Below are 55,729 nucleotides of genomic sequence, written 5' to 3'. Positions count from 1 at the left end.
ATGTCGAATCGAAAGCCGTTCAGCTCGACGGTGCGGCTGATGCCGCCGACATAGATCGGGTCTTTTTCGATCACGGTTACGCTAAGTCCCTGCTTTGTCAGCAGATAGGCAGCGGTCAGGCCCGCCGGTCCAGCGCCGATGATGGCAACGTCTACGCTTTGGTCGGTACGCAGCATGGTAGGTCAATCCCCCGGGAGGTCGGTCAATGATGTCGGGAGTGAACGAAATCATCTAAGGACTGGTTAACGGCCGGTAAGCATGATGATCGCCGGAAAAGCGGGCCGAAATGCGAAAGGCCGCCCCACATTGCGTGGAGCGGCCCCTGCAGTCCCCTTCGTGCGGGGGAGCTTGTTCAGCTCTGGCGCTGGGCCAGGGAATTCAGGTCGCTGCGCGCGCCTTCGATCGCGGTGCCGAAACATTCGCGATAATCGTTGGTCACGGGGATGACGGAGCCGTTCACATAGCCGCACACCTGCTTGGACGCGCGCACCAGACGCGAATCGGCGCGGCGCATGCCATGGCTGCTGGCCAGATTGAGGTCGGCCAGCGATACGGAAAGGCTGCGGGTTTCGGTGCCGGCATGGCCGTCCACCACCACATCCATGTCATTGCTGCCAGCCATCGCCGCGCCGGGCAGCGCAAGGGCCAATGCGGCGGTCAGCGCCACCAGCGTCTTGTTGCTCATCCTGTGTCTCCTGTCGAACAGATTCATGGTCTGCCCCACGTCTGCCGTGGAAGTAGGGTCCTGCTCTAAATAAGTGCACAGGCCATTGTTGAAAAGAGGCCACTTGACAAAAAATGGCGGTTTTCCGCGATTTTTGCAGCTGCGAAGGGTTTTGGCGCTTGACCTTCACTGGCCCGTCGCGGGATGCAGGGCCATGCGCCTGACCCGCCTCTTGCCCGTCCTGCTCCTGCTGCCGATGCTGGCAGGCTGTTCTTATAACGCCATGCCGGACTGGCTCGTGGAGATGGTGGGTGGCCCGAAGCGCACGGGCCAATATGTCGATGGTCCATCGAAGGACAGCTATGTCGCTGAAAGAGCCAAGTTAAAATTGCCGGCGCTGACGCAGGACGGCGCCATGCGATTGCAGGTCGCGCCGTCTTTCGGCCTTTACGACTATGTGCTGGACTTCACGCCGCAGCCGGCGGGTTGTCTGATGATGTGGCGGGATCTCGATTTCAGCGACGAAGAGATCAAAAGGCGCTGCCGGATCATCGCCGTGCATGTTTGGCGCAGTGCGACAGATAACGAGGGAGAACTGATTGGGTTGGAACTGCGCGCATTTTATGTGCCGGAGGAGGATTATCGCGACGCCATCCAGTCTTTCAATGACAGGTTGCCAAGCTGGCGCGGCCGACGATTCGGGATGACGGATGGCACAGGCCTGGAGTTTGAGCAGGTCCGCAAGGGGAAGATCGGTTCCATGACTGCGAATGCAAATGAAAGGGGATCAGATAATCCCTTGTCGCAGCTTGCCCGCGATGTGCATCGTCTGGCTCTCGCCTATGGCCCGGCTGATTTCTTTCCTCGGCTGTACGACTGGCACAGCTATTCCGATCCCGATTACCCCTGCAACGGCGGCCTCGCGGGCGCCGACCCGGATGGCATGGGCACCGGGGATGACGCCTGCGCGGCCTGGCTCAAAGCAAGGCCGCGCTGACGCCCTAAAACTCAGTGTCGGAAGTGGCGCATGCCGGTGAAGACCATCGCCAGACCCGCTTCGTCGGCCGCCGCGATGACATCTTCGTCGCGGATCGAGCCGCCCGGCTGGATCACCGCCGTCGCGCCGGCTTCCACCGCCGCCAGCAGGCCGTCGGCAAAGGGGAAGAAAGCGTCGGAGGCGACCGCCGAACCGATCGTGCGGGGCGTGGCCCAGCCGGCCTTTTCGGCGGCGTCCTTCGCCTTCCACGCGGCGATGCGCGCGGATTCGAGGCGGTTCATCTGGCCCGCGCCCACGCCCGCCGTGCTGCCATCCTTGGCATAGACGATGGCGTTGGACTTCACATGCTTGGCCACCGTCCAGGCGAACAGGCAGTCCTTCAACTCCTGATCGGTCGGCGCACGCTTGGTCACGACCTTCAGGGCATCGCGATCCACCTTGCCATTGTCACGGCTCTGGACCAGCAGGCCGCCCGCGATGCTCTTGATCTGGAGGCCGGCGCGCGCCGGATCGGGCAGGTCGCCGGTCAGCAGCAGGCGGAGGTTCTTCTTCTTTGCGAAGATCGCCTTGGCCGCGTCATCCGCATCGGGTGCAGCGACAACTTCGGTGAAGATGCCGCTGATCGCCTCGGCGGTCGGGCCATCGAGCGGGCGGTTGACCGCGATGATGCCGCCGAATGCCGAGACGCTGTCGCAGGCGAGCGCCGCTTCATAGGCTTCGATCAGCGTCTCGCCGGTGGCCACGCCACAGGGATTGGCATGCTTCACGATCACCACGGTCGGCGGGCCGTCGCGGAATTCGCTGACCAGCTCCAGCGCCGCGTCGGCGTCATTATAATTATTGTAGCTCAGTTCCTTGCCCTGAATCTGCTCGGCCTGGGCGATGCCCTTGGCCGAAGGACCGACGGGCAGATAGAGCGCGGCCGACTGGTGGGGATTTTCGCCATAGCGCAGCGTCGCGCCCAGCTTGCTCGACACCGCCAGCGTTTCGGGGAACATCACGCCCTGATCGGCGAAGGCGAACCAGCTGGCGATCATCGAATCATAGGCGGCGGTGGCGGCATAGGCCTTGGCCGCGAGCATCCGGCGGAAATCATAGCTGGTCGCGCCGCCCTTCTGCTCCATCTCTTCGATCAGGCGGGCATAGTCGGCCGGATCGGTGACGATCGCGACGCTCTCATGATTCTTCGCGGCCGAACGGACCATCGACGGGCCGCCAATGTCGATATTCTCGATGATTTCGTCGCGGTCCGCCCCCTTGGCCACCGTCGCGGCGAAGGGATAGAGGTTGACGACCACCAGATCGATCGCGCCGATTGCATGCTCGTTCATCGACGCCACATGCTCGGCATTGTTGCGCACGGCGAGCAGGCCGCCATGCACCTTGGGGTGCAGCGTCTTGACGCGGCCGTCCATCATTTCGGGGAAGCCGGTGAGGTCGGAAATATCCTTCACCTCCAGCCCCGCTTCGCGCAGCGCCTTCGCCGTGCCGCCGGTCGACACCAGTTCGACGCCATGCTTGCCCAATGCCGTGCCCAGTTCGATGAGGCCCGACTTGTCGGACACGGACAGGAGGGCGCGCTTGATGGTGACGTCAGTCATGGGGACAGGGCTTTCTCTGGGCAAAGGGCAGGACGGCTTTGCGCGGTCCCTTAGTCCCGTAAGGCGGAAAAATACAGCCCTTGAGTCCAGACTTTGGGGCGATCCTTACTCCGGCGGCCATTGCCGGGCGGCATGGATGATGGCCAATATCCACACGCAATCGTCCCGCACTTCATAGACCAGGCGATAGCTGCGATGCGGGTGGAGTTCCCGCGTGCCGGAAACCAGTCCGACATGGCCCAGCATGGGGAAATCGGTCAGCCTTCGCGCGGCGTCGCTAAAGGCCTCGTCCAGCCGGCTTGCCGCATCCATGTCGTCGGCGGCGATATAATCCCAGATGGTCAGGCGGTCGCTGCGGGCTTGCGGCGACCAGCGGACCTTCATGCGGGCCGTGTGGCAGTGGCGCGGCGGGCGGCGAAGTCGGCTTCCACCTCTTCATCGGAAAATCCTTCGCCCGCCTCTATGGCGGCGCGGGCGGTCGCGACCTTGCGCGACAGGAAAGCCTGATAGTCGCGCTTCTCACGTTGTTCGCGAATGAAGTCGCGCATCAGGTCGCGCAGCACTTGCGATGCCGGGCGATGTAGCGCGCTGGCCTCTGCCATGAAATCGTCCCGCAGATCGGTTTCCAGTTTCATCGTGAACAGGGCGTCTTTCGACATGGCAACTCCCTTGGTACAGACGAGGTATATACCATGTCTGTACCCGCTTGCCAAAGGCGCGCCCTCAGCCGACCCGCTTGAAGATCCAGCCGATGCTCGATCCGCCGGGCAGCGCTTCGCCCGTCACCACCAGCTGGCGGGTGGGGTGGGGGCGACCATCGGCGTCGACCCACAGGCTGTCCTCGATCGTCAGCGCGCCCGCGCCCGCGCGGAACTGCCATAAAGGCCCCAGGTCGATGCGCAGCAGCGCGCCCATATTATCGGCGGTCGGCGTCGGCTCGACGCCGGGGGCCAGATGGAAGCGCAGCTGCACCGGTTGCTTGCCGGGCCTGCGTCGCCGCTCGGCCGGGGTCAGCATATCCTCGCCGCGTATTTCCTTGCCGTCGCCGCTCACCAGCAACAGGCGGCGGTGGACATAGCCCATGCGGCGGACATAGCCGTCATGGCTCAGTTCCAGCCGGCTGCCATTATCCGTTTCCTGCCGGTTCAGCTCGACTTCGGTCACGCCCTTGCCCAGCGTGCCGTCGGGCAGCAGGGCGGTCGAATTGCTGTCGTTCAGGATCAGCGTGCTGTGCGCGGCGGTGGTGCGCAGCCCCTGCGCCAGATCCCAGGGAACCCATGCCCCCTCCAGCGCGGCGCCGCCGCAATTGACGATCAGGCGCAGCGGCCCGTCGCTGATCTCGATCGCCCCGGTGGAGGCGCAGCCTGCTTCGGCAAGCCGCGCCACTGGCGGCGGCGCGGCATCGATCTGGAGGACCGTGTTGCCGACCGTGATCCGCTGATAGCCCCAATCGCGCGCCTGTCGCAGCGGCCGGGCGCGCACCCGGCTGGCGGCGATCACCGCCTGTACATTTTGCGGCGCAATCGCGCCTGCACCCTGCCAGCTGCCCAGCCCGCCATCGCCATGGGTCAGCCCCAGCAGCGCGGGCACCGCGCGCGCCAGCGCCTCGGTCAGGCAGACGGGCGGCGGCGCGCGGCGCACATCATAGACGGCGCGCAGCATCGACAGCAGCATCACGGCTTCCAGCTGCGCCAGCGGCGATCGCGACACGATGCCGCCATCGGCATGGAAGCTGCTGTCGATCGCGCGCTTCAGCCCCGCTTCGCCGAACAGGCGGCGCGCCTCGCCTCCGGGGATCAGCAGCGCGGCGGCCAATATGCCGCACCAGCCGGTCAGGCGGGGCAGGCCCATCGGCGCCTTGTCGGTAATGCGGTCGAGATGGCGGGCGGTCCGGGCGATGCAGTTCAGCACCAGCGAGCGATAGACCAGATCGCTGGACGACAGGATCAGCGGCGCATGGGCGGTCCAGAACAGCAGCCGCCAGCCGGCATTGTCCGCGCGCCAGGCCGGTTCGCTGGGCGTTTCATGATGCGCGGCCAGCCATTTGCGCATGACCGCTTCGGCGATCGGCGCGCCCTGTTCGCGCGTGGCGCTGCTGGACAGGTCGCGCAACCAGCGGAAACTGTGCAGATAATCCCTGAACGCAGGGCTGGTCGGCAGGCGGGTGAAATCCAGCGTGTCGATCGGCAGCTTCTGTCCGCGAAACAGGAAATAGCCCGCGCGGATCGCCGCCCCGGCGCGGCTGTCGCCCGGCACCTCATCGTCCGGCACGGCCAGCAGTTTCAGCGGATATTTGCCCTTCAGCCGACGGCCATGGATCGGCGTTTTCCAGCTGAGCAGATAGAAATGATTGGCGATCTTCTGGGCCAGCGACAGGCCCTTGTCATCCGCGACGCGGATGAGCCGCTTGCCCTGCTCGATGCCATCGTCGCCCGGTTCGGGCGGCAGGTCCTGGCCTTTGCGGACGGACATGCGCTGGGGCTCGCTCACCCGCCCCGCAGCTTGCGGATATTGTCGGCATAGGCATCCGGCCCGCCGCGGAAGGTGGCCGTGCCGGCGACCAGCACGTCGGCGCCGGCAGCAATCGCCTTGGGCGCGGTGGAGACATCGATGCCGCCATCGACCTGCAAATGAATGTCGCGCCCGGTCTTGTCGATCATCTTGCGGATCGCCTCGATCTTGCGCAGCTGATTTTCGATGAAGCTCTGGCCGCCGAAACCGGGGTTGACGCTCATCACCAGGATCAGGTCGACATCATCCATCAGATAATCGAGCATCTTGGCCGGGGTGCCGGGGTTCAGCACCACGCCCGCCTTCACGCCCAGCGACTTGATATGCTGGACGGTGCAGTGGATGTGCGGCCCGGCTTCGGGATGGACGGTGATGATGTCCGCACCGGCGGAAGCAAAGGCATCCAGATACAGGTCCACCGGCGAAATCATCAGATGGACGTCGAACGTCTTTTGCGTGTGCGGGCGCAGCGCCTTCACCACATTCGGGCCGATCGTGATGTTGGGCACGAAATGCCCGTCCATGACGTCGATATGCACCCAGTCGCAGCCAGCGGCGTCGATGGCGCGGACTTCCTCACCCAGACGGGCGAAGTCGGCGGAAAGGATGGAGGGCGAGATGAGGATCGGACGTGTCATTAACCGTTCGCCTTAATCGCCACCGGGGGCAAGGGCAACGGACATTTAGCCGCGATTCGCGATTGTTTTTTTGAAATCCGGACGGAGCCGGATTTGCCGCACCGGCCTCTCCCCCACCCGGCCACCCAACGGCAGTATCATATGGGTGGCCGGGTGGGGGAGAGGGCTGGTGCGGACCCAAAAATGCGCTCTTCCGCGCATTTTTCAAACAGCTCAAAGCATGACGAAAATGGTCGGGTCCAGCCGCCGGGAGGAGGGCGTGCCATGGGGCAGCAACTGTTTGACGCCGTGCAGCGCGACGGTTTCCCCGTCCGCGTCCAGGATCGGCGCGGCGATCAGCCGCATCGCGCATCGCCCGCCGCCGTCCGCCTGATCAATATCGACGTCCAGGGTGAAGCCGCGCTTATGTTTGATGGCATAGGCGCGCAACCGCTCCATCGGTTCGCGTGATTCCGGGGCATAGAGCGACACGGTCCGCGGCCGGCCCACGTCCTGATCGCGCTCCAGCCCGAATATGTCGTATACCCCTGCGGTCCAACTCAGCCGGTTGTCGCGCAGATCGCAATGCCACAGGCCCAGGCCGCGCTCAGCCAGCGCTGCGTCATTACGCGCGATATCCGGATCCAGCAGCACGGGCGACAAATGCGTGCGCAGATCATAGAGCGGCCAGCTATGGTTCAGGGGCAATGGCTCGATCGGTCGCATGGCGCACCTTTAAGACGAAGGAATTCCGTCTAAGCCCTTCATGGTTAAGGCTTAGTTTGTCGCCTTTGCAAGTCTTGCAATGAAAAATCCATCCGCGCCGCCCTGATCGGCCAGCATGTCGGGCAGCGACCGCAGCCAGCCCTGCGCCGTGGGGGCCATGGCTTCGGGCAATTCACCGGCCTGTGCGGGCAGCAGCGCGAAATCGAGATGCGCGGTCAGGAAGCGTTCGACCTGATCCTCGCCCTCCGCCTGCTCCAGCGAACAGGTGGCGTAGACGATCCGCCCGCCCGGCTTCAGCCAGCTTGCCGCGCGCGTCAGAAGCTCGCCCTGCAATTCGGCCAGTTCGGCAATCTGGCGCTGGCCGATGCGGTGCAGCACGTCGGGATGGCGGCGATAGATGCCAGTCGCGGTGCAGGGCGCGTCGAGCAGGATGGCGTCGACCGGTGCGTCGGGTTGCCACTGGCGCAGATCGGCGGTCACGACATCGGCAGACAGGCCGGTGCGCGCCAGATTCTCGGTCAGCTTCTCCAGCCGCTTCTTCGACTGGTCGACCGACAGGACGGTCCAGCCCGCTGCCGCCAGTTGCATCGTCTTGCCACCCGGCGCGGCGCACAGGTCCAGCACGGTGCGCCCTTCACCCGGCCCCAGCAGCCGCGCCGCGCAGGAGGCCGCGATATCCTGCACCCACCATGCCCCCTCGGCAAAGCCGGGCAGGTCGGGAATCACGGCGCCACCTTGATCGGGATTGGCCGACAATCGAACATGGCCGGGCGCGAAGGACGTGCCGTTCAACGCTTCTGTCCACTTCGCCGTCTCGCTCGCGTCGCGCAGGCTGATATCGACCGGCGGGCGCACGGCATAGGCATGGGCGGCGGCCAGCGGCATCGCCTCACCCCACTGGCCGGTCCAGCGTTCGACAACCTCGGCGGGCAAGGTCGGCGGATCGGGCAGCACCGGTTCGCCGCGCGTCACCGTGCCGAACACGCCATGAACCAGCTTGCGCGGGCCGCCATCGACCAGCGGCAGCGCGGTGGCGATCGCCGCATGGGCGGGCGTACCCAGCACCAGCGTCTGGGCCAGGGCGATGCGCAGCACCGTGCGCGCCTTGGCATCGTCGGGCAATATCTGCTTGGTCGCCCCGTCGATCAGCGCGTCCAGATCGGGCAGATGGCGCAGCACTTCCGCCGCGATGGCATGGACCAGCGCGCGGTCGGATTGCGGCAATCCCTGCGCCGCGCCATGCAGCGCCAGTTCCAGCGGATCGCCCCGGCGCAGCACTGCATCCAGCAAGCGCAGCGCGGCGCGGCGCGCGGGAAAGCCGGGAACGTCTTCGGCACGTGGAGCGGCGGGGCGGCGATTTTGGGGGCGGGGCATCAGCGGCCCCTACGCGCTTTCGCCGTCAAAGAAAATGGGCGACGCCAAAGCCGATGCCCAGGAACAGGGCGATCCAGCCGATGATGCCCACCCATAGCGCCAGCCAGTCGGACCGGCGCGGCCGGGCGCGGGCACCCCTGGGCACGGCGCGCAGGGAGGAAGGGATACGCTTGCGCCCCAGCGTCGCGACCGCGATCAGGCGGCGGCCCACGCCATGGAAGAAGCGGGCGGTATGGCGAGAAAAGACATGGTCGACGGTCAGATCGACCACCAGCCCACCGGCATGGCGCAGCACCACGCCCGCCACATCGACCACGACCTCGCCGATGTCGTCGACCATCAGCGTCCGTTCGGATCGAGCGCGCTGCGACGGCGCGGGGGCTGGGGCGGCGCGACTGGCGACAGAGCGGATGCGCGCGGCGGGGCGGGGATCGCGCCCATATCCGCCGCAATATCCTGCAAGGCGGCGATGCGCTTCTCCGTCGCGGGGTGGGTGGAGAAGAGTTCGCTCACATGGGTCGGCACGATATAGAGCTGCGCCGCCGCCGGATTGCGCTCTGCCACCGGATTGGGGATCATTTCCGCCCGGCCGGAAATCTTGGCGAGGGCGGAGGCCAGCGCATGGGGACTGCCGCTGATTTCCGCCCCGGCCCGGTCGGCGCCATATTCGCGGGTGCGGCTGATCGCCATCTGCACGATCATCGCGGCAAAGGGCGCGACGATCACCGCCATCAGGCTGGCGATCATATTGCCATGGCCTTCCCGGTCGCCACCGCGAAAGAAGAGGCCGAAATTGGCCAGCATCGAAATCGCGCCCGCTATGGTCGCGACCATCGTCATGATCAGCGTGTCACGATTCTTCACATGGCCCAGTTCATGCGCCATCACGCCCGCCACTTCGTCACGGCTCAGCATCGCCAGCAGGCCGGTGGTGGCGGCGACGGCGGCATTGTCGGGATTACGGCCGGTGGCAAAGGCATTGGGCGCCTGCTGGTCGATAATATAGACGCGCGGCATAGGTAGCCCGGCGCGCTGCGCCAGTTCCCGCACCAGCCCGTAAAATTCCGGCGCGCTCTGCGCATCCACTTCGCGCGCGTCATGCATGCGCAGCACGATCTTGTCGGCATTCCAGAAGGTGAACAGGTTCATGCCCGCCGCCGCCAGCAACGCTATGATCGCGCCGCCGCTGCCACCCAGCGGATAGCCCAGCGCCATGAACAGCGCCGTCAGCGCCGCCAGCAACAGGGTCGTCTTGAAACCGCTCACTTGCAATGCTCTCCTTTGCCGCCCAGATAGCGGGCAGCATATGAATATGGGGTTGATCCAGCCCTTCCGCAAATGAAAGGCCGCCCGCCATGGGAAGTTTCAACGGCAAGCGCCCGGCGCATGTGAAGCCACCCGCCCATCTTTCCAAAAGCCCGCCGGTGCCGCAGCCCGATCCGCTCGACGCCCCCTCCCGCCATCAGGAAGAGCTGAGCCCGGTCCGCTATGGCGACTGGGAGCGCAAGGGCATCGCCATCGATTTCTGATATTCTTGGAATGTGCGGGCTGGTGCGGGTCCAAAATACGCTCTTCCGCGCATTTTCAAACAAACAGTCCAGCACGGCTCGCCGTCGATTTTGCACGGCTGCCGTCGGCCCGTGCTGCGCCTGCGAGGAGGCACGCCGCACCGCTCTGGCTATCCGCGCCGTTAACTGTGCAGGCTCACGTCCATAAGGGAGATTATGGGTCGTGGGTGTGCATCTGGTTTCTGATATGAATGTGAAGGCGGTTTCGGATTATGCGCCGGAGGATGCGGCGCTGCTCTGTTCGGTGGGGCGGCTGGTCTGTGCCTGGACCATGCTGGAACAAAGCCTGGAGGCGAAGATCGGCATGCTGCGGGAGGCGATGGGCGATGTGCGCACGGTGGGCGCACGCACGCGTCCGACCATGACGAAATTGATGACGGAATTGCGCACGATGGTCGCCATGCGCGATCGTCGCAACGCCAGCGCGCTGACCGCGATCTCCGCGATCGAGCGGGACATGCAGCGGATCGACCGCTTCCGGGCGCTGATCATCCAGGGTTTCCACCAGCCCGAACCGGGCGGCTTCACCTGTCGCGACGGGCGCAACAATATCCAGCATATCGGTCTGGAGCAGCTCGAAGGCGAAATCTCGTCACTGGAAGCGGTAGCCAGCCGCCTTCTTGCGGTATAAGCCGCTCGCGGCGCTTGACCTTTCTCGCATGTGCGGCAATCCAAAGCCCGGTCGCGTCAGTGTGAAGGGGACCCCAACTTGACCAAACCGATTCGTAAAGCCGTCTTTCCTGTTGCGGGACTCGGCACGCGATTCCTGCCCGCCACGAAGGCGGTGCCCAAGGAATTGCTGCCCGTCGTGGACCGCCCGCTGATCCAATATGCCGTGGATGAAGCGCGCGAGGCGGGGATCGAACAGTTCATCTTCGTCACCGGTCGCGGCAAGGGCGCGATCGAGGATTATTTCGACATCGCCTTCGAATGCGAAACGTTGCAGCGCGAACGCGGCAAGGATCTGTCCGCGCTGGAAGGCACCCGGCTCGATCCGGGCAATGCGGTGTTCCTGCGCCAGCAGGAATCGCTGGGCCTGGGCCATGCCATCTGGTGCGCGCGCGACATCGTGGGCGACGAACCCTTCGCCATCCTTCTGCCTGACGAGTTCATGAAGGGCGAGCCGGGCAATGGCTGCATGAAGCAGATGGTCGATGCCTATGAAAAGGTTGGCGGCAATCTGGTCTGCGCGCTGGAAATCCCGATGGAACAGACGCCCAGCTATGGCGTGATCGATCCGGGCGCACGCGATGGCGTGCTGACGGAAGTGAAGGGCCTCGTTGAGAAGCCCAAGCTCGGCACCGCGCCCAGCAACCTGATCCTGCCCGGCCGCTACATCCTTCAGCCCGAAGTGATGAAGATCCTGGAAACGCAGGAAAAGGGCGCGGGCGGCGAGATTCAGCTTACCGACGCGATGGCCGCGATGATCGGCAATCAGCCCTTCCATGGTGTGACCTTCGACGGCCGTCGCTTCGATTGCGGGTCCAAGGCCGGCTATATCGAGGCGAATCTGGCGCTGTCGCTGGAGCGCGACGACCTGAAGGACCATATCCGCGCCTTCGCAACGGAAGAACTGGCCCGCTGATCGCGGCGCCAGTCGGCTAACGAAAAAGGGCGGCTTCCCATCGGAAGCCGCCCTTTTTCGTGCCGAAGCGTGGAGTGCCGTCAGAACGGCACTTCATCGTCCAGATCATTGTCGAAATTGGGGCTGCCCGCACGGCTGCCAGCATTGCCGGCGCCCGACGAGGAGCGACCGCCGCCATAGCCGCCACCGCTCTGGCCGCCGCCGAAATCGTCATAGTCGCCACCGCCAAAGCCGCTCGACCCGCCCTGCCAGTCGCTCACGCCCGGCTGCGAACGGCCACCGCCGCCACCGCCAAAGCCGCCGCCCTGGCCACCACCGCCCGGTGCGCCGTCCAGCATGGTCAGCACGCTGCCCAGACCCTGCAACACGACTTCGGTCGTGTAGCGGTCATTGCCCTGCTGGTCCTGCCATTTGCGGGTGCGCAGCTGCCCTTCGATATAGACTTTGCTGCCCTTGCGCAGGAAGCGTTCCGCGACGCCGACCAGTCCTTCGGAAAAGATCGCGACGCTATGCCATTCGGTGCGCTCCTTGCGCTCGCCGGTGTTGCGATCCTTCCAGCTTTCGGACGTGGCGATACGCAGATTGCATACCTTGCCGCCATTCTGGAAGCTCTTGACCTCCGGGTCGGCGCCCAGATTGCCGACCAGAATGACCTTGTTGACCGAGCCTGCCATGATTCCTCCGAAATAATAGCCGGTCTTTATAGCGACGCGCGCCCGCAAATCCAGCCGCGACATGGAGCATGCCGCAGCCTTTCGTCGCGTCTGCCGCTATCCCAGTCCCATCGCGACCGCCACCCAATAGGTCACGCCCGCCGCGACATAGGCCAGCACGAACAGATAGCCGATCATGAAGCCGGTCCATTTCCACCCGGCGGTTTCGCGCCGCGTCACCGCGATGGTGGAAATGCACTGCGGCGCGAACACGAACCATGCCAGGAAAGCGAGGGCAGTCGCCAGCGACCAGCGGCTCTGCAACCGGTCGCCCAGCCCCTTGTCCAGCGCTTCCACATCATCCTCGGCATCGATCGCATAGACGGTGGCGATGGCGGATACGGCCACTTCGCGCGCGGCCATGGACGGCAGCAGGGCGAGAGAGATGTCCCGGTTGAAACCGATCGGCTCGACCAGCAGATGGATGCCGCCCGCGATCCGGCCGGCGATCGAATATTCGCTCTGCCGCACGCCATCGGGCGCCTTGGGGAAGCTCATCAGCACCCACAGGACGATATTGGTGAACAGGATGATCGTGCCGGCGCGTTTGAGGAAAATTACAGCGCGCTGCCACAGACCGATCAGCAGATCCTGCGGCCGGGGCCACTGATATTTGGGCATTTCCATCAGGAAACCGCTGCTCTGCCCCTTGGTCACGGTCAGTCGCAGCGCCCAGGCGGCGATCAGCGCGCCGACCACGCCGAAGACATAGAGCAGGAACATCACCAGCCCTTGCAGGCCGATGCCCGGTCCCACGTCACGTGCCGGGATGAAGGCGCTGATGATCAGGCCATAGACCGGCAGTCGCGCCGAACAGGTCATCAGCGGCGCGATCAGGATCGTCGTCAGCCGGTCCTTGGGATCGGAAATGGTGCGCGTCGCCATGATCCCCGGCACGGCGCAGGCGAAGGAGGACAGCAGCGGGATGAAGGCCCGGCCCGACAGGCCGACCCGCGCCATCAGCGCATCCATGATGAAGGCTGCGCGCGCCATATAGCCGGTCGCTTCCAGCATCAGGATGAAGAAGAAGAGGATCAGAATCTGCGGCAGGAAGACGATCACCGCGCCCACGCCGCCGACTACGCCCTGCAACAGGAAGTCGTGGACGATGCCCGGCGGCAACGTGTTCGTCACCGCCTCGCCCAGCGCCGTCACCCAGCCTTCCAGCATGTCGGCGGGCGCACTGGCCCAACTGAACACGGCCTGGAACATCACGAACAACAAAGCGAGCAGGATGATGAAGCCCGCGACAGGATGCAGCAGCACCCGGTCCACCGCGGCCGTCAGTCGGCGCGATGGCGTTTCGCGCACGATTGCTGCACGGGCGATCCGCCGCGCTTCGCTGCGCACGGTATCGAAATCGCGCGCCGGCCCTTGGGTATAGGGGGCGGGGGCACCGTTCATCAGGCCGTCCAGTTCCTGACGCAGATGGTCGAGGCCGCGCTTGCGCACCGCCACGGTGGAAATCACCGGCACGCCCAGTTCGCGCGACAGGATATTGGCGTCCAGTTCCAGCCCGTCGCGGGTGGCGAGGTCGACCATGTTGAGCGCCACCACGGTCGGCAGGCCCAGCGCGATCAGTTCCAGCGCGAAGCGCAGATGATTGTCGAGGTTCGACGCATCGACCACCACGACCAGCGCGTCGGGGCGCTTCTCGCCATCCTGCTTGCCCAAAATCACGTCGCGCGTGACCTGCTCGTCGGGGCTGGTGGGGTCTAGGCTGTAGGTGCCGGGCAGGTCGACCAGTTCGACCGGGCGACCATCGCTCAGCGACAGGCGGCCCGCCTTGCGCTCTACAGTAACGCCCGGATAATTGCCCAGCTTCTGTCGCGCGCCGGTCAGCGCGTTGAACAGCGCGCTCTTGCCGGCATTGGGATTGCCGACCAGCGCGACCAGCGGCAGGCCGCTCATGCCCCGTACTCCGACCCAGGAGTCTCCGGACCGGTGCGCACGGTGATGGCGGCGGCGTGATTGCGGCGCATGGCGATGGTCATCCGGCCGACCTTGCAGGCGATCGGCCCCTTGCCCAGGAAACCGCCATGGTGCAGCGCCTCGACGCTGGCGCCTTCGCACAGCCCATATTCCCGCAGGCGCTGGCCTTCGGACGGAGTAAGGGCGGCCCAGTCGATCAGGTCGACATAGGCGGGTTGCCGAAGCGGCAGGTCGGTCAGGCGCAAGGGAAGAACACTCACAGGCTATTTCCTGCGAGTGACTATCAATACAAGCTGGTTAACGCCAGAAGAAATGCGGCACCGACCCAATGGGTCAAGCTCAGACCGCGGGATAGCGCAGGCGTCCGATGAAGCGGGACAGGCTCAGATGCTCGCCGCCGCCTACGCCCTTCAGCTTGGCCTTGGCTTTTTCGAACCGCATCACCCCCTCGATCCGGCGCGCCAGAAAGGCGCGGCTGTCGGCATGGTCCTCGCTCTCGTCATTGACGAAGGCCAGCAGGGTAGAGGCATAGACGGCGGTCAGCGTGGTCCGCTTGCTATAATGGGCGAAGTCGGCGGCGGTGTCGCCCGCTGCGCGCCACATCACATCGGCCGCGCGCCAGCCCAGCTTGGTCGCGCGGGCCGCATTGGTCGGCAGCGCCAGAATCGCGATCGCGCGGCGCAGCGCTTCCCGGTCGGGGGCCAGCAGCGTCAGCCGCGCCTCGATCAGGGCGATGATCCGCTTGCGAATCGACAAAGCGGCCAGCGTTTCGGGCGGCAGCATGGCCAGCATCTGCGCATCGATGCTGGCGAACCAGGCGTCGATCATGTCGACCGGGCCGTCGGCGAAGGCGAGGGCGGCGATATCGGGATCGACGCCCTTTTCCTGCGCCGCCATCGTCACCGCCGGGCTGCGCCAGCCGTCAAAGGCGGCATGGCGCGCGAGCACAGGCGCCAGCAGCGCGCGAATTTCGTCGAGGGTCATGTCGTGAATGTCGCTCATGCCCCTTGGTCTAAACCCGTGCGGGCAGCCGCACAAGCACCAGCGCCGCCGCAACCGCCGCCGTGCCCAGCATATCGGCCGGACTCAGCCATTCGCCGAACAGCAGCCAGCCGAAAATCGCCGACACCGCCGGTTGCAGCAACAGGCTCAGCCCCAGCACCAATGGCGAGAACCAGCCGATCGCGTAAGTCAGCAGCCCCTGACCGATCAACTGGCTGGACAAAGCGAGCAGCAGCAGCGGCGTCCAGTCCTGCGGCATCACCACCTCGCCCAGCGCCAGCGCGCACAGCAGCAACGCGGGCGTGCTTGCCGCGCTCGCCACCGCCAGCACCGACCAGGCGTCGAGTCGCGCCCGTGCGCCCTGCACGATCAGCAGATAGGCGGTGTAGAGGACGCCCGCGAGCAGACAGAGCAGGTCGCCATGCAGGTTGCGGATCGACAATTCATAACTGCCGCCCATCATCACCAGCGCCCCCGCGCCCGCCAGCGCCAGCGCGGCGCCCTGCATCCGGGTCGGCCTCTGCCGCAGCGCCAGCATCGCCCAGGCGGGCAGGAACAGGCCGCTCATATTGCCGAAAATGGTTGCATTGGCGACCTTGGTATAGAGGATGCCGATATGCCAGGCGGCAAGATCGGCGGCGAAGACCAGGCCCGACAGGATCAGCAATGTCCATTCGCGCCGCGTCGGCGGCGTTCGCTTCAGCCCCGGTCGGGCCAGCAGGAGGAGGAAGGGCAGCGCCAGCAACAATCGCCAGAAGGCCGCCGCCACCGGCCCGACGTCGGACAGGCGCACCAGCACTGGCCCCAAAGGCAGGATCAGGTTCGCCAGCATCAGCGCCGGAAAGGCTAGGCGCGGGATGCCGATCTGTGCGGCGGGGGTTGAACTGGCCATGGCGGCTCCCTAGCTGGCTTTGCGCATCTAGTCCCGTTGCAAATTGCAACTATAATGACGGAGATTTTCGTGACCAGCCTGTTCGATCCTATCCAGCTTGGGGCCATCAGTGCGCCCAATCGCGTGCTGATGGCGCCGCTGACGCGCGGCCGAGCGACTCGCAACCATGTGCCGACCCCGATCATGGCTGATTACTATGCACAGCGCGCCTCGGCCGGGCTGATCATCAGCGAAGCGACCGGCATTTCGCAACAGGGGCTGGGCTGGCCCTTCGCGCCGGGCATCTGGTCGGATGAACAGGTGGAGGCTTGGAAGCCGGTGACGCAGGCGGTGCATGACAAGGGCGGCCGGATCATCGTCCAGCTCTGGCATATGGGCCGCGCCGTCCACAGCAGCGTCACTGGCGAGCAGCCCGTCTCGTCCAGCGCCACCGCTGCGCCGGGAGACGTGCACAGCTATGAGGGCAAGAAGCCCTATGAAACCGCGCGCCCGCTGGCGATCGAGGAGATTCCGGGGCTGATCGACACCTATGTCCGCGCCGCGCATAATGCGATCGCCGCCGGTTTCGACGGGGTGCAGATCCACGCCGCCAACGGCTATCTGATTGACGAATTCCTGCGCGACAACAGCAATTTCCGCGATGATATCTATGGCGGCAGCGTCGAAAACCGCGTGCGTCTGCTGCGCGAAGTGACGCAGGCGGTGGTCGATGCCATCGGCGCCGATCGTGTATCGGTGCGCCTGTCGCCCAATGGCGATTCGCAGGGCGTCGACGACAGCGATCCCGCGACTTTGTTCGCGGCGGCGGCCGATGTGCTGAACGATATCGGCATCGCCTTCCTCGAACTGCGCGAGCCCGGCCCGGCCGGCACCTTCGGCGCGACCGACGTCCCGCGCCAGTCGCCGCTGATCCGCCAGCATTTCAAGGGGCCGCTGGTGCTCAACAGCGATTATGACGCGGACCGCGCGCAGGCAGACCTGGCCAGTGGTCTGGCCGATGCGATCAGCTTCGGCCGGCCGCTGATGGCCAATCCCGATCTGGTGGAGCGTTTGCGTGAAGGCGCACCGGTCAATCCGCCGCAGTCTATGGCGACCTGGTATGGTCAGGGGGAGGCCGGCTACACCGACTATCCGACCCTGGAAGAGGAAAAGACCGCGGCGTAAGGCAGACCTGTTCCCCCTCCCGTAAACAGGAGGGGTTGATGGGAGGCACGTGACTCCCATCAAGGGGGTGGGCATGCGCGAGGTTGCGCTGGCCCACCCCGCTGCGACTAGGTCCGGCTTCGCCGAACCAAGTCTCGCCGCCCCTCCCGCCTGCGGGAGGGGTATAAACCGCTGTGCCAAGTACAAAAAAAGGGGCGGCTCCACCCGGAACCGCCCCCTCCTTATTCCCAAGTCGCGCCTCAATCAGGCGCCGAACCGTTCCCGCAAGCCCAGCATGGCGATCGCCGCCTTGGCTGCTTCGCCACCCTTGTCCTTCTGGTCGGGGCGGGCGCGGACCAGCGCCTGTTCTTCATTCTCGACGGTCAGGATGCCGTTGCCGATCGGGATCGCATCCATGCTCAGCGCCATCAGGCCGCGCGCGCTTTCGTTCGACACCACTTCGAAATGATAGGTCTCGCCGCGGATCACCACGCCGATCGCGACGAAGCCGTCATAGCGGCCGGTTTCCGCCGCCAGCGCCACCGCACCGGGGATTTCCAGCGCGCCCGGCACCGTAATCACCTCATATTTATGGCCGGCCTCGTCCAGCGCCGCCTTCGCGCCTTCGATCAGCAGGTCGTTGAGATGGTCGTAGAAGCGGGCTTCGACGATCAGGAATTTCGCCATGATATAAGGTTCCTTACAGCTCGATCGGGCGCTGCCCAACCACGGAGAGGTCATAGCCGTCAAGCGCGATCAGGCTGTGCTGGGTGTTGGACAGCAGGATCATGTCATGCACGCCCAGTTCGGCGAGCAACTGCGCGCCCACGCCATAGTTACGCAATTCGTCCATCCCGGCCGGTGCCTTGCCCGCATGGGCATCGACGCAGCGGGTGACGAAGCCGCCATCCTCATTGCCGGTCAGGATGACGATCAGGCCGGAGCCTTCGCGACCGATAATCTCCATCGATCGGGCGAGCAGGTCGCCGCGCGGCCCTTCCGCACCATAGACATCGTCCAGCAGCGACAATTGATGCATGCGCACCAGCGTCGGTTGGTCGGGGACGACATGGCCCTTCTGCAACACCAGCTGTTCGCTCTGCGTCGCCTTGTTATAGAAGCTGATCGCCTTCCAGTCGCCGCCCCACTTGCTGTGGAAGGTCGTTTCCGACCGGCGCTCGACCATATGGTCGTGGCGACGGCGATAGGCGATCAGGTCACGGATCGTGCCGATCTTCAGCTTGTGCTTCTGGGCGAAGACGATCAGGTCGTCCAGCCGCGCCATCGTGCCGTCATCCTTCATCACTTCGCAGATGACGCCCGACGGGTTGAGGCCGGCCAGCCGTGCGACGTCCACAGCCGCTTCGGTATGGCCGGTGCGCACTAGCACGCCGCCATCCCTGGCGATCAGCGGGAAGACGTGGCCGGGCGTGACGATGTCCGCCTTGCCCTTGGCGCCGTCGATCGCGACCGAGACGGTGCGCGCCCGGTCGGCAGCGCTGATGCCGGTGGTCACGCCTTCGCGCGCCTCGATCGACACGGTGAAGGCGGTTTCGTGCCGGGTGCCGTTGTTGCGGCTCATCAGGTCCAGGCCCAGATGCTCGATCCGCTGGCGCGTCATCGCCAGACAGATGAGGCCACGGCCGTGGGTAGCCATGAAATTGATCGCGTCGGGCGTCGCCATCTGCGCGGGGATGACCAGATCGCCCTCATTCTCGCGATCCTCGTCATCGACCAGAATGAACATGCGGCCGTTGCGGGCTTCGTTGATGATTTCTTCGGGACTCGCGAGCGCGGTGCCGCCCTCGCGCTTGAGCAGATAGGCTTCCAGCTTGCCCAGTGTGTCCGCCGTCGGGTTCCAGTCGCTTTCGCCCAGCTTGCGCAGGCTGTTGGCGTGCAGGCCGGCGGCGCGCGCCAGACCGGATCGGGACATGCCGCCATCGGTGACGAGGCTGCGGACGGAATCGAGAAGTGCGGATGACATGATAAACTCCTTCCCCCGACGGGATGGTAGTCATATCACACTGCAATGTGAATATTTCAAGCAAGAAATCACATGCCGCGGTTGCGAAGGCTCTGCATCCGGTCGAGATAGCGGGCCAGCACATCGATCTCCAGATTGAAGGCGCGCCCGTCAGCCAGTTGGTCCAGCGTGGTTGCAGCGGCTGTGTGCGGAATGATGTTCAGGCCGAAATGCACGCCGCCATCGGCCTGATCTTCGACGGCATTGACCGTCAGCGAAATGCCGTCGACCGTGATCGATCCCTTGGCCGCCAGCGCCGCCGCCAGTTCCCGTGGCGCGCGGATGACCAGCCGGGTCGAATCGCCTTCGCGGGTCGCGGACACCAGATGGCCGATGCCGTCGACATGGCCGGTCACGATATGCCCGCCCAGTTCGTCGCCGACCTTGAGAGCCCGTTCCAGATTGAGCCGTCTGCCTTCCGCCCACAGGCCCGGCGCGGTGCGTGCCACGGTTTCGGCCGACAGGTCGACCGCGAACCAGTCCGCGCCCTTCTCCACCACCGTCAGGCAAGCGCCCGAACAGGCGATCGACGCGCCGATCGCCACGCCATCCATCGCATAGGCGCAGCCGATGACCAGTCGCAGGTCGCCGCGCTGCTCATGGCTGCGAATGGTGCCGATGTCGGTGATGATGCCGGTGAACATGGATCGATCCTATTACGCAAAGTCCGTTCGGTTCGAGCTTGTCGAGAACCCGCGCGAGACGGTTCTCGACAGGCTCGAACCGAACGGAGAATTGGGAAGGGGACTTAGGCGCTCCGCGTCCGCTCGTAAACCTCCAGCCGGTCGACGCCCAGCGCGCGCGCATCGGTCGTGCGCCAGCGGTCATGCGCGTACGGCAGGTCGGCGAGGCCAATGTCGCCGATCCCGGCCAGCCCCGCGCCCACGATGATCGGCGCCCGATAGAGCATCAGCCGGTCGACCAGATCGTCCCGCAGGAAAGCGGCGGCCGTTTCCGCGCCCCCCTCCACCAGCAGATGATCGACCCGGTCGAGCGTCGCGATCTCCTCCGGCGTGCCGATCCGGTCCCAGCCTTCGGGTGCATCGCCGCGCGTCAGCAGCAACCGGCGCGGCGAACGATTCTCCAGCCCGCGCAATCGCACATCCAGCTTGGGCGCATCGGCGCGCAGCGTGCCGCCGCCTACCAATATCGCGTCATGCCGCGCCCGCTCCATATGCGCATGGGCGCGCGCATCCGGCCCGGTGATCCAGCGGCTCGATCCGTCCGCCAGCGCGATCCGCCCGTCGAGCGAGAGGCCCAGCTTCAGCGTCACATGCGGCCGCCCCAGCGTCTGGCGCAGCACGAATCCCGCCATCGCCCCGGCCGCTTCCTGCGCCATCAGCCCCATCTCGACCGCTATGCCCCGGTCGCGCAGCCAGGCCGCGCCCTGTCCATCCGTGCGCGGATCGGGATCGCGCAGCGCGATCACCACGCGCGCAACGCCGGCCCGCGCCATCAGGTCGGCGCAGCGCGGTCCGCGTGGGCTCAGGTGAAAACAGGGTTCCAGCGTCACATAGGCGGTGGCGCCGCGCGCCCGGTCCATCGCCTGTTCCAGCGCCTGCGCCTCGGCATGGGGGCGGCCGCCCTTCTGGGTCCAGCCGCGCCCGACGACATGCCCGTCCTTGACGATCAGGCAGCCGACATTGGGATTGGGGGTGGAAAGCCCGCGCCCGCGCCCAGACAGCGCGATAGCAGCGGCCATATAGCGCCGGTCCTGCGCGGCGGTGGCGGCGGGCAGGGGCGGCTTGCTCAGGGCTGGGCGGCTCCGGCCGACGGTGCAGCAGCGGTCTTGGGCGCGGTCTTTTCCGCCGCTTCCGCCTTGGCCAGACGGTCGTCCAGCAGCGCGTCGATGGCCTTCACCGCTTCCTTTCGCTTGGCGGTGTTGCGCGCTTCCTCCTCGCGCCATTCGATGCCAAAGGCGTCGGCATAGCCCTGCATCTTCTTCTGGTCCTTCTGCAACGCCGCCTCGCGCTTGGCGAAATCGATCTTCTGTTGCAGGATCACCGCTGCGTCGGACCGGTTCGCGTCCCAGCTCTGGACATAGATGATCTTGTTGCGCGTTGGCATCGTGTTGGTGTTGGCGTCGACAACGAACGCCCACACGATCACCCAGGTCATCGCGACGGACAGGCCCAGCAACGGCCATTTATGCTGCCGCTGTTGACGGAAATAGCTCCAGAAATCGCCAAGCGCGCTTTTGGGGGAAACGGGACGGGGGAATATCGCCATGCCGCCCTTATAGGACAGGGCGGGCGCAGATGCAAAATGCTCCATGATGCTTCCCTTGGAAATGATGCCGCCGCTCTTCAATCCTCCCGTGCAAAGGGGAGGGGGACCATTTGCCCAGCAAATGGTGGAGGGGTGTCGCGCAGCGCTCGCACGTCGCAACTCCCCTCCATCCTTCGGCCTCACCTCGCCCTTCAGGGGGAGGATTGCCGGACGGCGACCCGGCCCTTTATCTCACTGCGTCAGCGTGAAGCGCACCGTCAGTATCTTGGTCGACGCCACCGCCACGCCATCGCGGGTGGCCGGGCGGAATCGCCATTTGCGCCTCGCGTGCCGCTCGGTCGCCAGCCAGAAACTTTCGTCGCTGGCAGACACTTTCTCGATCGCGGTAACGCGCCCTTCCGCGCTGATGGTGACGCGCACCGTCACCTTGCCTTCCACCCCCTGCCGGATCATCGCGCCGGGATAGTCGGGCTGGAACGCGGCCAGCGCGCGCGGATCGATCGACGGTTCGGTCAGCACCGGCTCGGCCATGGGCGGCGGTGGCGGCGGGATGTAGGGCTGGACCGGGCCGATGCTGGTGCCGTTGCCGCTATCCTTCGTGGCCGTCACCGTCGGATCGCCCTTGGGCAGGTCGACCACCGGATCGGTAACGGTGGGCTGCTCCCGCTGTTGCGGTTGAGTCTCGATCCTGGGATCGGCCTTCTTCTCGACCACCGGTTCGGGCGGCGGCGAGAGGGGGATATTGGTGCCTATGAAAGGCTTGTTGGTGATGACCTCGATCACCTCCTTGGGGATCAGCAGGAACGCCCCGATGGCCAGCGCATGCACGGCCACCGTGCCGCCCAGCCCCAGCGGAGACTTGCGCCCCGCGCTATAGCGCGACGGTGTCTCCCCCAATGGCGCTCCACCCCGTCCCGTTCCCGTCATCATGAGTCGCATCGTCCGGCTCCTCTGTCTGTCGCATCCTCTGTTTCCCACAGGTCCGTCTGTTGCGAAGATTGCGGTGGGAATGAAATGATACAACATCAAATAATGATATGTTGCAACATTAAATTTTGAACATTGCAACAATGCTGCTGCATCCGGACATATGGCGGCAAAGCGGGGGTGCGAGGGGAATCGCAAAGAGGGCGGGCCTTCAGGAGACTCCATGCATCTGCCGAAATATCTTCTAGCTGTCTCACTCGCTGTCTCGGCCCCGCTCGCCGCCCAGCCTGCCGCGCCGCAGGACGGCCCATGGGCGGCCGATGCCGATGGCGACGGGCGCATCACCCGCGATGAAATGGCCGCCTATATGGATCGGCGCTTCGGCCTGATGGATCAGGATGGCGACGGGCTGGTGCCGGTGCAGACGATGCAACGCATGCTCGGCCATGAACCGCAGGAGCGCGCCGCCGGTCAGGACGGCCAGAAGGGTCACAAGGGGCGCGGCGGACCGGGTGGTCCCGGTGGTGGTGGTGGCCCCGGCGGGCCTCCGCCCGGTGGCCCGCCTCCCGGAGGCAAGGCGCCAAAGGACGACCGTGCCGAGGGCGGACCACCGCCGGGCCGGGCCATGCCCTATCCGGAAGATGCCAATGATGATGGCCAGATCGACCGCACCGAATTTCTCGCGCCCGCCTTTGCCATGTTCACCGACATGGATCGCAATGGCGATGGCGTGTTGACCGCTGATGAATTGCCGCCACCCCCGCCGCCGCCCGGATCGGACGGGGAGGGGCCGCCGCCGCGCGACTGACCGATGATCGGAAGGGCGGGCGATGCGATCACATCCTCCGCCGTGCCCTTTGTCTTTGCCTTGCCCATCATGTCAGATCGATCGCCCCGGCCGATCTGACACCGACCTAGGAACTGGCCGACTCTCTCCTCTGCGCGGCCGGTTCCGCCGGAGCGCGCCGTTTGGCCCGGCGCGCTCCGGCACATGATTGGAGAACGGCACCGGCCCGCACCCCACCCGGCCACCCATATGATACTGCCGTTGGGTGGCCGGGTGGGGGGGCGGGCCGGTGCGGCCTTACCTATAAAAACGTATCGATCGTGTGGATCGCCAGCCCCACCAGCCCGCCTACCAGCGTGCCGTTGATGCGGATATATTGCAGGTCGCGCCCGACCGCATGTTCCAGCCGACTGGTGACGGTGCCGGCATCCCATCCGCGTACCGTGTCGCTGACCAGCCGGACGATCGCGTCGCCATAGCTGGCCGCCGCGCCCACCGCCGCGCGGCGGACGAAGCGGTTGATCACCAGTCGCAACCGCGCCTCCTGCTGCAAGGTGCCGCCCAGTGCGCGCAACGCCTCGCCCAGCCGCCCCGCCATCGCCTTGCCCGGATCGCGCACCGCGCGCAGCAGGCCGGCCCGCGCCTGTTCCCACAATCCGTCGATCCAGCGCTGCATCGCCGGATTATCGACAATCTCGTCGCGCAGCTTCGCCACCTTGGCCTGCATCTCCAGATCAAATTGCAGGTCGAAGGCCAGCTTGGCCATGCCTTCCTCCGCCTTCAGGCGCAGCGGATGGCCGGGATCCTGCGCCATGTCGGCCAGCATCTTGCGCAGGCCGTTCAGGATCGCATTGGCCAGATTCTCGTCCAGCCCGGTCCAGCGCAGCACCTTGCCCGCGCGCTCCTGAATCATCTGGCGGATCAGATGCTCATTGCCCTCCAGTGTGCGGTCGGCCCAATGGACGATCGCGTCCATCACCGGGGCATGGCGCCCGTCCCGCATCGCCGCCTCGATCGCCTGTCCGACCAGCGGCCCCATGTTGATCGCGCGCAGCCGCTGGCCGATCGCGCCCTTCACCATGCCGCCCAGCCGTTCCTGATCCAGCGCCTCCAATATGTCGGCGATCAGGCGGGATGCGCCCTCGCGCAGCCGCCCGTCGCCGGCGGATGGACTGGCGAGGAAGCGCCCTGCCGCCGCCGCCACGTCCATATGCCGCATCCGGCGGGCGACGACGGCGGGGGTCAGGAAATTGTCGCGCAGGAAGGCGGCCAGCGTATCGCCGATCCGGTCCTTGTTGTGCGGAATGATCGCGGTATGCGGGATCGGCAGGCCCAGCGGATGACGGAACAGGGCGGTGACCGCGAACCAGTCGGCCAGCCCGCCCACCATCGCCGCTTCGGCAAAGGCCTGCACGAATCCGATGGCGGGGTGCAGATGCGCGGTGGCGCGTGCGCCGATGAAGATCGCCGCCATCGCCACAAGCATGCCCGTCGCGAATAATCGCATCCCCCGCGCAGGATGCGGGGTCAGCAGGGTCCGGGATCGAGGCAGGCGGAGCAGCGTCATGACCGTCAAACGGTTACGCGGCCGTTTCGTTCAGGCAAGGCCTTCTTTTGCCCCGCCTGAACGACTCTAGTCATTCCGCCGGATGGATAGCGCCGCGCACCGGCTTGCCATCATCGCCCGGCTTGTAGGTCAGCAGGCCGCGGCCCAGACGCGGGCCCATCCAGCTTTCGAGCCCAATCGCCAGGCTGAAGATCGCCGGCACGATCACCAGCGTCAGCACCGTCGACAGCAACAGGCCGCCGATCACCGTGATGCCCATCGGCGCGCGCCAGGCGGCGTCACCCGACAACGACAGGGCGGTCGGCACCATGCCCGCCACCATCGCGACCGTGGTCATGACGATCGGCTGGGCGCGCTTATGCCCTGCGTCGATGATCGCCTCCTTCTTGGGCACGCCCTTCTCCATTTCCTCTAGGGCGAAGTCGATCACGAGGATGGAGTTTTTCGCGACGATGCCCAGCAGCATCAGCATGCCGATGAACACCGGCATCGACACCGGCTGGCCCGCAATGTGCAGCGCCAGCGCGCCGCCCAGCGGCGCCAGCAGCAGCGAGCCCAGATTGACGAAGGGCGGCATCAGACGCTTGTACAGCAGGGTCAGCACCGCCAGCACCAGCAGGATGCCGGAGAAGACGGCGATGATGAAGTTCTGGATCATCTCCGCCTGCCATTTGGCGTCGCCTGCGTTCAGTTTCTGCACGCCCTGCACCTTGCCGGCGAGAATATCCTTCATCAGCGGCAGGGCGTTGATCTTCACCATCGCCTGACTGGTCACGACACCCGGCGCCAGATCCGCACCCACCACGATCCGGCGAATCTGGTTATAGCGGCGTATCTGCGTCGGACCCGCGCCAAAGCTGATGTCGGCCACGACCTTCAGCGGCACCGATCCGCCCGAAACCGTCGGCACCGGCATATTCTCGATCGTGGCGATGTCCTTGCGGCTGTCTTCCGCAATGGCCACGCGGATCGGGATCTGGCGGTCCGACAGGGAGAATTTGGCGCTGTTCTGGTCGATATCGCCGATCGTCGCGATACGGATCGACTGGCTGAGCGCGGAGGTGGTGACCCCCAGGCTGGCGGCCAGGTCCAGGCGCGGTTTGATGATGATCTCTGGCCGCTGCATGTCGCCCTGCACGCGCGGTGCGCGCAGTTCGGGGATGCGGGCCATCTCATGCACCAGCTGGTTGGCGGTCTTTTCCAGCAGTTCCGGATCGTCGGACCCGAACATCATGATGATGTCGCGGCCGAAACCGCCGCCCGACTGCGACTGGAAATTGACCCGTGCGTCGGCAACGGTCTGGAATTTCGGGGCGACCTTGCGTTCCCAGTCGACCGAACTGATCGGCCGGTCCTTCTTCAGCGTCAGGAAGATGTCGGCGCTGGCCGGTTCGATATCGGCAAAGGCGGCGTCGACCACATCCTTGTCCGCCGCCAGCATGTCCGCGACCTTGCGGGTGATGGCGGTGGTCTGTTCCAGCGTGCTGCCCGGCACCGTCTCGATCTTCACCTGACTGAAATCGGTATTGGTCGTCGGCTGGAAAGTCATGGGCAGGGTCGCAAAGGCGACGATGGTCGCCAGAAACGCGCCGATGCCCATGCCCAGCGTCCACACGCGATGATCGGTGAAGAAGGCGGCAATCCGGTTGCCAAAGCCGCCGCGCGCGCGCCGCTGCTTCGCCTTGCGATCGTCCAGCGACCAGCGCAGCACGCCCATATAGCGGTCCATCAGCCAGCCTTCGCCATGGCTTTCCTCGCCATGGGCCTTCAGGAAATAGGCGGCGATCATCGGCGTGATCAGGCGCGCCACGGCCAGGCTCATCAGCACGGATACGACCACGGTCATGCCGAACTGGATGAAAAACTGCCCCGCCAGACCCGGCATCATCGCCACCGGCAGGAACACCGCGACGATCGCCATGGTGGTGGCCAGCACCGCCAGCCCGATCTCGTCCGCCGCGTCGATCGACGCCTGATAGGCGCTTTTGCCCATGCGCATATGGCGCACGATATTCTCGATCTCCACGATCGCGTCATCGACCAGCACGCCCGCCACAAGGCTCAGCGCCAGCAGCGAAATGCCGTTCAGCGTGAAGCCCATCATGTCCATGAACCAGAAGGACGGGATGGCCGACAGCGGGATCGCCAGCGCCGAAATCATCGTCGCGCGCCAGTCGCGCAGAAACAGGAAGACGATCACGACCGCCAGCACCGCGCCCTCGATCATCGCCGACATGGCGCTGTGATACTGGCCTTTGGTATATTCGACGCTGGTGTAGAGCTGCTTGAAATGGATCTTGGGATTTTCCTGCTGCAGCTTGTCCAGCACCTTCATGGCTTCGTCATAGACGGTGACGTCGGACGATCCCTTGGCTTTTTCCATGCTGAAACTGGTGACCTGCCGCCCGTTCATCAGCGACAGGTTGCGCTGTTCGGCATACATGTCGCGCACGGTCGCCAGATCGGACAGCTTGACCGTGCGGGCGCCGGAAATGGCGATCTGCGTGTCGCCCAGGGTGCGGGCGCTGGTCGCATTGCCCAGCACGCGGATCGATTGCTCCGCCCCGGCGATTTCGGTCCGGCCGCCCGCTGCGTTCAGGTTCACCTGCTGCAACTGCGCATTCACCTGCGCGGCGGTGACGCCATAGGCCTGTAGCTTGGCCGGGTCCAGAATGACGCGGATTTCGCGGCTCACGCCGCCGCCGCGCTTGACCGCCGCCATGCCGCTGATCGACAGCAGCCGCTTGGCGACCGTATTGTCGACATACCAGGACAGTTCCTCCAGCGTCATGTCGGTCGCTTCGGCGCTGAAATAGGCGATCGGGCCGCCATCCACGTCGATGCGCTGGACCTGCGGTTCCAAAATGCCGTCGGGCAGGTCGCTGCGGATCTGGTCCACCGCATTCTTCACGTCCGACACGGCCCGGTCGACCGGCGTGCCGATCTGGAACTGGACGTTGGTCAGCGACTGGCCTTCGGATGCGAAGGAAGAAATTTCGTCGACGCCACTGATGCCGCGCACCGCCGCCTCGACCCGCTGCGTCACCTGCGTTTCCAGCTCGGTCGGGGCCGCGCCGGGCTGCGACACGGTGACGCTGACCATCGGGAAGCTGACGTCGGGGTTGTTGTTGACGTCCATCCGCATGAAACTGATGATGCCCGCGATGCACAAAGCGGCGAACAGCACCAGCGGTGTCACCGGATTGCGGATCGCCCATGCGGAAATATTGCGAAAATTCATCACGGCTTCCTTCGCCGGACGCGCAGCGCGTCCCGATCCATCCTATCCTGCCCGCGTTGCCGCGCGCCGGGCCGCCTTTTCTCGGGGTGTGCGCGAAGGGCGCGCCATCACCCGTCAGCGGCCCTTCATCAACTCCGGCTTCACCTTCTGCCCCGGCGTCAGGAAGGCGCCGGCGGAGGTGACGATGCTCTCCGCGCCGGTCACGCCGCTGGTCAGCGCCACGCCTGCGTCGGACACCTGGCCCACGGTCACGTCGCGCCGTTCCACCTGCCCCTTGGCATTGACGATATAGACATAGCTGCCCTTGGGGTCGCTCTGTACCGCCGATTCCGGGACCAGCGGCGCAGCGCCCGATCCGCTGGTGATCGTCGCCGACGCAAAGCCGCCGGGCCGGATCGCCGGATTATAGGGGATGGCGAGGCGGGCGATGCCCTGCCGCGTCTGCGGGTCGACCACGGGCGACACCTGCCACACGCGACCGGCAAAATGGGCGGTGCTGCCGACCGGCGTCACCGACGCGCTGTTGCCGGGGCGCAGCGTCGCCAGATCGCTTTCGGCGACCTGGGCCTGCATTTCCATCTCGCCATCCTTGGCCATACGGAACAGCGTGCCGCCCCCGGCCTGAACGATCTGGCCGGGCTCGATCGTGCGGGTCAGCACCAGCCCTGCGGCGGGCGCGCGAATGTCCAGCCGACCGGTGCGGGCCTGCTGCTCGGCGAGCTGCGCGGCGGCCACGCGCACCTGCGCATCGGCCTGATCGCGGGTGGCGGTGCGCTGATCGATATCGGCGGCGCTGATGAAGCCGCGGCCGACCAGCGCCTTGGCGCGATCGAGCTGCGCTTGCGCCAGCTTGGCGTTGGCGCGCTGCACTTCCAGCTGCGCGGCGAGCGATCGGACCTGTTCGACCTGTACGGAGCGTTCGACCGTCGCCAGCACCTGTCCGGCGCGGACCCAGTCACCCGGCTGCACCAGCACCCGCGTCACCATGCCGCCTTCGCCGATCACGCCGACCGGCATGTCGACCCGCGCGGCCAGCGATCCGGTGGCGGTCACGGTGCGGGCGACCGTGGACAGGCCAGGGCGGAGCACGGTGACGACCGGCACCTGTGCGGTCGCGGCGGGCGTTGCCGCCTTGTCGCCTCGCATCGAAATCGCTGCCGCTACGGCAACCAGCGCAATGGCCACGCCGCCGCCGATCAGCAGCAACCGCTTGCGCCGACGGCGCGCTTCATCCTCGTCCGCGACGATCACCGTGTCGCCCAGCAACTGGGTTTCGTAATTCATGCCGTTTCCATCTCTCCGGCGCTTCGCCTTTGCTGGCGACTGTGTTATATGAATATAGCACCGCCCTCAACCCCCAATATCATGGTTCAAAGTGAAACGGCAAAGCCATAATGCAGGAGAAACAGGGGGAGGAACGGCGGGTCGCCTTCGTTCATGATGATGTCGCAACGACTTGTCAGATGGTCGGCTGATGGCGCAGGACAGGACGTGGGTCGCGCCACGATGGAAAGAGACGGACGATGGATTTGCTGGGTTGGATCATTGTCGGCCTGCTCGCCGGCGCACTGGCGCGGCTGATCATGCCGGGGCGCGACCCCGGCGGCTGCATCGTGACCATTTTGCTGGGGATTGCCGGCGCCCTGCTGGCCGGTTTCGTCGGGCGCCTCGCGGGCTTCTATCTGCCGGGCGAACGGGCAGGATTCATCGCGGCCGTGCTGGGATCGGTGGCGGTGCTGGCGCTCTATCGCTGGTTCGTCGCGCGACGGTAACTTATGCAAAAAGGGCCGCGCCAACCCGTGGCGCGGCCCTTTGCTGTTGTCGAAACGGTAGGATCAGCGCACCGACCCGCGTCGCACCAGATTGACGATCGCCAGCAGGATGATCGCACCGACCAGCGACACCAGGAAGCTGTAGAGCGTCAGCCCTTCGTTGATGGAACCGCCGCTGAAGATCAGGCCGCCGATGAAGGCGCCGACGATGCCGACGACGATATTCAGCAGGATGCCCTGCTGTGCATCGGTGCGCATGACCATGCTGGCAAGCCAGCCGATGATGCCGCCGACGATAAGCCACAAGATGATGCCCATGTTAATCTCCTAAACCACGCCCGTGGGGTTGGGGTGCGGAATAAACGGGGCAGGGGGCATCGCGTTCCCTGGTCGAAAAATGATTCCGGTCGTGAAACCATCCCGGCCCTGCGCCGTTTTGGCGCGCCGGTTGCGTCGCGCACGAAAAAGGCCGCCGGAACGCCCGGCGGCCTTTTTTCTGTTTGCGACCCTAATATGAGGGTGTGATCAATATTTTTGCTGCCGCTCATAGAGCGACTTATAATATTGGATGCGCGTGACGCGCAGGCCGTGCATGCCCGACCGGTCGACCGCGCGCTGCCAGCCGGCAAATTCTTCCAGCGTCAGATTATAGCGGGCGCAGGCTTCGTCCACCGTCAGCAGACCGCCATTGACCGCAGCGACCACTTCCGCCTTGCGCCGCACGACCCAGCGGGTCGTGTCCGCCGGTGGCAGGCTATCGAGCGTCAGGGGTTCCCCGAGCGGTCCGACCACCTGAGCAGGCCTGATTTTCTGGTTCTCGATCATTCTTACCCTCAACTATGCGGCACTGGCGTTGCCGAATTCAGCCGTGAAAACCCTTATCTGCGTCAGCCCTGAACAACGGCTAAAGCCCCACGGTAAACACTGCCTTCATCTTTCCTTGCCCCCGGCTAAACGACTTGCGACCAGCGGATTAAAGCTGCCCGCGAGACGTACGGCTTCGATCTTGCCGCTGGAACGTGGCGCGAAAATTCCCGCCAGTTCCTGAATCCAGTTTTCACTCCCGTCCTGCCCCCGCAGGACGCCCGCCACCGCCTGCGCGGTGGGACTGGCCGCCTGCGCCGCCGCCGTAGCGGCCCGCAGGAACGGCCAGGCCGGAACACGCGGCCGGCTAAGCGGTCTGGTGGTGCCGGGCTTCAGCCCGCCACCCCGAAGGAAACTCAGATCCATGCAGTCTTGTGTAGGGGCTAATGGATAAGGGTCCGTAAACTCGATCAATCTTTCTCGGCTCGTTCGGGCGCGGTTTCTCGTCGATCCGTCCCGATTGGCCGCTTTGGACCGCTACCTTTTGTTAACTTTTGCGCCGCGCGGTCCGTTGCACTATATGCGCGCTCATGCAGCCCCAGTTTCAGCTATCCGAGCCGCTTGCCCAGCGGCGCATCGTCGTCGCCATGTCGGGCGGCGTGGATTCCAGCGTCGTCGCCGCCCTCGCCGCCAAGACCGGCGCGGAAGTCATCGGCGTCACGCTGCAGCTTTATGATCATGGCGCCGCCGTCGGCCGCACCGGCAGTTGCTGCGCGGGGCAGGATATTCGCGATGCCCGCGCCGTCGCCGATCGCATCGGCATCGCCCATTATGTCTTTGATTATGAAACCGCCTTCCGCGATTCGGTGATCGCCGACTTTGCGGATGAATATATGGCCGGCCGCACCCCCATCCCCTGCGTGAAGTGCAATATGGGGGTGAAGTTCACCGACCTGTTCCAGATCGCGCGCGATCTGGGTGCCGACTGCCTGGCCACCGGCCATTATGTGCAGCGAGTGGAAGGGCCTCAGGGCGCCGAACTGCACCGCGCGGCCGATCCGGCCCGCGACCAGAGCTATTTCCTGTTCGCCACGACTCAGGCGCAGCTCGATTATCTGCGTTTCCCGCTGGGCGGCCTGCCCAAGCCGCAGGTGCGCGAGATCGCCGCCGAACTGGGTCTGTCGGTAGCTTTGAAGCCCGACAGCCAGGACATCTGCTTCGTCCCCGATGGCGATTATGCCAAGATCGTGCGGAAACTGCGCCCCGATGCGGACGAAGGTGGCGATATCGTCCATGTCGATGGCCGGGTGCTGGGCCGTCACAAGGGGTTGATCCATTATACGGTCGGCCAGCGCAAGGGGCTGGAAATCGGCGGTCAGCCCGACCCGCTCTATGTCGTGCGGCTGGATGCGGAGGGGCGTCGCGTCATCGTCGGGCCGAAGGCGGCGCTGGCCGTGTCGGGCGCGATCCTGAGCGACATCAACTGGCTGGGCGGCGATTTCACCGGACCGCTCACCGCCAAGGTCCGTTCCATGGCCAGGCCCGTGCCCGCCCGGCTGGAGGGCGACCGGCTGATCTTCGACGCGCCCGAATATGGCGTGGCGCCGGGGCAGGCGGCGGTGCTCTATGCGGGCGATCGGGTGCTGGGCGGTGGCTGGATCGCCGCGACGCAGGCGGCGCTGGCGCAGGCAGCCTGATCGCGCCTCTCATTCGGGGTTCATCGTCGCGGGCATCTTGACGCGCGCCGCTGGAACTGTAGCTTCCTTCCACCCTATTTCTCAGCCGGCTGGAGCGCGTTTCATGTGCCATGCCCCGTTGCTGATTGACGTGGTGCCCGATGCCGGATTGGCTTCATCCGGCCGCCCGCCCCTGCGCCTCCCATTTTCATGCCTTTCGTCCGCCCGTCCTTCCCTGCGGAGCGGCCGATGACAGTCATAAAGGGGGGAGAGGAACATCCATGCAGATTGTCTATATCGCCATAGGGTGCGGCCTGCTGGCCGTGCTCTACGGGCTTTTCACCAGTCGTCAGGTGCTCAGCGCATCGCCCGGCAATGCTGTGATGCAGGCCATTTCCGGCGCGATTCAGGAAGGGGCGAAGGCCTATCTGGGCCGGCAATATACCACCATCGCCATTGTCGGCGTGGTCGTGGCGGTGCTGGTCGCCGTCTTTCTGGGCCTTACCTCAGCGGTCGGTTTCCTGATCGGCGCGATCCTGTCGGGCGCGGCGGGCTTCATCGGCATGAATATTTCGGTGCGGGCCAATGTCCGCACGGCCGAAGCCTGTCGCGGCACGTTGCAGAGCGGCCTGACCGTCGCTTTCCGGGCAGGTGCGATCACCGGCATGCTGGTGGCGGGCCTAGCCTTGCTCGCGATCAGTGTCTTCTTCTGGTATCTGACCGGCCCGGCCGGTCATGCGCCGGACGATCGGCTGGTGATCGACTCTCTGGTGGCACTGGCGTTCGGGGCCAGCCTCATCTCCATCTTCGCGCGGCTGGGCGGCGGCATCTTCACCAAGGCGGCCGATGTCGGCGCGGATCTGGTGGGGAAGGTCGAGGCCGGCATTCCGGAGGATGACCCGCGCAACCCCGCCGTCATCGCCGACAATGTGGGCGACAATGTCGGCGATTGCGCCGGCATGGCGGCCGATCTGTTCGAAACCTATGTCGTCACCGTCGGTGCGACCATGGTGCTGACCGCCCTGCTCGTCACCGGCGTCGACAACGCCTTTCTTCTGAAGCTCATGGCCCTGCCGCTGATCGTCGGCGGCGTATGCATCATCACCTCGATCATCGGCACCTATATGGTGCGCCTTGGCGCCAACCAGTCGATCATGGGCGCCCTCTATAAGGGCTTCTGGACCACCGCGATCCTGTCGATCCCGGCCATCTACTTCGCCACCCGCTATACGCTGGGCGACCTCGACACCGTGTTCGGCGCGGGGCTGGACGGCGCCGGGGGATATACCGGCATGGCGCTATTCTGGTCGATGCTCGTGGGACTGGCGGTCACGGGCCTGCTCGTGGTCATCACCGAATATTATACCGGCACCGGCTACCGCCCGGTGCGCAGCATCGCCAAGGCATCGGAAACCGGCCATGGCACCAACGTCATTCAGGGGCTGGCGATCAGCCTGGAATCGACGGCCCTGCCGACCATCGTGATCGTCGTCGGCATCATCGTCGCCCATCAACTCGCGGGGCTGATGGGCATCGCCTTCGCGGCGACCGCGATGCTGGCGCTGGCCGGCATGGTGGTGGCGCTGGACGCCTATGGCCCCGTTACCGACAATGCCGGCGGCATCGCGGAGATGGCGCATCTCGACGACAGCGTCCGGGTCAAGACCGACGCGCTCGACGCGGTGGGCAACACGACCAAGGCGGTGACGAAGGGCTATGCCATCGGATCGGCCGGCCTTGCCGCGCTGGTGCTGTTCGGCACCTTCACGCAGGATCTCGATTATTACGGGTCGGCTCTTGGCCTTACCGCGCCGGTCGATTTCTCGCTGAAGAACCCCTATGTCATCGTCGGCCTGCTGCTGGGGGCGCTGCTGCCCTATCTGTTCGGCGCGATGGGCATGACCGCCGTGGGCCGCGCGGCGGGCGACGTGGTCAAGGATGTGCGCGATCAGTTCGCCCGGGACAAGGGCATCATGGATGGCACGTCCCGCCCCAACTATGCCCGCACGGTGGATCTGGTGACGAAGGCGGCGATCAAGGAAATGATCATCCCCAGCCTGCTGCCGGTGCTGGCGCCGGTCGTGGTCTATTTCATCATCGCGGCCGTCGCCGGGGTCGATAATGGCTTTGCGGCGCTGGGCGCGCTGTTGCTGGGCGTGATCGTATCGGGCCTGTTCGTCGCCCTGTCGATGACGTCGGGTGGCGGCGCCTGGGACAATGCGAAGAAATATATCGAGGATGGCCATCATGGCGGCAAGGGCAGCGAAGCCCATAAGGCCGCGGTGACGGGCGATACGGTGGGCGATCCCTATAAGGACACCGCTGGCCCGGCGGTCAATCCGATGATCAAGATCACCAATATCGTCGCGCTGCTGCTGCTGGCGGCGCTGGCGCATGGCGGCTGATCCGGTCGGATCGCGAAGAAAGCAAAACGCCCGGTCGGTGATCCGGCCGGGCGTTTTCGCGGGGTGAGGTTCAACCGAGTCACTTGCCTCGGTTGAAGGGCCGGTGCGGATGCGCCGTAGGCGCCAACCATTCAGCGCTGGGCCAGCTGCACCGGCGCCTTGTGGGTGATGGTCACGCCCTGCTGCGCCCAGTCCGTCTTGCTGCGGCATGCGATCGAAGGAACCAGCGATCCGGCGCGATCCTGACGGATGCAATAGCGGCCGGTATTTTCCTGATAATGCACCTTCACGTGGCTTGCGCCGGCTTCCGGCTGGGCGAAGGCGGGGGTGGCAGCGGCCGAAACGGCAACGGTGGCGGCAATGACAGCGGCGGCGAAAGCGATGGTCTTCATGGTGATTTTCCTTCCCTGAATGTCTGTTTCCGATCCGATGTGGATCATGCCAACAGCATTGCAGGGGGCGTGCCAGTTTTGAAAAACGGCGAATTTCCGCCAAAAAATAAAAATCAAAATTTACACGACATGAACAAATTCCAAACTAAGCGGAATAATTCCCAAATATCAGAAAAATGCACATCGCATGTCCGACGGAACGGCGGATCGATCCAGAAATATGCCCCTTAACCTTTTATCAACCAGCCCGGCGCAGCCTGCCGGTGCGGCTGCACGTTGGGGCGGGTGTGTGGCAGGCGGCTTCTGTCCTAGTAAGGGCACGGGAAGCAGGAACGGATAAAAGCATCGGGTTGCCCATGACGCCACATGATCGACTGACCGACGAACCGGGGCGCGTCGCTGCGCTGCGCCGTTACGATATCCTCGATACGCCGTCGGAGGGCGCCTTCGACAAGATCACCGATCTTGTCCGCACGCTGGTCGGCGTGCCGATTTCCGCCGTCTCGCTGATCGATACCAACCGGCAATGGTTCAAGTCGCTGGCCGGGTTGGACGCCACGGAAACGCCTCGCAGCGTCGCCTTTTGCGACCATGCCATCCGGCAGGACGCACCGCTCGTCATTCCCGATGCCTGCGCCGATGCGCGCTTCTGCGACAATCCGCTGGTGACGGGCGATCCCGGCATCCGCAGCTATGCCGGCGTGCCGCTGCGCACGCCCGATGGCTATAATGTCGGTTCGCTCTGCGCGATCGATACCCGGACCCGCGATTTCGCGCCGGAACAGATGGCGATCCTTCAGGGCCTTGCCCCGATCGTGGTCGAACAGATGGAATTGCGCCTGCTGGCCGAGCGGGACGGGCTGAGCGGCGCGCTCACCCGCCGCGCCTTCGTCGCCGCGATCGACCGGCAGATCGCGCTCTTCATCCGGCATCAGCGGCCCGCCGCGCTGATCCTGCTGGACATCGACCATTTCAAGCAGGTGAACGACACGCATGGCCATCCCGCCGGTGATCGCGTGATCGAAGCAGTGGCGCGCTGCTGCGCCACCCTCTCGCGCCCCAGCGATTCGCTCGGGCGGCTGGGTGGAGAGGAGTTCGCCCTGCTGCTGCCCGAAACCGCGCAGGAGGACGCGCTGGCCGCCGCGCAGCGCTTCTGCGATGCGGTTGCCGCGCTCGATATCCCGCATGATCCGCCGCTGCATGTCACCGCCAGCTTCGGCGTTGCGGCGATCGGCCCGGACCGCATGACCAGCCAGAGCTGGCTCGCCGCTGCCGACGCGGCCCTCTATGCCGCCAAGCGATCCGGCCGCAACCGGGTCGAACTGGCTGCCATGCCGACCGCGCAGGCCGCCTGATCCGGCCTCGCTTGCCCGCCCGACGGGACATGATCGGGAAAAACATTGTCACGAAACTGCAATGCAAACGTCACGATAGAGTCTTCTAATCGTCATAGTGGCGCCTTCGCCGCCAGATCCGGCGGTGGAGAAGATGCCCCATGCGTTCGACCGCTCGTCTTTTGTTCAGCATCCCCGCGCTTGCCATGCTGGCGCTGCCCGCCGCTGCCCATGCCAGCGAGGATGAACAGCTCTGGACCACCACCAGCGCGACGGTGAAGCTCAGCGATCACTGGCGCCTGTCGCAGGAAATCGTCGCGCGCCTGAGCAACGACCGCAACGGCCTCTACGAAATCGAATCCAACACGCTGCTGGGCTATAAAGTCTCGAAGGCGGTGACGGTCTGGGCCGGCTACACCCATGACCCGCAATATAATGGCGGCGACTTCACCGTGATGGAGCATCGCGGCCGCCAGCAGGTGACGTTCGACAATATCGCGAAGATCGGGCCGGTATCGGTCAGCGCCCGCCTGCGCCTGGAAGAACGCTGGCGCGAGGGCGTTGACGGCACCGCCTGGCGCCTGCGCCCCTATGTGAAGCTGGTCCTGCCCTTCAAGGAAGGCAGCAAGACCGCGCTGATCCTCAGCCATGAAAGCTTCTTCGATCTCAACAAGACCAATTTCCAGCGCGTGCAGGGGGAGGAGCGTATGCGCAACCTGATCGCCATCACCACCCCGTTGACGAAGAATGTGAATGCGGAAATCGGCTATCTCCACCAGCACGGCTTCCGCCCCGATGCCGACGACAGCAACGACAATGTTGCATCCGTTTCGCTTAGCTTCAATTTTTAGGGGCTCTATCTGTGAATCGTCATTGCGAGCGCAGCGAAGCAATCCACTGGTGTACCCATGGATTGCTTCGCTGCGCTCGCAATGACACGGCGGGCCAAGATAAAATCATCCCGCTCTAATGATCCATTTCGACCGAATCTGAAGCCGAAGCTGACTCTGTTTCACCCATAACGGATGCGGCTTTTCTTGGCCTGAACTGACTGATCCATCAGCCTTTTCCCCGACCATCAGGGGGAGGGGAAGGGATGCGTCTCAGCTGGCCGGAAATTCGTGCGAACGCCGCCCATTTTTCGGAGGAATGGCGCGGCAAGGGCTATGAAAAGGGCCAGACGCAAAGCTTCTACGACGAATTTTTCGCGGTCTTCGGCGTCCCCCGCAAACAGGTGGCCTCTTACGAACATCGGGTGAAGGCGCTCGATCCGCGCCGGACCGGCGGCTTTATCGACCTGTTCTGGCCCGGCACGCTGATCGTCGAACAGAAAAGCATCGGCCGCAATCTCGACCGCGCCATGACGCAGGCGCTCGACTATCATGACTGGCTGCCCGAAGAGCAGCGGCCACGCCATATGATGGTGTGCGATTTCCAGCGGTTCGAACTGCTCGATCTGGAAACGCGGCGGCACTGGCATTTCCCGCTGCCCGACCTCAAACGCCATGTCGAGGCGTTCGATTTCATCCTGGGCGCCAAGCCCCGGCTGTTGCGCAACCAGTCGCCGGTCAATCGCAAGGCGACCGACCTGATGGGCCGGCTGCACAATGCGCTCGCCGCGCGAGGCTATGTCGGTCATGATCTGGAACGGCTGCTCGTCCGCCTGCTCTTCATCCTCTTCGCCGACGACACCGGCATTTTCCAGCGGCGCGAACAATTTCTCCTCTTTCTCGAAACCCGCACCAGCACCGACGGACGGGATCTTGGCCGCTGGCTGATCGAATTGTTCGAGATACTCGATACGCCGCCCGAACGACGGCAACAGGGGCTGGACGGCGACCTCGCCGAATTTCCCTATATCAACGGCGCGCTCTTTTCCGGCCGCATCGCGACGCCGGTGTTCGACCGGGCGATGCGCCAGATGTTGCTGGACGCCAGCCTGTTCAACTGGGGCGAAGTGTCGCCCGCCATTTTCGGGTCGCTGTTCGAAAGCGTGATCGACAAGGTCACACGCCGCAAACAGGGCGCCCATTACACCCCCGAAGAAGCCATATTGAAGGTGATCGGCCCGCTCTTCCTGGACGATTTGCGGGCCGAATTCGACCGCGCCTGCGCGCTGCGTTCCGGCCGGGACGCGGCGCTGCGCCGCTTGCAGGACAGGATGGCGGGGATGACCTTCCTCGATCCGGCCTGCGGCGCGGGCAATTTCCTGGTGGTCGCCTATCGCGAATTGCGCGAACTGGAGCGGGAGATCATTCGCGAACGGCTGATCGTGGGCGGACCGGTGCAGCAGGTGCTGGACGTTGCCGACCTGACGCGCCTCAACGTCGATCGCTTCCACGGCATGGAGATAGACGAATTTCCCAGCCAGATCGCGCAGGTCGCGCTGTGGATGACCGACCATATCGCCAACACCCGGCTGGGCGAGGATTTCGGCCGCCCCTATGCCCGCATCCCGCTCGTCACCGCGCCCAATATCCGCCATTGCGACGCGCTGGAGATGGACTGGGCGACCCTGCTGCCGCCCGAAACATGCAGCCATATCGTTGGCAACCCGCCCTTCATCGGCGCCAAATATCAGACGGAGGCGCAACGCGCGCAGGTGCGCCGCCTCGCCGCCCTGCCGGGCAGTGGCGGCACGCTCGATTATGTCGCCGCCTGGTTCCTCAAGGCCGCGCGCTTCGCCGCGGCGGGCGGCGCGCATATCGCCTTCGTCGCGACCAACAGCATCGTTCAGGGCGAACAGGTGGCGCAACTCTGGCCGCTGATCTTCCGCGAAGGGATGGAAATCGCCTTCGCCCACCGACCCTTCGTCTGGCCCGGCCGCGCGGCGGTGCATTGCGTGATCATCGGCCTCGCCCCGCACGCCAGCGTGCCGAAGGACAAGCGCCTGTTCAGCTATGCCGATGCAAAGGGTGAGCCGACCGAAACTCGGCATGGCGCCCTGACCGCTTATCTGTTCGATCCGGGTGTAGCCGACAGGGCTCTTGTGGTGCGAGAGGAAGGGCGTCCTATTAATGGCGCACCGCGCATCATTATCGGATCAAAGCCGATCGATGGCGGCTATCTCATCTTCGGATTTCAGGAACGGGCGCATCTGCTGGCGCAGGAACCGGATGCAGCTGCATTCTTGCGTCCCTACGTCGGGGCGCAGGAATATCTCAATGGCGGCGAACGCTGGATACTGGCTTTGCAGGATGCTTCTCCCGCGCATGTCCGGCCACTGCCACTCGTCCGTCAACGGTTGCGACAGGTGGCGGCCTATCGCCGGGGCGAAATCCCCGCTTTCGGCAAGGCGGACGACAGGAAGAAGACGCCGGGCCTGTCTTCCCTAGCCCTTGCCGACACACCATCGGCCTTTCATGTCACGGTTATCCCGCAAGCGCCGTTTCTAGCCATCCCCGAAGTCAGTTCGGAGCGACGCGATTACATACCCATTGGCTGGCTGGAACCGCCTGTCATCCCCAGCAACAAGCTGCGCATTCTGCCCGACGCAACTCTCTGGGATTTCGGCATCCTGACCAGCCAGATGCACATGGCCTGGATGCGCCAGATCAGCGGCCGGATGAAGAGCGACTATATGTATTCGGTCGGCGTGGTGTACAACAACTTCCCCTGGCCTGACGCCACCCCCGCCCAGCGCACACAGGTGGAGGCGCTGGCGCAGGCGGTGCTGGACGCGCGCGCCCTGCCCAAGAACGCTACGTCGACGCTGGCCGACCTTTATGATCCCGACACCATGCCCGCCGAACTGCGCCGGGCGCATCGCGATCTCGATCAGGCGGTCGACCGGCTCTACCGCAAATCGCCTTTCGGATCGGACCGGGAACGAGTGGAGCATCTCTTCGCGCTCTATCAGGCACTGGTCGATCCGCTTGGCCGACAGGCGGCGCATCGGCCCCGCCGCATCAGGCGGAAGGCGGGGGAGGGGTGAACGCTATCCTATCGGGCGCTGATCCCCTATCATGGACCACGCTCTTTCCCCCTGTGAACCGCCCCTTCTCGGCCCTTTCCGCTGCGCAACAGAATTTCCAACATCGGCACAAAAATGACAATATCTGCGGGAAATATGCGAAGTTAAGCGCGCGCTTGCCGCTCCCTCCGGCCGGGCTTATAGCGCCCTCCATGACCGCCGAACCCTTCCGTTCCCAGCTAGCCGCGCTGGAGCAGCGCGGGCGGCTGCGTCGCCTGTCCCCCCGTGCCGGACGCGACTTCGCCTCCAATGACTATCTTGCCCTCGCCGGCGATCCGATGATCGCGCAGGCCGTGGCCGATGCCGTCGCGCGCGGCGTGCCGCTGGGGTCGGGCGGATCGCGCCTGCTGCGCGGCAATGCCCCCGAACATGAAGGGCTGGAGGCGAAGGCTGCCGATTTCTTTCGCACGCAGGCGGCCCTGTTCGTCGCCAATGGCTATGTCGGCAATCTCGCCCTCTTCTCCACTTTGCCGCAGCGCGGCGACCTGATCGTCGCGGACGAACTGATCCACGCCAGCGCCCATGACGGCATGCGCATGAGCAAGGCGGCCGCCGTCTTCGCCCGCCATAATGACGTACAGAGCTTCGCCGACCTGATCGCCGCCTTCCGCGCCGAGGGGGGGAAGGGCCGCATCTGGATTGCGGTGGAAACCCTCTATTCGATGGACGGCGACATGGCGCCGCTCGCCGATTTCGCAAAACTTGCTGCGCAGCATGACGCGATGCTGCTGCTGGACGAAGCCCATGGCACCGGCGTCTTCGGCCCCGGCGGGCGCGGCCTGTCAGCGGGGCTGGATGGCCTGCACAATGTCATCACCCTGCACACTTGCGGCAAGGCGATGGGGGCGGAGGGCGCGCTGATCTGCGGCCCGCGCATCCATGTCGACTATCTGGTCAATCGCGCCCGTGCCTTCATCTTCTCGACCGCGCCTTCGCCGCTGATGGCCGTCGCCGTTTCCGCCGCGCTCGACCGGATCGAGCGGGCCGACGATCTGCGCGAGCGCTTGAAGACATTGCGGCAGGACGCGGCGGAGGAAATCTGCGCCCCGCTCGGCCTTTCCTCCCCGCGCAGCCAGATATTGCCCGTCATATTGGGCGACGACGCCCGCGCCATGGCCGCCGCCGCCGCCTTGCAGGAGGCCGGCTTCGACGTGCGCGGCATCCGCCCGCCGACCGTCCCGCCGGGCACCAGCCGCCTGCGCATCTCGCTGACGCTCAACGCCAGCCGCTCCGATGTCGCTGCGCTCGGCCGCGAATTGCAGCGGGTGATGCGATGACCGTGCTGATCGTCACCGGCACCGACACCGATATCGGCAAGACGGTGTTCGCCGCCGGCCTCGCCGGAGCGCTGGGCGCCTCTTACTGGAAGCCGGTACAGGCCGGGATCGATCCGTCGGGCGACAAGGAGAGGGTGGCTGCCCTCTCCGGCCTGCCGCCCGAAAAGATCCTGCCCGAAGCCTATCGCCTGAATACCCCGGCCTCTCCCCACCTTGCCGCGCGTATCGACGGGGTGAAGATCGATCTGGCCCGCCTCGCTTTGCCGCAGGTCGAAGGACCGCTGGTGGTGGAGGGGGCAGGCGGCGTCCTGGTCCCCATCACCGAAACGCTGACCATGGCGGATCTGTTCGCCTATTGGGGACGGCCCGTCATCCTGTGTGCCCGCACCGGCCTTGGCACCATCAACCACAGCCTGCTGAGTATCGAGGCGCTGCGCGCGCGCAAGGTGCCGATCGCGGGCATCGCCTTCATCGGCGAAGCGCATGACGAAAATCAGCGCATCATCCCGCAGATCGCCGGCCTGCCGTCGCTCGGCCGTCTGCCGCATCTCGATCCGCTTGATGCCGACAGCCTGAAACAGGCTTTCGCGACGCATATCCGCCTTTCCGAAACTTTCAACCGCGGATAATTTTCGACCAACGACATGGACAAGCCTGTTGGACGGGCGTTCAAGTCCGGCTCATGCCGGGCGCATTAAGCGGCCCGATCTGTCACAAGCAAGGGATGCTTTGATGAACAAACTCCTCCTGGGTGCCGCCGCCAGCGCGCTCGCCCTGGCCGCCACCGTCGCCCATGCCGATCAGGCCGCCGCGCCAACGGCCGCGCCGGCCGCCAAGCCCACTTATGGCAGCTATGGCTTCGACGCCACGGGCATGGACAAGTCGGTCAAGCCCGGCGACGATTTCTATGATTATGCCAATGGCACCTGGGCCAAGAACACGCCGATCCCGGCCGACAAGTCCAACTATGGCGCGTTCAACGTGCTGGACGATCTGTCGCGTGAACGCACGAAGGGGATTCTCGAAGCGGCGCAGAGCGATCCCAACAGCAAGATCGGCAATGCCTATGCCAGCTATATGGACGCCGCCACGGTCGAGGCGAAGGGCATGGCCCCGATCCTGCCCTGGCTGACCGAGGTCAAGGGCGTCACCGATCTGGCGAGCTACGCCAAGGTCGCGGCCAAGGCTGCCCGCGCCGGCGTGCCCGGCCCGTTCCGCTTCTATGTGGGGCAGGATGACAAGGAACCCGAAACCTACATCCTCTCGATGATGCAGGGTGGTCTGGGCCTGCCCGACCGCGACTATTATCTGGATGCGGGCGACAAGATGGCCGCGATCCGTACCGCCTATGTCGCGCATCTGGAAAAGATGCTGACGCTGGCCGGCGAAAAGGATGCCAAGGCCCGCGCCGCCGCACTGATGGCGTTCGAAACGGAGATCGCCAAGGTCCACTGGACCCAGGTCGACAGCCGCGACGCCGACAAGACCTATAACAAGATGACGCTGGCCCAGCTTCAGCAGGCCGCGCCCGGCTTCGACTTTGCGGCTTTCTACGCCGCCAATAATCTGAAGCCCGCCGAACTGCTCGTCGCCCAGCCCAGCGCCATCACCGGCGAAGCGGCCTTGATCGCCAAGACCCCGGTCGCGGTGCTGAAGGATGCGCTGCTGCTCTCCAGCCTGCACGCCTATGCTGACTATCTGCCCGACAGCGTCGCCAGCTCCGACTTCGCCTTCTACGGCACCACGCTTTCCGGCACGCCGGAGCGTGAGGAACGGTGGAAGCGCGGCGCGACCTTCCTCAAGGAATCGCTGGGGGAAGAAGTCGGCAAGGCCTATGTCGCGCAATATTTCCCGCCCGAAACCAAGGCGGCGATGGATGTGCTGGTCAAGAATGTGCTCGCCGCCATGGGCCGCCGCATCGACGCCCTGCCGTGGATGAGCGACACGGCCAAGGCCCGCGCCCACAAGAAGCTGGCCGCCTTCACCCCCAAGATCGGCTATCCCGACAAGTGGCGCGATTATGCCGGGCTGGACGTGAAGCGGGACGACCTGCTGGGCAATGCGCAGCGCTCCAACGCCTTCGAATTCGACTATAATATCGGCAAGCTGGGCAAGCCCATCTATCGCTGGGAGTGGGGCATGACCCCGATGGAAATCAACGCCTATGCCAATTTCGGCATGGTGGAGATCGTCTTCCCCGCCGCCATCCTGCAACCGCCCTTCTTCGATCCGCATGCCGATCCGGCGGTCAATTATGGCGGCATCGGCGCGGTGATCGGCCATGAACTCAGCCATCATTTCGACGACCAGGGCGCGAAATATGATGAGACGGGCAAGCTCAACCAGTGGTGGACCGATCAGGACGTCGCCAATTTCAAGGCGCTCACGCAAAAGCTGGGCGCGCAGTACGACGCCTATGAGCCTTTCCCCGGCGCGCATGTGAAGGGCGCCTTCACCATGGGCGAGAATATCGGCGATCTGGGCGGCCTCGCCGTCGCGCTCGACGCCTATCATGCCTCGCTCGGCGGCAAGAAGGCGCCGGTGATCGACGGTCTGACCGGCGACCAGCGCTTCTTCCTGGGCTGGGCACAGGTATGGCGCCGCAACTATCGCGAAGCCAATCTGCGTCAGCGTCTCGTCACCGACCCGCACGCGCCGTCGCAATATCGCACCGACATCGTGCGCAATTTCGACGCCTGGTATGATGCCTTCAAGCCCGCGTCGGGCGGCAAAATCTATCTCGCGCCCAAGGATCGCGTGAAGATCTGGTAACAGAACAGCCCCGGACCGGGCGCCAGGCGAATCCGGCCCGGGGCACTTTGCTGCGGCGCAATATTGTTGCTGCGGCGAACGGACCGCTTTGCGGGATGGGGCGTTGGAACCCTTCCGGCCGCCCCTCGAATCCCACGACTCGCCGTTCAGCCCTTTCCCCGCCGGAACGATTTCAACAGCTTGACCGTCTGATCATCATCATATCGGTCACGAGGAGAAAAACGTTGACGGGTCTTAACAGCAACAAATTCCTGAAAGCGGGCATCGCTTCCATCGCGCTGTTCGTTGCCTATCCCGCATTTGCACAGGACGCCGCTGCCCCTGCGGCACCGGCCGCGCCCGCAGCGCCGGCCGCTGGCGCCAGCAACTTCAGCGATGCCGACATCAAGCAGTTCGCTGCCGCTGCTGTGGAAGTGACGAAGATTCAGCAGGACGCATCGATCCCTGCGGCTGACAAGCAGCCCAAGATGGTTGCCGCGCTTCAGGCATCGGGCATCCCGCCCGAAAAGTTCAACCAGATCGGTCAGGCCGCCGCCGCCGATCCGGCCCTGCAGCAGCGCATTCAGGCTGCCGCACCGGCGGCGCCCGCGGCACCGGCCGCGCCCGCCGCTCCGGGCCAGCCGCCGCAATAAGGCACGACAGAGGGGGTGGTCATCGACCACCCCTTTTTTTGTTGTCCACGGGCAAAGACCCACCGGGCACGCATCATCCCCCTGATGGTTCCGGGCAGAAACAAAAATATCGGGGGTTCCCGACAGCGTACCGCCTGACTATCCCGGCCTGATGCAGGAACAGGCACTTTCCATTGCGCTGATCGGCATATTGGGGATTGGCGCACAATGGATCGCCTGGCGGACCGGATGGCCCGCCATTGCCCTGATGCTGGCAGCCGGCGTCCTCGGCGGACCCGTCCTTCACCTTATCAATCCCGAACATGTGTTCGGCGACCTGCTGGAACCGATGGTGTCGGTCGCGGTGGCGCTGATCCTGTTCGAAGGCGGCCTCAGCCTCAATTTCCGCGAATTGCGCAAGACCGACGGCGCGGTAACGCGCCTCGTCTTGCTGGGCTCACCCATAGGCTGGGTGCTGGGTTCGCTCGCCTGCTACTATGTCGCCGGCCTCGTCTGGCCGGTCGCCATTCTGTTCGCGGGCATATTGGTCGTCACCGGGCCGACCGTGGTGCTGCCGCTGCTGCGCCAGTCCAATGTCGCCGCCCGCCCGCGCGCGATCCTGAAATGGGAAGCGATCGTCAACGATCCGACCGGCGCGCTGCTGGGCGTCGTCACCTATGAATATCTGCGCCGATCGGGGGAGGGGGGCAGCCTTGCCGCCGTCATCGTCTCGCTGATTGCCGCCGCGATCGTCGCCGGGCTGATCGGCTGGATCGCCGCGCGCGCCATCGGCTGGCTCTTCCCGCGCGGCCATGTGCCTGAATATCTCAAGGCCCCAGTGCTGCTGGTCGCGGTGATCAGCGTCTTCGTCCTGTCCAACATCATTCAACAGGAAACCGGCCTGCTCGCCGTCACGGTGATGGGCGTGGCGCTGGCCAATATGCGCCTCGATTCCCTGCGCGATATTCAGCCGTTCAAGGAAAATGTCACGGTCCTGCTGATTTCCGGCGTTTTCGTGATCCTGTCGGCCTCGCTGGACCTCAGCGTCCTGCGCCAGTTTGAATGGCGTTTCCTCGCCTTCCTCTTCGCGCTTCTCTTCCTGGTGCGGCCGATTACCGTGCTCCTGAGCCTGGCTTTCTCGCCCGTGCCCTGGAACGAACGACTGCTGGTGGCGTGGATCGCGCCGCGCGGTATCGTCGCGGTCGCCATTTCCGGCCTGTTCGCGCTGCGCCTCGATCGCCTCGGCTATGGCGACGGTTCGATCCTGGTCACCCTGTCCTTCGCCGTGGTGGTGGCGACGATCGTGTTCCACGGCTTTTCGATCAAGCCGGTCGCGCGGCTGCTGAAAGTCACCGGCGCACAGGAAAAGGGGCTGTTGCTGGTGGGCGCCACCCCCTTCAGTCTCGGCCTCGCATCGCAACTGCGCGCGCTGGAGGTGCCAGTGATGATCGCCGACAATAGCTGGCAGCGGCTCGCTCCCGCCCGGCATCAGGGCATTCCCATCTATCATGGCGAAATATTGTCCGAAGCGACCGAGGAGAAACTGGACCTCGCCCAGTTTCAGGTGATGGCCGCCGCCACCGACAACGAAGCCTATAATGCGCTGGTCTGCAACGAGTTCGCGCCGGAAATCGGCCGCGACAATGTCCATCAACTGGGCGACGCCAGCGACGACGAAGACCCGCGCGCTTTGCCCGAATCCCTGCGTGGCCGCGCGCTCTTCTCCTCCGGCCATGGCGTAGAGGATATCATGCAGCGCGAAGAGAAGGGCTGGACCTTCCGCAAGACCCGCATCAGCGAGCAGTTCGATTATGAGGCTGCCCGCGCCTCCCTGCCCGAAGGCGGCGACATGCTGCTGCTGCTGCGCAAAAATGGCGCGCTGCGCTTCTTCACCCATGCGTCGCGCCCGACGCCCCAGACCGGCGACACGATCCTGTCCTATGTGCCGCCCACATTCAAACGGCCGAAAGGAGAGGAAGAATGACAAGATCGACCCCGGCCCTGCTGCTGCTCGGCGCTCTGGCCGCCTGTCAGCCGCCGGCGGAAAAGGAGGGCGCCAATGTCGCGGACAATGGCGCCAATGCGATGGCGGCCAACGAAGCCGATAATGCGGCCGAACCGCAACGCTCCATCCTGCGCCCCGAAGTGATCGAGCAGGTCGAGGAACCCAAGATCGAACCGGTCGATACGGTGATCGGCTTCGGCGCGTCGCCCATGGCGCTGGATGACACGGCAAAGGCCGCGATCGATGCTGCGCTGGCCAGTCCGGCCGCCAGGGAAGGGGGCGCCATCACTTTGCGCGGCCATAGCGATTCCCGCGGCAATGACGGCGACAACAAGGTGGCCTCCCGCATCCGTGCCGAAAAGGTCCGGGACTATCTGGTCGAAAAGGGCGTACCGAAGGATCGCATCACGCTCGTCGCGCTCGGCGAAGCGCGTCCTATCGCCCCCAATGCGAAGGAGGATGGCAGCGACGATCCCGAAGGCCGGGCCAAGAACCGCCGGGTCGACCTGCATGTCGCGCTGCCAGTGATTGTTGTGCCGCCGCCGGTCGAAGCCAATCCTGCGGAGAAGCCATAGCCTTCACGGCCTTGCTGGCGTAAAGCCCCGCCATGACCTCACCTGTCTGGCACCCCTTCACCCAGCATGGCCTGAACGAGCCGATCCCCCATGTCGTCCGGGCCGAAGGTGCGATATTGCACCTCGCCGATGGCACGATGCTGATCGATGGCATTTCCAGCTGGTGGGTGACGACCCATGGCCATTGCGAACCGCGCATCGCCGCCGCCATCGCGCATCAGGCAACACAACTCGATCAGCTGATCTTCGCCGCCTACACCCACGAGCCGGCCGAAGCGGTCGCGCGCGGCCTGATCGATCTGGCCCCCCGTTTCGATGGCCAGCCGACCCTTGCCCATGTCTTTTATTCCGACAGCGGATCGACCGCAGTCGAGGTCGCGCTCAAAATGGCGCTGGGCTATTGGTACAATCTGTCGCTCGATGGATTGGCCGATGCACGCAGCCGCATCTTGGTCCTCGAACATAGCTATCATGGCGACACGATCGGCGCGATGTCGATCGGCGAGCGCGGCGTCTATAATGCCGCCTGGACGCCGCTTCTGTTCGACGTCGGCACCATCCCGTTCCCTGCACCCGGTATGGAGCAGGCCTGCCTCGACGCGCTGGAGGCCGCCTGCGCGCAAAAGCCCGCCGCCTTCATCGTCGAGCCGCTGATCCTGGGGGCAGGGGGGATGCTGCTTTATCCCGCGTCCGTCCTGCGGGACATGGCCGCCATCTGCCGCAAACATGGCGTCCTCTTCATCGCGGACGAGGTGATGACTGGCTGGGGCCGCACCGGCACGCTCTTCGCCTGCGAACAGGCGGGCGTCGTGCCGGATGTCATGGCCGTGGCGAAGGGGATTACCGGCGGCGCGATCCCGCTTGCCGCCACGCTCGCCACTGCGCCGATCTTCGACGCCCATTATTCCACCGATCGCGCCCGGCTTTTCTACCATTCGTCCAGCTACACCGCCAACGCCATCGCCTGTGCCGCCGCCTCCGCCAATCTCGCCATCTGGCGGGAAGAGGATGTGCTGGGCCGCATCGCCACACTGGCCGACGGCATCGCGACTCGCCTGGCAAAACTCGCCGCACACCCCGCCTTCGCCAACCCGCGCCAGTTGGGCACGGTCGCCGCGATCGACCTGATTACCCCCGACGCCGGCTATCTCTCCGACCTCGCGCCGCGTCTGCGTGCTTTCTTCCTGGAACGGGGCCTCTTGCTAAGGCCGCTTGGTAACACCATTTATCTCATGCCGCCCTATTGTCTCGACGCCGATCAGCTCGATTCCGTCTTCGCGGCCCTGCATGCGGCCGGCGATATGTTCGGCGCGCATCCCTGACTTTCATTTTGTTGATTTTGGCGCTATGGCGGCGCGATTTTTCGAATTCGGGATATTATGGCTAAAGAAGAACTGCTTGAAATGCGCGGACAGGTTGTGGAGCTTCTCCCCAACGCCATGTTCCGCGTGCGGCTGGAAAATGATCACGAAATTCTCGGCCACACGGCCGGCAAGATGCGCAAGAACCGCATCCGTGTGCTCGTGGGCGACGAAGTTCTCGTCGAACTCACCCCCTACGACCTGACCAAGGGTCGGATTACCTACCGCTTCAAATAAGCCGCAACTATGATGCGGCTCATTCTTGCTTCGGCTTCTCCCAGACGGCGTGACCTTCTGGGCCAGATCGGTGTCGTCCCCGATGCGGTCGATCCTGCGGACATTGACGAAACGCCTTTGAAGGCCGAACTGCCCGCCGCCTATGCGGCACGGGTTGCTGCGGAAAAGGGGGCGCTCGTCGCTGCGCGCCATCCCGGCGCGCTCATCTTGTCGGGCGACACGGTGGTCGCCGTCGGTCGTCGCATCCTGCCCAAGACGGAAAGCGAGGCGGACGCGCGCGCCTGCCTCACCTTGCTGTCGGGGCGGCGGCATCGCGTCTTCAGCGCGATCACCCTGATCGATGGCGAAGGTCGGGCGCGCCATCGCCTTTCCGATAATAGCGTCATCTTCAAACGGCTGGAGCAGGCGGAGATCGACGCTTATATTGCCAGCGACGAATGGCGTGGCAAGGCGGGCGGTTACGCTATTCAGGGTCGCGCCGCCGGCCTCATCCGCACGATTCAGGGCAGCCACAGCGCGATCATGGGCCTGCCGCTTTACGAAACCCGCACGCTGCTCAAGGCGGCGGGCTACCCGATCGATTAGGAACGCACATGGCCGAATGGCTCTATGAAGAAGGTATTGGCGAGGCGCGCGCCGCGCTGATCGAAAAGGGCAAGCTGGTCGAAGCCTTGATCGAGCGTGATGGTGATGCCGTCCGTACCGGCGCGGTCGCGCAGGGGCGTCTGGTCGCCACGATCATTCCCAAGAAGCGGGGCATCGTCCGCCTGACCTCCGGCGAGGAAGTGCTGCTGGAGCCGATCCCGCCCCGGCTGGCCGAAGGCGCCAATGTGCTGGTCGAGATCATCCGCGAAGCGATTGCCGAGGAAGGCCGTCCCAAGCGCGCTAAGGGCCGCATGCCCCAGCCTGGATCGAAGCCCCATGCCGGTCCCAGCCTGCTCCAGCGCATCCGCGCCACCGGCACGCCCGTCATCCCTTGCCCCGCGCATGAGGAAGACCGGCTGGAAGCCCATGGCTGGAGCGAGTTGATGGAAGAGGCGATCAGTGGCGAGGTTGGCGCCGAAGACGCCGCACTGCGTCTGTACCTGACGCCTGCCATGCTGCTGATCGACGTCGACGGATCGCTGCCGCCCGCTCAGCTCGGCCCCAAGGGCGCGAAGCTGGCCGCGCAGGCGGTCCGCCGCATGGGCATGAGTGGTTCGATCGGCATTGATCTGCCGACGATGAACAACAAGGATGAGCGGATGGTCGCCGCCGCGCAGATCGACAAATATCTGCCGCTGCCCTTCGAACGGACGGCGGTGAATGGTTTCGGCTTCCTCCAGATCATCCGTCGCCGCGAACGCGCCAACCTGATGGAGCTTCTGCGTGAAGATCCGGTGCTGACCGCCACGATGGCGCTGCTGCGCCGTGCCGAACGCCATGGCCAGGGCGGCGCGGCCACCGTCACCGCCGCGCCCGCCATTATCGACCTGCTGCACAAGCGGGCCGATTGGATCGAATTGCTGGCCAAGCGGCGCGGCGGCGCGATCACCCTGAAGGCGGATGCCGCGCTGTCGCTGGCGGGCGGCCATGTCGCCTAAGGCGCCTGCCTGCCCGGTCTGTCGCGAGCCCTCTGCCGCGCAAACGCGCCCTTTTTGCAGCCCTGCCTGCCGCGATCGGGACCTGCTGCAATGGCTGGGCGAAGGCTATCGCGTGCCGGGGTCGGCAGGCGAAGAAGCCCCGCAAAAAAATGGCAATTATGGGCTGGACAGCGAACTGGATTGACGCCTATAGGCACGCCTCCATCCGGCGGAAGCCTCCGCCGTTGACCCGATGCCCGGGTAGCTCAGTTGGTAGAGCATGCGATTGAAAATCGCAGTGTCGGCGGTTCGAATCCGTCCCCGGGCACCACATCTCCGTTCGCCAAGCGCCGCGAATGATTGCGAAGGCTTCAAAAATACCGCGAAATGACTAGGCATGCGCGACAGCAGCCATGCTTTTCTTGGGGCTGGTGCCTTGGCGATGTCAGCGATGCGGATCGACGAAAATTGGCAATGCATATCTATCTCGAATCGATAGGCCTGCCTTTGTCATCCTGACGAAAAACGTTTCAGGCCGCTTCACGCCGAATTGACGCAGACCGCCGAACAGCTGCTATGATCGTCGCAGAAGGGGCGCCAATGCGAATTGTCATTATCGACGACAGCGGGCTGCGCGCGACGGTCCTGGAAGAAGGACTGCGCGATGCTGGCTATGACGACATTCACATAGTTCCGCCACGCGGTGCCTTCGTCGCGCGGCTGGAGCGGATGGCGCCTGACGTAGTGTTGATGGACCTGGGCAGTCCCAGCCGCGATACGCTGGAAGAAATGCTGATGGTCAGCCGTGCGCTGGCCCGGCCGATCGCCATGTTCGTGGATCAGTCAGACGACGCGATGATTGGCGCGGCGATCGATGCGGGCGTATCCGCCTATGTGGTCGACGGGTTGCGCAAGGAGCGGGTGAAGCCGGTGCTGGAACTGGCGGTGCGCCGGTTCAACGCCTTTGCAAAGATGCAGACGGAACTGGACGAGGCGCGCACGGCATTGTCCGACCGCAAGATCATCGACAGGGCCAAGTCCATCCTGATGAACCAGCGCCAACTGAGCGAGCAGGATGCCTATGCGCTGCTGCGGTCGAGCGCGATGAATCAGGGCAAGAAGATCGTGGAAGTGGCGCAGGCACTGATAACCGCCAGTGACTTGTTGGGAGGAGGGGTATGACGACCACGCTGAAGATCGCCTTCCTGCCGCTGACGGACGCGGCCGTGCTGGTTGCCGCGCGCGAGAAGGGTTTTGCCGAGGCGGAGGGGCTCAGCCTCGACCTCATTCGCACGACGAGCTGGGCGACCCTGCGCGACCGGCTGGTCTATGGGCAGGTCCACGCCGCGCAGATGCTGGCGCCGCTGGCGGTGGCGGTGACGCTGGGGCTGAGCCAGCAACCCGCTGCGCTGGCCGCGCCCTACAAGCTGGGCGTCAACGGCAATATGCTGGTGATGGCGAATGATTTCGCCAAGGCGCTGGAGCCTGACGCAGCGGCGCGGCTGGCCGATCCGCTGGGTACGGCGCATGATTTTGCCGCCGCGATCGGCCTGTGGAAGCGCAAGCCGGTGATTGGCGTGGTCCATCGTTTTTCCAGCCATTCGCTGATGCTGCGTTACTGGCTGGCGAGCGCGGGGGTGGACCCGGACCGGGATGTCGTGCTGCGCGTGCTGCCGCCATCGCTGACGGTGGAGGCAATGCGCGCGGGCGAGATTGACGGCTTCATCGCGGGCGAGCCGTGGGGCAGCGCGGCGGTTGACGCAGGCCTCGCCGAGACGGTGGCGATCGGCGAACGCATCTGGCGGCGGGGGGTCGAAAAGGTGCTGGCTTTCCGCGAGGCCTGGCTGGAGGAAAATCCGCAGACGGTTGATCGACTGTTGCGGGCGTTGGCGCGGGCCGCAGCCTGGTGCGACGATCCGGCCAATCATGCTATGCTGGCGGCGCTGCTGGCCGATCGGCGCTATGTTGATCAGCCCGCCGACCTGATCGTGCGCGCCTTGTCGGGACAGGTGGTCGCGCGGGCGGGGGAGGCGGCGATCGCCAATCCCGATTTCATGCTGTTCAGTCGGGAAGCGACGCCCTTCCCATGGCGCAGCCAGGCGTTGTGGATCTATTCGCAACTGGTGCGGTGGGACATGGTGGCGCATGACGCTGCGACCGCTGCGCGTGCGGGAGCTGTGTTTCGCCCCGACGTCTTCCGCCGGGCGCTGGCCGACAGCGACATGCCGATGCCGGGCGCGAGCATGAAGCTGGAAGGTGCGGTGGACCTGCCGCTGGCGGTGGGAACGCGTCAGGGCGGATTGACGCTCGGGCCGGACCGCTTCTTTGATGGGCGGGTTTTCGATCCGGAACGGATTGATGACTATCTGGCAAACTTTGTGTCGCTGCGTTGAATCGGCGCGGAATTTTGTGCCTTGCAACATGATGTGATTCGCGAGATAACATAAGGGTCGCGCGACGAAGCGCGCTTATCCGGATGTGCCGTCCCAAAGGTGGGGCCGCCATCCTCACCATATTTCGCAGCAAAGCCGCTGACCGGACCATCCCTTGGGATGCTGTCCGGGCTGCGGCTTTTTTCGTGTCCATTTCCGTTTATTGGGGGACGTATCATGGCAACTGCTTATTGGGATCGCGAAGGACAGGACACCGCACCTGCGCCCGCGACCAGCTTCTGGAAGGCCGGCCACGCGCCGACCCTTGTTGCTGCCTTTCTCTATTTCGACCTTGCCTTCATGGTGTGGGTGCTACTTGGGCCGCTGGCGCCCATGATTTCCAAGACGTTGCTGCTGACGCCGGCCGAAAAGGGCTTGATGGTCGCGACGCCGACGCTGGCTGGCGCGCTGCTTCGCGTGGTCAATGGCTTGCTGGTCGATCGGATCGGCCCGAAATTGTCCGGCGCGATCAGCCAGATCATCGTCATCGCCGGTCTGTTCACCGCCTGGATGGCAGGGATTGACAGTTTCGGCGGTACGCTGGCGCTGGGCGTGATCCTGGGCTTTGCTGGCGCCAGTTTCGCGATCGCGCTGCCGCTGGCCAGTCGCTGGTATCCGCCTGAGCATCAGGGCAAGGCGATGGGCCTGGCCGGCATGGGCAATTCGGGCACCGTGCTCGCGTCGCTCTTTGCCCCGGTACTGGCCAAGATGTTCGGTTGGAACGCGGTGCTGGGGCTGGCCTGCATCCCGCTGGCGATCGTCTTCGTCCTGTACATGATCATGGCCAAAGACGCGCCCAACGCGCCAGCGCCCAAGAAGATCGTGGACTATTTCCAGCCTTTGAAGCAGGCCGATGCCTGGTGGCTGATGGCTTTCTACGCCGTCACTTTCGGCGGGTTCGTCGGTCTGGCCGCCAGCCTGCCCATCTATTTCACCGATCAGTTCGGCCTGACGCCGATCGTGGCGGGATATTGCACGGCCGGTTGCGTCTTTGCAGGATCGCTGGTGCGGCCGATGGGTGGTGCGCTGGCCGACAGGATCGGCGGGTCGAAGGCGCTGATGATCGTCTATGTTGTGGCCGCCGTCGCTCTGGCGGGCGTCAGTCAGGCGACGACGCTGGCGGCGGCTCTCGCCTGTTTCGTGCTGGCGATGTTGGCGCTGGGCACGGGCAATGGTTCGGTGTTCCAGCTGGTGCCGCAGCGTTTTCAGGCCGAAATCGGCATCATGACCGGCCTTGTCGGCATGGCGGGCGGCATTGGCGGCTTCTATCTTGCCAGTTCGCTGGGCCTTGCCAAGCAGCTGACCGGCAGCTTTGCGCCCGGCTTCCTGATCTTTGCCGGGCTGGCGATCGTCGCCCTGCTGGGGGTGACGCTGGTGAAGGCCAAGTGGCGCGCAACCTGGAAGACGGGCGCCCGCATCTGATCCGGAGAGGAGGGCGGCGGCAATGACCGCCGCCCCATTCGGGTCGCATCTATCTCGTCCGAGGGGGGACGTGCTTTCCATGAAATATCTTCTCGCATCGGCGGCTATGCTGGCCGCCGCAGGGCCGGCTTGCGCTCAGACCATCAGCCTGAAGCCCATTGCCGAAGCAAGGCTGCGCTACGAACATGCCGATCAGGAAGGATTGCCGGAGGAAAAGGCCGACGCGCTGACCGTTCGCGCCCGCGCCGGACTGACGGCCAGCAGCGGCGCGCTGTCGGCGACGATCGTAGGGCAGGGGACGCTGGCGCTGGTCGACAAACATTATGACGGCGTAAATGGTGCGGCGACCCGGCCGATCGTGGCCGATCCTGAAAATGTCGCCCTCTATATCGCGCAGCTGCAATATAAGGCCAAAGCCTTCACCCTGACCGGTGGTCGGCAGAAGATCGCGCTGGATGACGAGCGGTTCGTGGGCAATGTGGCCTTTCGCGACAATGGCCAGACCTTCGACGCGGTGCGTGCCGAAATCACCCCGGCCAAAGGGCTGAAGCTAGATGTAGCCTATGCCTGGTCGGTCCGGACGATCTGGGGTTTTCAGGGCAAGGGCGCGCGGCAACAGGCGGTGAGCGGCGACAATATTTTCGCCAACCTCTCCTATGCTACACCCGTCGGTACGCTGACCGGCTTTGCCTATCTCGTCGATCAGGATGAAACGGCGGTGCAGGCGTTTCGCCTGTCCAGCCAGACCTATGGCGTGCGGATGGCGGGAGCGCATCCGTTGTCGAAGGCGGCGAAGTTTAGCTATCAGCTCAGTTATGCCCGTCAGTCGGACTATCACCGCAATCCCAACGCCTACAGCGCCGACTATTGGCTGGCGGACGGCACGCTGGATGTGAAGGGATGGAAGCTGAATGGCGGCTATGAAGTGCTGGGCGCCAGCAGTGGGGCGGCTTTCACCAGCTTTCAGACGCCATTGGGTACCAATTTCAAATTTCAGGGCTGGGCCGACAAATTCCTGAC

Annotated in this window: 56 protein-coding genes and 1 tRNA gene (2 of these 57 cut by a window edge); 28 read left to right on the top strand and 29 right to left on the bottom strand. The window is 64.9% G+C overall.

Annotated features, from left to right (window positions below; genetic code table 11):
- Together BMY84_RS07560 and BMY84_RS07555 are read right to left on the bottom strand one after the other, a co-directional pair.
- Positions 1–176, bottom strand: the start of a protein-coding gene (locus BMY84_RS07560) for an NAD(P)/FAD-dependent oxidoreductase (RefSeq protein ID WP_093082533.1). Its footprint begins 1,360 nt before the window's first position; 176 of the gene's 1,536 nt are visible here — the first part of the coding sequence; it begins with the start codon at positions 174–176; the stop codon falls past the left edge of the window.
- Positions 177–352: 176 nt separating this feature from the next.
- Positions 353–685 (bottom strand): UrcA family protein, encoded by a 333-nt coding sequence (locus tag BMY84_RS07555; protein ID WP_093082531.1) that lies wholly within the window; start codon positions 683–685, stop codon positions 353–355.
- 193 nt (positions 686–878) lie between these two features.
- On the opposite strand from BMY84_RS07555, the gene BMY84_RS07550 reads away from it, so the two are divergent.
- On the top strand, positions 879–1,661 hold the full coding sequence (locus BMY84_RS07550; protein WP_093082528.1) for a hypothetical protein: 783 nt from the start codon (positions 879–881) through the stop codon (positions 1,659–1,661).
- 11 nt (positions 1,662–1,672) lie between these two features.
- On the opposite strand, the gene purH is transcribed toward BMY84_RS07550, so the two are convergent.
- The 9 genes from purH to htpX all read right to left on the bottom strand — a co-directional run bounded on the left by purH (position 1,673) and on the right by htpX (position 9,756).
- The gene (purH, locus tag BMY84_RS07545) at positions 1,673–3,262 is read right to left on the bottom strand and encodes a bifunctional phosphoribosylaminoimidazolecarboxamide formyltransferase/IMP cyclohydrolase (protein WP_093082525.1); all 1,590 of its coding nucleotides are present in this window, start codon (positions 3,260–3,262) and stop codon (positions 1,673–1,675) included.
- Between the two features lie 105 nt (positions 3,263–3,367).
- On the bottom strand, positions 3,368–3,646 hold the full coding sequence (locus tag BMY84_RS07540) for a type II toxin-antitoxin system RelE/ParE family toxin (protein WP_093082523.1): 279 nt from the start codon (positions 3,644–3,646) through the stop codon (positions 3,368–3,370).
- Positions 3,643–3,921, bottom strand: a complete 279-nt coding sequence (locus BMY84_RS07535; RefSeq protein WP_093082520.1) for an antitoxin of toxin-antitoxin stability system — start codon at positions 3,919–3,921, stop codon at positions 3,643–3,645. Before BMY84_RS07535 ends, BMY84_RS07540 begins: the two co-directional genes overlap by 4 nt.
- A 64-nt stretch (positions 3,922–3,985) precedes the next feature.
- Complete coding sequence (locus BMY84_RS07530; RefSeq protein WP_093082517.1) at positions 3,986–5,734, bottom strand: heparinase II/III family protein; 1,749 nt, start codon at positions 5,732–5,734, stop codon at positions 3,986–3,988.
- Positions 5,735–5,748: 14 nt separating this feature from the next.
- The gene (gene rpe, locus BMY84_RS07525; RefSeq protein ID WP_093082515.1) at positions 5,749–6,411 is read right to left on the bottom strand and encodes a ribulose-phosphate 3-epimerase; all 663 of its coding nucleotides are present in this window, start codon (positions 6,409–6,411) and stop codon (positions 5,749–5,751) included.
- Between the two features lie 213 nt (positions 6,412–6,624).
- Positions 6,625–7,116 (bottom strand): diguanylate cyclase, encoded by a 492-nt coding sequence (locus BMY84_RS07520; RefSeq protein ID WP_093082512.1) that lies wholly within the window; start codon positions 7,114–7,116, stop codon positions 6,625–6,627.
- 51 nt (positions 7,117–7,167) lie between these two features.
- A complete protein-coding gene (locus BMY84_RS07515; protein ID WP_093082510.1) occupies positions 7,168–8,490 on the bottom strand; it encodes an RsmB/NOP family class I SAM-dependent RNA methyltransferase in 1,323 nt (440 codons plus the stop codon).
- 25 nt (positions 8,491–8,515) lie between these two features.
- Positions 8,516–8,830, bottom strand: a complete 315-nt coding sequence (locus BMY84_RS07510) for a hypothetical protein (protein ID WP_093082507.1) — start codon at positions 8,828–8,830, stop codon at positions 8,516–8,518.
- Complete coding sequence (gene htpX / locus BMY84_RS07505) at positions 8,830–9,756, bottom strand: zinc metalloprotease HtpX (RefSeq protein WP_093082505.1); 927 nt, start codon at positions 9,754–9,756, stop codon at positions 8,830–8,832. Before htpX ends, BMY84_RS07510 begins: the two co-directional genes overlap by 1 nt.
- Before the next feature lie 89 nt (positions 9,757–9,845).
- Here htpX and BMY84_RS07500 point away from each other — a divergent pair, with 89 nt between their 5' ends.
- The 3 genes from BMY84_RS07500 (at position 9,846) to BMY84_RS07490 (ending at position 11,643) form a co-directional block, all read left to right on the top strand.
- Positions 9,846–10,019 (top strand): DUF1674 domain-containing protein, encoded by a 174-nt coding sequence (locus BMY84_RS07500; protein WP_093082502.1) that lies wholly within the window; start codon positions 9,846–9,848, stop codon positions 10,017–10,019.
- Positions 10,020–10,245: 226 nt separating this feature from the next.
- Positions 10,246–10,689, top strand: a complete 444-nt coding sequence (locus BMY84_RS07495; RefSeq protein ID WP_093082500.1) for a hypothetical protein — start codon at positions 10,246–10,248, stop codon at positions 10,687–10,689.
- 78 nt (positions 10,690–10,767) lie between these two features.
- A complete protein-coding gene (locus tag BMY84_RS07490) occupies positions 10,768–11,643 on the top strand; it encodes a UTP--glucose-1-phosphate uridylyltransferase (protein WP_093082497.1) in 876 nt (291 codons plus the stop codon).
- Between the two features lie 80 nt (positions 11,644–11,723).
- Here the strand turns inward: BMY84_RS07490 and ssb are convergent, their stop codons facing one another.
- The 5 genes from ssb to BMY84_RS07465 all read right to left on the bottom strand — a co-directional run bounded on the left by ssb (position 11,724) and on the right by BMY84_RS07465 (position 16,182).
- On the bottom strand, positions 11,724–12,317 hold the full coding sequence (gene ssb, locus BMY84_RS07485) for a single-stranded DNA-binding protein (protein WP_093082781.1): 594 nt from the start codon (positions 12,315–12,317) through the stop codon (positions 11,724–11,726).
- A 96-nt stretch (positions 12,318–12,413) separates the two neighbouring features.
- Positions 12,414–14,267, bottom strand: coding sequence for a ferrous iron transporter B (locus BMY84_RS07480; RefSeq protein ID WP_093082494.1), 1,854 nt, complete (start codon positions 14,265–14,267; stop codon positions 12,414–12,416).
- Positions 14,264–14,533, bottom strand: a complete 270-nt coding sequence (locus BMY84_RS07475) for a FeoA family protein (protein ID WP_093082491.1) — start codon at positions 14,531–14,533, stop codon at positions 14,264–14,266. Before BMY84_RS07475 ends, BMY84_RS07480 begins: the two co-directional genes overlap by 4 nt.
- Positions 14,534–14,627: 94 nt before the next feature.
- Positions 14,628–15,290: a COQ9 family protein gene (locus BMY84_RS07470; protein WP_093082489.1), complete on the bottom strand. Its 663-nt coding sequence runs from the start codon at positions 15,288–15,290 to the stop codon at positions 14,628–14,630.
- A gap of 10 nt (positions 15,291–15,300) precedes the next feature.
- Positions 15,301–16,182 (bottom strand): DMT family transporter, encoded by an 882-nt coding sequence (locus BMY84_RS07465; protein ID WP_093082486.1) that lies wholly within the window; start codon positions 16,180–16,182, stop codon positions 15,301–15,303.
- Positions 16,183–16,251: 69 nt separating this feature from the next.
- Between BMY84_RS07465 and BMY84_RS07460 the strand changes: the two genes are divergently transcribed.
- The gene (locus tag BMY84_RS07460; protein WP_093082779.1) at positions 16,252–17,346 is read left to right on the top strand and encodes an alkene reductase; all 1,095 of its coding nucleotides are present in this window, start codon (positions 16,252–16,254) and stop codon (positions 17,344–17,346) included.
- A 243-nt stretch (positions 17,347–17,589) separates the two neighbouring features.
- On the opposite strand, the gene ribH is transcribed toward BMY84_RS07460, so the two are convergent.
- The 6 genes from ribH to BMY84_RS07430 all read right to left on the bottom strand — a co-directional run bounded on the left by ribH (position 17,590) and on the right by BMY84_RS07430 (position 22,516).
- Complete coding sequence (gene ribH / locus BMY84_RS07455; protein ID WP_093082484.1) at positions 17,590–18,012, bottom strand: 6,7-dimethyl-8-ribityllumazine synthase; 423 nt, start codon at positions 18,010–18,012, stop codon at positions 17,590–17,592.
- 13 nt (positions 18,013–18,025) lie between these two features.
- On the bottom strand, positions 18,026–19,309 hold the full coding sequence (gene ribB / locus BMY84_RS07450) for a 3,4-dihydroxy-2-butanone-4-phosphate synthase (protein ID WP_093082481.1): 1,284 nt from the start codon (positions 19,307–19,309) through the stop codon (positions 18,026–18,028).
- 68 nt (positions 19,310–19,377) lie between these two features.
- Complete coding sequence (locus BMY84_RS07445; RefSeq protein WP_093082479.1) at positions 19,378–19,992, bottom strand: riboflavin synthase; 615 nt, start codon at positions 19,990–19,992, stop codon at positions 19,378–19,380.
- Between the two features lie 104 nt (positions 19,993–20,096).
- Positions 20,097–21,086 (bottom strand): bifunctional diaminohydroxyphosphoribosylaminopyrimidine deaminase/5-amino-6-(5-phosphoribosylamino)uracil reductase RibD, encoded by a 990-nt coding sequence (ribD, locus tag BMY84_RS07440; RefSeq protein ID WP_256215147.1) that lies wholly within the window; start codon positions 21,084–21,086, stop codon positions 20,097–20,099.
- A gap of 11 nt (positions 21,087–21,097) precedes the next feature.
- Entirely contained in the window at positions 21,098–21,622 is a 525-nt protein-coding gene (locus tag BMY84_RS07435; RefSeq protein ID WP_093082777.1) for a hypothetical protein, read from the bottom strand.
- Positions 21,623–21,808: 186 nt separating this feature from the next.
- Positions 21,809–22,516 (bottom strand): energy transducer TonB, encoded by a 708-nt coding sequence (locus tag BMY84_RS07430; RefSeq protein ID WP_256215126.1) that lies wholly within the window; start codon positions 22,514–22,516, stop codon positions 21,809–21,811.
- 211 nt (positions 22,517–22,727) lie between these two features.
- Here BMY84_RS07430 and BMY84_RS07425 point away from each other — a divergent pair, with 211 nt between their 5' ends.
- Complete coding sequence (locus tag BMY84_RS07425) at positions 22,728–23,312, top strand: hypothetical protein (RefSeq protein ID WP_093082474.1); 585 nt, start codon at positions 22,728–22,730, stop codon at positions 23,310–23,312.
- Positions 23,313–23,592: 280 nt separating this feature from the next.
- Here the strand turns inward: BMY84_RS07425 and BMY84_RS07420 are convergent, their stop codons facing one another.
- The 3 genes from BMY84_RS07420 to BMY84_RS07410 all read right to left on the bottom strand — a co-directional run bounded on the left by BMY84_RS07420 (position 23,593) and on the right by BMY84_RS07410 (position 29,383).
- Positions 23,593–24,858 carry a DUF445 domain-containing protein gene (locus BMY84_RS07420; RefSeq protein ID WP_093082772.1) on the bottom strand — a complete coding sequence of 422 codons (1,266 nt, stop codon included), beginning with the start codon at positions 24,856–24,858 and terminating at the stop codon, positions 23,593–23,595.
- A 70-nt stretch (positions 24,859–24,928) separates the two neighbouring features.
- Entirely contained in the window at positions 24,929–28,099 is a 3,171-nt protein-coding gene (locus BMY84_RS07415) for an efflux RND transporter permease subunit (protein ID WP_093082471.1), read from the bottom strand.
- Between the two features lie 114 nt (positions 28,100–28,213).
- Entirely contained in the window at positions 28,214–29,383 is a 1,170-nt protein-coding gene (locus BMY84_RS07410) for an efflux RND transporter periplasmic adaptor subunit (protein WP_093082469.1), read from the bottom strand.
- A gap of 239 nt (positions 29,384–29,622) precedes the next feature.
- On the opposite strand from BMY84_RS07410, the gene BMY84_RS07405 reads away from it, so the two are divergent.
- Positions 29,623–29,871 carry a GlsB/YeaQ/YmgE family stress response membrane protein gene (locus BMY84_RS07405; RefSeq protein WP_093082466.1) on the top strand — a complete coding sequence of 83 codons (249 nt, stop codon included), beginning with the start codon at positions 29,623–29,625 and terminating at the stop codon, positions 29,869–29,871.
- A 63-nt stretch (positions 29,872–29,934) separates the two neighbouring features.
- Here BMY84_RS07405 and BMY84_RS07400 read toward each other — a convergent pair whose 3' ends face one another.
- The 3 genes from BMY84_RS07400 to BMY84_RS07390 all read right to left on the bottom strand — a co-directional run bounded on the left by BMY84_RS07400 (position 29,935) and on the right by BMY84_RS07390 (position 31,101).
- Positions 29,935–30,189: a GlsB/YeaQ/YmgE family stress response membrane protein gene (locus BMY84_RS07400; RefSeq protein ID WP_093082464.1), complete on the bottom strand. Its 255-nt coding sequence runs from the start codon at positions 30,187–30,189 to the stop codon at positions 29,935–29,937.
- Between the two features lie 207 nt (positions 30,190–30,396).
- Positions 30,397–30,696 (bottom strand): CtrA inhibitor SciP, encoded by a 300-nt coding sequence (locus BMY84_RS07395; protein ID WP_037476500.1) that lies wholly within the window; start codon positions 30,694–30,696, stop codon positions 30,397–30,399.
- 105 nt (positions 30,697–30,801) lie between these two features.
- Positions 30,802–31,101 (bottom strand): hypothetical protein, encoded by a 300-nt coding sequence (locus BMY84_RS07390; RefSeq protein WP_093082461.1) that lies wholly within the window; start codon positions 31,099–31,101, stop codon positions 30,802–30,804.
- Positions 31,102–31,265: 164 nt separating this feature from the next.
- Here BMY84_RS07390 and mnmA point away from each other — a divergent pair, with 164 nt between their 5' ends.
- On the top strand, positions 31,266–32,372 hold the full coding sequence (gene mnmA, locus BMY84_RS07385) for a tRNA 2-thiouridine(34) synthase MnmA (RefSeq protein ID WP_093082459.1): 1,107 nt from the start codon (positions 31,266–31,268) through the stop codon (positions 32,370–32,372).
- A gap of 260 nt (positions 32,373–32,632) precedes the next feature.
- On the top strand, positions 32,633–34,756 hold the full coding sequence (locus BMY84_RS07380; RefSeq protein WP_093082456.1) for a sodium-translocating pyrophosphatase: 2,124 nt from the start codon (positions 32,633–32,635) through the stop codon (positions 34,754–34,756).
- Positions 34,757–34,887: 131 nt separating this feature from the next.
- Here BMY84_RS07380 and BMY84_RS07375 read toward each other — a convergent pair whose 3' ends face one another.
- Positions 34,888–35,148 carry a hypothetical protein gene (locus tag BMY84_RS07375; RefSeq protein WP_093082454.1) on the bottom strand — a complete coding sequence of 87 codons (261 nt, stop codon included), beginning with the start codon at positions 35,146–35,148 and terminating at the stop codon, positions 34,888–34,890.
- 356 nt (positions 35,149–35,504) lie between these two features.
- On the opposite strand from BMY84_RS07375, the gene BMY84_RS07370 reads away from it, so the two are divergent.
- From BMY84_RS07370 to BMY84_RS07280, 19 genes are all read left to right on the top strand, one after another.
- Entirely contained in the window at positions 35,505–36,503 is a 999-nt protein-coding gene (locus BMY84_RS07370) for a sensor domain-containing diguanylate cyclase (protein WP_093082451.1), read from the top strand.
- A gap of 140 nt (positions 36,504–36,643) precedes the next feature.
- Positions 36,644–37,333 (top strand): DUF2490 domain-containing protein, encoded by a 690-nt coding sequence (locus tag BMY84_RS07365; RefSeq protein ID WP_093082449.1) that lies wholly within the window; start codon positions 36,644–36,646, stop codon positions 37,331–37,333.
- A 245-nt stretch (positions 37,334–37,578) separates the two neighbouring features.
- Positions 37,579–40,416, top strand: coding sequence for a DNA methyltransferase (locus tag BMY84_RS07360; RefSeq protein WP_093082446.1), 2,838 nt, complete (start codon positions 37,579–37,581; stop codon positions 40,414–40,416).
- 191 nt (positions 40,417–40,607) lie between these two features.
- Complete coding sequence (locus tag BMY84_RS07355; RefSeq protein WP_093082444.1) at positions 40,608–41,732, top strand: 8-amino-7-oxononanoate synthase; 1,125 nt, start codon at positions 40,608–40,610, stop codon at positions 41,730–41,732.
- The gene (gene bioD / locus BMY84_RS07350; protein WP_093082441.1) at positions 41,729–42,361 is read left to right on the top strand and encodes a dethiobiotin synthase; all 633 of its coding nucleotides are present in this window, start codon (positions 41,729–41,731) and stop codon (positions 42,359–42,361) included. The genes BMY84_RS07355 and bioD overlap by 4 nt, the downstream gene beginning before the upstream one ends.
- A gap of 103 nt (positions 42,362–42,464) precedes the next feature.
- Positions 42,465–44,504 carry a M13 family metallopeptidase gene (locus tag BMY84_RS07345; RefSeq protein WP_093082439.1) on the top strand — a complete coding sequence of 680 codons (2,040 nt, stop codon included), beginning with the start codon at positions 42,465–42,467 and terminating at the stop codon, positions 44,502–44,504.
- A 224-nt stretch (positions 44,505–44,728) separates the two neighbouring features.
- Positions 44,729–45,136 (top strand): DUF4168 domain-containing protein, encoded by a 408-nt coding sequence (locus tag BMY84_RS07340; protein ID WP_093082436.1) that lies wholly within the window; start codon positions 44,729–44,731, stop codon positions 45,134–45,136.
- Positions 45,137–45,287: 151 nt separating this feature from the next.
- Positions 45,288–47,099: a cation:proton antiporter gene (locus BMY84_RS07335; RefSeq protein ID WP_093082434.1), complete on the top strand. Its 1,812-nt coding sequence runs from the start codon at positions 45,288–45,290 to the stop codon at positions 47,097–47,099.
- The gene (locus BMY84_RS07330) at positions 47,096–47,695 is read left to right on the top strand and encodes an OmpA family protein (RefSeq protein WP_093082431.1); all 600 of its coding nucleotides are present in this window, start codon (positions 47,096–47,098) and stop codon (positions 47,693–47,695) included. Before BMY84_RS07335 ends, BMY84_RS07330 begins: the two co-directional genes overlap by 4 nt.
- Positions 47,696–47,727: 32 nt before the next feature.
- The gene (locus tag BMY84_RS07325; protein WP_093082429.1) at positions 47,728–49,017 is read left to right on the top strand and encodes an adenosylmethionine--8-amino-7-oxononanoate transaminase; all 1,290 of its coding nucleotides are present in this window, start codon (positions 47,728–47,730) and stop codon (positions 49,015–49,017) included.
- Positions 49,018–49,074: 57 nt separating this feature from the next.
- Complete coding sequence (gene infA / locus BMY84_RS07320; RefSeq protein ID WP_003049127.1) at positions 49,075–49,293, top strand: translation initiation factor IF-1; 219 nt, start codon at positions 49,075–49,077, stop codon at positions 49,291–49,293.
- Between the two features lie 12 nt (positions 49,294–49,305).
- A complete protein-coding gene (locus BMY84_RS07315) occupies positions 49,306–49,878 on the top strand; it encodes a Maf family protein (RefSeq protein ID WP_093082769.1) in 573 nt (190 codons plus the stop codon).
- An 8-nt stretch (positions 49,879–49,886) separates the two neighbouring features.
- Positions 49,887–50,876, top strand: a complete 990-nt coding sequence (locus tag BMY84_RS07310; protein ID WP_093082426.1) for a ribonuclease — start codon at positions 49,887–49,889, stop codon at positions 50,874–50,876.
- Positions 50,866–51,060 carry a DNA gyrase inhibitor YacG gene (locus tag BMY84_RS07305; protein ID WP_093082423.1) on the top strand — a complete coding sequence of 65 codons (195 nt, stop codon included), beginning with the start codon at positions 50,866–50,868 and terminating at the stop codon, positions 51,058–51,060. Before BMY84_RS07310 ends, BMY84_RS07305 begins: the two co-directional genes overlap by 11 nt.
- Before the next feature lie 50 nt (positions 51,061–51,110).
- Positions 51,111–51,186: transfer RNA gene (locus BMY84_RS07300), tRNA-Phe, on the top strand.
- 269 nt (positions 51,187–51,455) lie between these two features.
- Positions 51,456–52,037, top strand: a complete 582-nt coding sequence (locus tag BMY84_RS07295) for an ANTAR domain-containing response regulator (protein WP_093082421.1) — start codon at positions 51,456–51,458, stop codon at positions 52,035–52,037.
- Positions 52,034–53,248 carry a CmpA/NrtA family ABC transporter substrate-binding protein gene (locus BMY84_RS07290; RefSeq protein WP_093082418.1) on the top strand — a complete coding sequence of 405 codons (1,215 nt, stop codon included), beginning with the start codon at positions 52,034–52,036 and terminating at the stop codon, positions 53,246–53,248. The genes BMY84_RS07295 and BMY84_RS07290 overlap by 4 nt, the downstream gene beginning before the upstream one ends.
- 216 nt (positions 53,249–53,464) lie before the next feature.
- On the top strand, positions 53,465–54,709 hold the full coding sequence (locus BMY84_RS07285) for a nitrate/nitrite transporter (protein ID WP_093082417.1): 1,245 nt from the start codon (positions 53,465–53,467) through the stop codon (positions 54,707–54,709).
- A 79-nt stretch (positions 54,710–54,788) separates the two neighbouring features.
- Positions 54,789–55,729 carry the 5' portion of an alginate export family protein gene (locus tag BMY84_RS07280; protein ID WP_093082414.1) on the top strand. It continues 268 nt past the right edge of the window, so the window shows 941 of its 1,209 coding nt (coding positions 1–941); its start codon is at positions 54,789–54,791; its stop codon lies beyond the right edge, outside the window.

This window comes from Sphingobium sp. AP50 (genome assembly GCF_900109095.1).
Classification (GTDB): Bacteria; Pseudomonadota; Alphaproteobacteria; order Sphingomonadales; family Sphingomonadaceae; genus Sphingobium.
This window is presented reverse-complemented; position numbering and strand designations above follow the sequence as displayed.

Excerpts from the sequence above, each read along its gene's own strand:
- BMY84_RS07555 (WP_093082531.1), bottom strand. The coding sequence starts at position 685 with ATGAGCAACAAGACGCTGGTGGCGCTGACCGCCGCATTGGCCCTTGCG.
- BMY84_RS07550 (WP_093082528.1), top strand. The coding sequence starts at position 879 with ATGCGCCTGACCCGCCTCTTGCCCGTCCTGCTCCTGCTGCCGATGCTG.
- purH (WP_093082525.1), bottom strand. The coding sequence starts at position 3,262 with ATGACTGACGTCACCATCAAGCGCGCCCTCCTGTCCGTGTCCGACAAG.
- BMY84_RS07540 (WP_093082523.1), bottom strand. The coding sequence starts at position 3,646 with ATGAAGGTCCGCTGGTCGCCGCAAGCCCGCAGCGACCGCCTGACCATC.
- BMY84_RS07535 (WP_093082520.1), bottom strand. The coding sequence starts at position 3,921 with ATGTCGAAAGACGCCCTGTTCACGATGAAACTGGAAACCGATCTGCGG.
- BMY84_RS07530 (WP_093082517.1), bottom strand. The coding sequence starts at position 5,734 with ATGTCCGTCCGCAAAGGCCAGGACCTGCCGCCCGAACCGGGCGACGAT.
- rpe (WP_093082515.1), bottom strand. The coding sequence starts at position 6,411 with ATGACACGTCCGATCCTCATCTCGCCCTCCATCCTTTCCGCCGACTTC.
- BMY84_RS07520 (WP_093082512.1), bottom strand. The coding sequence starts at position 7,116 with ATGCGACCGATCGAGCCATTGCCCCTGAACCATAGCTGGCCGCTCTAT.
- BMY84_RS07515 (WP_093082510.1), bottom strand. The coding sequence starts at position 8,490 with ATGCCCCGCCCCCAAAATCGCCGCCCCGCCGCTCCACGTGCCGAAGAC.
- BMY84_RS07510 (WP_093082507.1), bottom strand. The coding sequence starts at position 8,830 with ATGGTCGACGACATCGGCGAGGTCGTGGTCGATGTGGCGGGCGTGGTG.
- BMY84_RS07500 (WP_093082502.1), top strand. The coding sequence starts at position 9,846 with ATGGGAAGTTTCAACGGCAAGCGCCCGGCGCATGTGAAGCCACCCGCC.
- BMY84_RS07495 (WP_093082500.1), top strand. The coding sequence starts at position 10,246 with ATGAATGTGAAGGCGGTTTCGGATTATGCGCCGGAGGATGCGGCGCTG.
- ssb (WP_093082781.1), bottom strand. The coding sequence starts at position 12,317 with ATGGCAGGCTCGGTCAACAAGGTCATTCTGGTCGGCAATCTGGGCGCC.
- BMY84_RS07480 (WP_093082494.1), bottom strand. The coding sequence starts at position 14,267 with ATGAGCGGCCTGCCGCTGGTCGCGCTGGTCGGCAATCCCAATGCCGGC.
- BMY84_RS07470 (WP_093082489.1), bottom strand. The coding sequence starts at position 15,290 with ATGAGCGACATTCACGACATGACCCTCGACGAAATTCGCGCGCTGCTG.
- BMY84_RS07465 (WP_093082486.1), bottom strand. The coding sequence starts at position 16,182 with ATGGCCAGTTCAACCCCCGCCGCACAGATCGGCATCCCGCGCCTAGCC.
- ribH (WP_093082484.1), bottom strand. The coding sequence starts at position 18,012 with ATGGCGAAATTCCTGATCGTCGAAGCCCGCTTCTACGACCATCTCAAC.
- ribB (WP_093082481.1), bottom strand. The coding sequence starts at position 19,309 with ATGTCATCCGCACTTCTCGATTCCGTCCGCAGCCTCGTCACCGATGGC.
- BMY84_RS07445 (WP_093082479.1), bottom strand. The coding sequence starts at position 19,992 with ATGTTCACCGGCATCATCACCGACATCGGCACCATTCGCAGCCATGAG.
- BMY84_RS07435 (WP_093082777.1), bottom strand. The coding sequence starts at position 21,622 with ATGGAGCATTTTGCATCTGCGCCCGCCCTGTCCTATAAGGGCGGCATG.
- BMY84_RS07430 (WP_256215126.1), bottom strand. The coding sequence starts at position 22,516 with ATGCGACTCATGATGACGGGAACGGGACGGGGTGGAGCGCCATTGGGG.
- BMY84_RS07425 (WP_093082474.1), top strand. The coding sequence starts at position 22,728 with ATGCATCTGCCGAAATATCTTCTAGCTGTCTCACTCGCTGTCTCGGCC.
- BMY84_RS07420 (WP_093082772.1), bottom strand. The coding sequence starts at position 24,858 with ATGACGCTGCTCCGCCTGCCTCGATCCCGGACCCTGCTGACCCCGCAT.
- BMY84_RS07415 (WP_093082471.1), bottom strand. The coding sequence starts at position 28,099 with ATGAATTTTCGCAATATTTCCGCATGGGCGATCCGCAATCCGGTGACA.
- BMY84_RS07410 (WP_093082469.1), bottom strand. The coding sequence starts at position 29,383 with ATGAATTACGAAACCCAGTTGCTGGGCGACACGGTGATCGTCGCGGAC.
- BMY84_RS07405 (WP_093082466.1), top strand. The coding sequence starts at position 29,623 with ATGGATTTGCTGGGTTGGATCATTGTCGGCCTGCTCGCCGGCGCACTG.
- BMY84_RS07400 (WP_093082464.1), bottom strand. The coding sequence starts at position 30,189 with ATGGGCATCATCTTGTGGCTTATCGTCGGCGGCATCATCGGCTGGCTT.
- BMY84_RS07395 (WP_037476500.1), bottom strand. The coding sequence starts at position 30,696 with ATGATCGAGAACCAGAAAATCAGGCCTGCTCAGGTGGTCGGACCGCTC.
- BMY84_RS07390 (WP_093082461.1), bottom strand. The coding sequence starts at position 31,101 with ATGGATCTGAGTTTCCTTCGGGGTGGCGGGCTGAAGCCCGGCACCACC.
- mnmA (WP_093082459.1), top strand. The coding sequence starts at position 31,266 with ATGCAGCCCCAGTTTCAGCTATCCGAGCCGCTTGCCCAGCGGCGCATC.
- BMY84_RS07380 (WP_093082456.1), top strand. The coding sequence starts at position 32,633 with ATGCAGATTGTCTATATCGCCATAGGGTGCGGCCTGCTGGCCGTGCTC.
- BMY84_RS07375 (WP_093082454.1), bottom strand. The coding sequence starts at position 35,148 with ATGAAGACCATCGCTTTCGCCGCCGCTGTCATTGCCGCCACCGTTGCC.
- BMY84_RS07370 (WP_093082451.1), top strand. The coding sequence starts at position 35,505 with ATGACGCCACATGATCGACTGACCGACGAACCGGGGCGCGTCGCTGCG.
- BMY84_RS07365 (WP_093082449.1), top strand. The coding sequence starts at position 36,644 with ATGCGTTCGACCGCTCGTCTTTTGTTCAGCATCCCCGCGCTTGCCATG.
- BMY84_RS07360 (WP_093082446.1), top strand. The coding sequence starts at position 37,579 with ATGCGTCTCAGCTGGCCGGAAATTCGTGCGAACGCCGCCCATTTTTCG.
- BMY84_RS07355 (WP_093082444.1), top strand. The coding sequence starts at position 40,608 with ATGACCGCCGAACCCTTCCGTTCCCAGCTAGCCGCGCTGGAGCAGCGC.
- bioD (WP_093082441.1), top strand. The coding sequence starts at position 41,729 with ATGACCGTGCTGATCGTCACCGGCACCGACACCGATATCGGCAAGACG.
- BMY84_RS07345 (WP_093082439.1), top strand. The coding sequence starts at position 42,465 with ATGAACAAACTCCTCCTGGGTGCCGCCGCCAGCGCGCTCGCCCTGGCC.
- BMY84_RS07335 (WP_093082434.1), top strand. The coding sequence starts at position 45,288 with ATGCAGGAACAGGCACTTTCCATTGCGCTGATCGGCATATTGGGGATT.
- BMY84_RS07330 (WP_093082431.1), top strand. The coding sequence starts at position 47,096 with ATGACAAGATCGACCCCGGCCCTGCTGCTGCTCGGCGCTCTGGCCGCC.
- BMY84_RS07325 (WP_093082429.1), top strand. The coding sequence starts at position 47,728 with ATGACCTCACCTGTCTGGCACCCCTTCACCCAGCATGGCCTGAACGAG.
- infA (WP_003049127.1), top strand. The coding sequence starts at position 49,075 with ATGGCTAAAGAAGAACTGCTTGAAATGCGCGGACAGGTTGTGGAGCTT.
- BMY84_RS07315 (WP_093082769.1), top strand. The coding sequence starts at position 49,306 with ATGCGGCTCATTCTTGCTTCGGCTTCTCCCAGACGGCGTGACCTTCTG.
- BMY84_RS07310 (WP_093082426.1), top strand. The coding sequence starts at position 49,887 with ATGGCCGAATGGCTCTATGAAGAAGGTATTGGCGAGGCGCGCGCCGCG.
- BMY84_RS07305 (WP_093082423.1), top strand. The coding sequence starts at position 50,866 with ATGTCGCCTAAGGCGCCTGCCTGCCCGGTCTGTCGCGAGCCCTCTGCC.
- BMY84_RS07295 (WP_093082421.1), top strand. The coding sequence starts at position 51,456 with ATGCGAATTGTCATTATCGACGACAGCGGGCTGCGCGCGACGGTCCTG.
- BMY84_RS07290 (WP_093082418.1), top strand. The coding sequence starts at position 52,034 with ATGACGACCACGCTGAAGATCGCCTTCCTGCCGCTGACGGACGCGGCC.
- BMY84_RS07285 (WP_093082417.1), top strand. The coding sequence starts at position 53,465 with ATGGCAACTGCTTATTGGGATCGCGAAGGACAGGACACCGCACCTGCG.